This is a genomic window from Pseudomonas sp. Irchel s3h14 (assembly GCF_900187425.1).
Lineage (GTDB): Bacteria > Pseudomonadota > Gammaproteobacteria > Pseudomonadales > Pseudomonadaceae > Aquipseudomonas.
In genome coordinates this window covers 169,505-221,904 of sequence record NZ_FYDJ01000005.1, presented here as the reverse complement: position 1 = coordinate 221,904, position 52,400 = coordinate 169,505, and the positions used below count along the sequence as shown (strand labels likewise).

General features: G+C 58.6%; 72 protein-coding genes (2 of these 72 running past the window's edge). 56 read left to right on the top strand and 16 right to left on the bottom strand.

What is annotated here, in order from left to right; translation table 11 throughout:
- The 15 genes from CKW16_RS12650 to CKW16_RS12580 all read left to right on the top strand — a co-directional run.
- Positions 1–893: the end of a phage terminase large subunit family protein gene (locus tag CKW16_RS12650; RefSeq protein ID WP_095128710.1), read on the top strand. The gene continues 1,123 nt to the left of window position 1, outside the view; the window shows 893 of its 2,016 coding nt (coding positions 1,124–2,016); its start codon lies beyond the left edge, outside the window; the stop codon is at positions 891–893.
- 1 nt (position 894) lies between these two features.
- Entirely contained in the window at positions 895–1,101 is a 207-nt protein-coding gene (locus CKW16_RS12645) for a phage head-tail joining protein (protein ID WP_095128709.1), read from the top strand.
- Complete coding sequence (locus CKW16_RS12640; protein WP_095128708.1) at positions 1,101–2,582, top strand: phage portal protein; 1,482 nt, start codon at positions 1,101–1,103, stop codon at positions 2,580–2,582. Before CKW16_RS12645 ends, CKW16_RS12640 begins: the two co-directional genes overlap by 1 nt.
- A complete protein-coding gene (locus CKW16_RS12635) occupies positions 2,579–3,733 on the top strand; it encodes a head maturation protease, ClpP-related (protein WP_095128707.1) in 1,155 nt (384 codons plus the stop codon). The genes CKW16_RS12640 and CKW16_RS12635 overlap by 4 nt, the downstream gene beginning before the upstream one ends.
- Positions 3,730–4,074, top strand: a complete 345-nt coding sequence (locus tag CKW16_RS12630) for a head decoration protein (protein WP_095128706.1) — start codon at positions 3,730–3,732, stop codon at positions 4,072–4,074. Before CKW16_RS12635 ends, CKW16_RS12630 begins: the two co-directional genes overlap by 4 nt.
- 63 nt (positions 4,075–4,137) lie before the next feature.
- A complete protein-coding gene (locus CKW16_RS12625; RefSeq protein ID WP_095128705.1) occupies positions 4,138–5,133 on the top strand; it encodes a major capsid protein in 996 nt (331 codons plus the stop codon).
- Positions 5,134–5,135: 2 nt separating this feature from the next.
- Complete coding sequence (locus CKW16_RS12620) at positions 5,136–5,456, top strand: hypothetical protein (RefSeq protein ID WP_095128704.1); 321 nt, start codon at positions 5,136–5,138, stop codon at positions 5,454–5,456.
- A complete protein-coding gene (locus CKW16_RS12615; protein WP_095128703.1) occupies positions 5,453–6,118 on the top strand; it encodes a hypothetical protein in 666 nt (221 codons plus the stop codon). The genes CKW16_RS12620 and CKW16_RS12615 overlap by 4 nt, the downstream gene beginning before the upstream one ends.
- Positions 6,111–6,623: a hypothetical protein gene (locus tag CKW16_RS12610; RefSeq protein WP_095128702.1), complete on the top strand. Its 513-nt coding sequence runs from the start codon at positions 6,111–6,113 to the stop codon at positions 6,621–6,623. The genes CKW16_RS12615 and CKW16_RS12610 overlap by 8 nt, the downstream gene beginning before the upstream one ends.
- Positions 6,620–7,321 carry a phage baseplate assembly protein V gene (locus tag CKW16_RS12605; RefSeq protein WP_095128701.1) on the top strand — a complete coding sequence of 234 codons (702 nt, stop codon included), beginning with the start codon at positions 6,620–6,622 and terminating at the stop codon, positions 7,319–7,321. Before CKW16_RS12610 ends, CKW16_RS12605 begins: the two co-directional genes overlap by 4 nt.
- Before the next feature lie 55 nt (positions 7,322–7,376).
- Entirely contained in the window at positions 7,377–7,592 is a 216-nt protein-coding gene (locus tag CKW16_RS12600; RefSeq protein ID WP_095128700.1) for a hypothetical protein, read from the top strand.
- Positions 7,593–7,597: 5 nt separating this feature from the next.
- Positions 7,598–7,924: a GPW/gp25 family protein gene (locus CKW16_RS12595; protein ID WP_095128699.1), complete on the top strand. Its 327-nt coding sequence runs from the start codon at positions 7,598–7,600 to the stop codon at positions 7,922–7,924.
- Entirely contained in the window at positions 7,921–8,808 is an 888-nt protein-coding gene (locus CKW16_RS12590) for a baseplate J/gp47 family protein (RefSeq protein WP_095128698.1), read from the top strand. The genes CKW16_RS12595 and CKW16_RS12590 overlap by 4 nt, the downstream gene beginning before the upstream one ends.
- Positions 8,805–9,413 (top strand): phage tail protein I, encoded by a 609-nt coding sequence (locus CKW16_RS12585; RefSeq protein ID WP_095128697.1) that lies wholly within the window; start codon positions 8,805–8,807, stop codon positions 9,411–9,413. The genes CKW16_RS12590 and CKW16_RS12585 overlap by 4 nt, the downstream gene beginning before the upstream one ends.
- Complete coding sequence (locus CKW16_RS12580) at positions 9,406–10,923, top strand: phage tail protein (RefSeq protein ID WP_095128696.1); 1,518 nt, start codon at positions 9,406–9,408, stop codon at positions 10,921–10,923. The genes CKW16_RS12585 and CKW16_RS12580 overlap by 8 nt, the downstream gene beginning before the upstream one ends.
- 108 nt (positions 10,924–11,031) lie before the next feature.
- On the opposite strand, the gene CKW16_RS12575 is transcribed toward CKW16_RS12580, so the two are convergent.
- The 11 genes from CKW16_RS12575 to CKW16_RS12520 all read right to left on the bottom strand — a co-directional run bounded on the left by CKW16_RS12575 (position 11,032) and on the right by CKW16_RS12520 (position 19,090).
- The gene (locus tag CKW16_RS12575) at positions 11,032–11,394 is read right to left on the bottom strand and encodes a Mor transcription activator family protein (RefSeq protein ID WP_095128695.1); all 363 of its coding nucleotides are present in this window, start codon (positions 11,392–11,394) and stop codon (positions 11,032–11,034) included.
- Entirely contained in the window at positions 11,391–11,858 is a 468-nt protein-coding gene (locus tag CKW16_RS12570; RefSeq protein ID WP_218244069.1) for a gp16 family protein, read from the bottom strand. The genes CKW16_RS12575 and CKW16_RS12570 overlap by 4 nt, the downstream gene beginning before the upstream one ends.
- A gap of 184 nt (positions 11,859–12,042) precedes the next feature.
- Positions 12,043–12,732 (bottom strand): DUF2786 domain-containing protein, encoded by a 690-nt coding sequence (locus CKW16_RS12565; RefSeq protein ID WP_095128693.1) that lies wholly within the window; start codon positions 12,730–12,732, stop codon positions 12,043–12,045.
- A gap of 1 nt (position 12,733) precedes the next feature.
- Entirely contained in the window at positions 12,734–13,351 is a 618-nt protein-coding gene (locus CKW16_RS12560) for a DUF3164 family protein (protein ID WP_095128692.1), read from the bottom strand.
- 165 nt (positions 13,352–13,516) lie between these two features.
- Positions 13,517–13,834: a hypothetical protein gene (locus CKW16_RS12555; protein ID WP_176471547.1), complete on the bottom strand. Its 318-nt coding sequence runs from the start codon at positions 13,832–13,834 to the stop codon at positions 13,517–13,519.
- A gap of 1 nt (position 13,835) precedes the next feature.
- Entirely contained in the window at positions 13,836–15,017 is a 1,182-nt protein-coding gene (locus CKW16_RS12550; protein WP_095128691.1) for an ExeA family protein, read from the bottom strand.
- Entirely contained in the window at positions 15,017–16,792 is a 1,776-nt protein-coding gene (locus tag CKW16_RS12545; protein ID WP_095128690.1) for a DDE-type integrase/transposase/recombinase, read from the bottom strand. The genes CKW16_RS12550 and CKW16_RS12545 overlap by 1 nt, the downstream gene beginning before the upstream one ends.
- 4 nt (positions 16,793–16,796) lie before the next feature.
- The gene (locus CKW16_RS12540) at positions 16,797–17,732 is read right to left on the bottom strand and encodes a hypothetical protein (RefSeq protein ID WP_095128689.1); all 936 of its coding nucleotides are present in this window, start codon (positions 17,730–17,732) and stop codon (positions 16,797–16,799) included.
- Positions 17,733–17,743: 11 nt separating this feature from the next.
- The gene (locus tag CKW16_RS12535) at positions 17,744–18,046 is read right to left on the bottom strand and encodes a helix-turn-helix domain-containing protein (protein ID WP_095128688.1); all 303 of its coding nucleotides are present in this window, start codon (positions 18,044–18,046) and stop codon (positions 17,744–17,746) included.
- On the bottom strand, positions 18,043–18,522 hold the full coding sequence (locus CKW16_RS12530; protein WP_095128687.1) for a hypothetical protein: 480 nt from the start codon (positions 18,520–18,522) through the stop codon (positions 18,043–18,045). Before CKW16_RS12530 ends, CKW16_RS12535 begins: the two co-directional genes overlap by 4 nt.
- Before the next feature lie 355 nt (positions 18,523–18,877).
- On the bottom strand, positions 18,878–19,090 hold the full coding sequence (locus CKW16_RS12520) for a DNA-binding protein (protein WP_095128685.1): 213 nt from the start codon (positions 19,088–19,090) through the stop codon (positions 18,878–18,880).
- Between CKW16_RS12520 and CKW16_RS12515 the strand changes: the two genes are divergently transcribed.
- The 16 genes from CKW16_RS12515 to CKW16_RS12445 all read left to right on the top strand — a co-directional run bounded on the left by CKW16_RS12515 (position 19,079) and on the right by CKW16_RS12445 (position 28,770).
- Positions 19,079–19,594 (top strand): helix-turn-helix domain-containing protein, encoded by a 516-nt coding sequence (locus tag CKW16_RS12515; RefSeq protein WP_095128684.1) that lies wholly within the window; start codon positions 19,079–19,081, stop codon positions 19,592–19,594. The genes CKW16_RS12520 and CKW16_RS12515 overlap by 12 nt on opposite strands.
- 2 nt (positions 19,595–19,596) lie before the next feature.
- Entirely contained in the window at positions 19,597–20,187 is a 591-nt protein-coding gene (locus CKW16_RS12510; RefSeq protein WP_095128683.1) for a hypothetical protein, read from the top strand.
- A gap of 57 nt (positions 20,188–20,244) precedes the next feature.
- Positions 20,245–20,802 (top strand): hypothetical protein, encoded by a 558-nt coding sequence (locus tag CKW16_RS12505; RefSeq protein ID WP_095128682.1) that lies wholly within the window; start codon positions 20,245–20,247, stop codon positions 20,800–20,802.
- Positions 20,803–20,899: 97 nt separating this feature from the next.
- The gene (locus CKW16_RS12500; RefSeq protein ID WP_095128681.1) at positions 20,900–21,292 is read left to right on the top strand and encodes a hypothetical protein; all 393 of its coding nucleotides are present in this window, start codon (positions 20,900–20,902) and stop codon (positions 21,290–21,292) included.
- Between the two features lie 138 nt (positions 21,293–21,430).
- Positions 21,431–21,928 carry a structural protein gene (locus CKW16_RS12495; RefSeq protein WP_095128680.1) on the top strand — a complete coding sequence of 166 codons (498 nt, stop codon included), beginning with the start codon at positions 21,431–21,433 and terminating at the stop codon, positions 21,926–21,928.
- Positions 21,925–22,143, top strand: coding sequence for a hypothetical protein (locus tag CKW16_RS12490; RefSeq protein ID WP_095128679.1), 219 nt, complete (start codon positions 21,925–21,927; stop codon positions 22,141–22,143). Before CKW16_RS12495 ends, CKW16_RS12490 begins: the two co-directional genes overlap by 4 nt.
- On the top strand, positions 22,140–22,352 hold the full coding sequence (locus CKW16_RS31815) for a hypothetical protein (RefSeq protein WP_141232732.1): 213 nt from the start codon (positions 22,140–22,142) through the stop codon (positions 22,350–22,352). The genes CKW16_RS12490 and CKW16_RS31815 overlap by 4 nt, the downstream gene beginning before the upstream one ends.
- A complete protein-coding gene (locus CKW16_RS12485) occupies positions 22,339–22,941 on the top strand; it encodes a lysis protein (protein ID WP_095128678.1) in 603 nt (200 codons plus the stop codon). The genes CKW16_RS31815 and CKW16_RS12485 overlap by 14 nt, the downstream gene beginning before the upstream one ends.
- A 6-nt stretch (positions 22,942–22,947) precedes the next feature.
- Positions 22,948–23,208 carry a TraR/DksA C4-type zinc finger protein gene (locus CKW16_RS12480; RefSeq protein WP_095128677.1) on the top strand — a complete coding sequence of 87 codons (261 nt, stop codon included), beginning with the start codon at positions 22,948–22,950 and terminating at the stop codon, positions 23,206–23,208.
- A complete protein-coding gene (locus tag CKW16_RS12475; protein ID WP_095128676.1) occupies positions 23,205–23,510 on the top strand; it encodes a DUF2730 family protein in 306 nt (101 codons plus the stop codon). The genes CKW16_RS12480 and CKW16_RS12475 overlap by 4 nt, the downstream gene beginning before the upstream one ends.
- Entirely contained in the window at positions 23,507–23,800 is a 294-nt protein-coding gene (locus CKW16_RS12470) for a hypothetical protein (RefSeq protein WP_095128675.1), read from the top strand. Before CKW16_RS12475 ends, CKW16_RS12470 begins: the two co-directional genes overlap by 4 nt.
- Positions 23,801–23,802: 2 nt before the next feature.
- Complete coding sequence (locus CKW16_RS12465) at positions 23,803–24,354, top strand: phage protein Gp27 family protein (protein WP_095128674.1); 552 nt, start codon at positions 23,803–23,805, stop codon at positions 24,352–24,354.
- Positions 24,351–25,958 carry a hypothetical protein gene (locus tag CKW16_RS12460; protein WP_095128673.1) on the top strand — a complete coding sequence of 536 codons (1,608 nt, stop codon included), beginning with the start codon at positions 24,351–24,353 and terminating at the stop codon, positions 25,956–25,958. Before CKW16_RS12465 ends, CKW16_RS12460 begins: the two co-directional genes overlap by 4 nt.
- Positions 25,955–27,451 (top strand): DUF935 family protein, encoded by a 1,497-nt coding sequence (locus CKW16_RS12455; RefSeq protein WP_095128672.1) that lies wholly within the window; start codon positions 25,955–25,957, stop codon positions 27,449–27,451. The genes CKW16_RS12460 and CKW16_RS12455 overlap by 4 nt, the downstream gene beginning before the upstream one ends.
- Position 27,452: 1 nt before the next feature.
- Entirely contained in the window at positions 27,453–28,283 is an 831-nt protein-coding gene (locus tag CKW16_RS12450; protein ID WP_095128671.1) for a phage minor head protein, read from the top strand.
- A gap of 10 nt (positions 28,284–28,293) precedes the next feature.
- Positions 28,294–28,770: a phage virion morphogenesis protein gene (locus CKW16_RS12445; RefSeq protein ID WP_095128670.1), complete on the top strand. Its 477-nt coding sequence runs from the start codon at positions 28,294–28,296 to the stop codon at positions 28,768–28,770.
- Positions 28,771–28,885: 115 nt separating this feature from the next.
- On the opposite strand, the gene CKW16_RS12440 is transcribed toward CKW16_RS12445, so the two are convergent.
- Complete coding sequence (locus tag CKW16_RS12440) at positions 28,886–30,160, bottom strand: RES family NAD+ phosphorylase (protein ID WP_095128669.1); 1,275 nt, start codon at positions 30,158–30,160, stop codon at positions 28,886–28,888.
- A gap of 164 nt (positions 30,161–30,324) precedes the next feature.
- Here CKW16_RS12440 and CKW16_RS12435 point away from each other — a divergent pair, with 164 nt between their 5' ends.
- The 8 genes from CKW16_RS12435 to CKW16_RS12400 are packed head-to-tail and all read left to right on the top strand — an operon-like array spanning position 30,325 to position 35,824.
- Complete coding sequence (locus tag CKW16_RS12435) at positions 30,325–31,344, top strand: phage protease (RefSeq protein ID WP_095128829.1); 1,020 nt, start codon at positions 30,325–30,327, stop codon at positions 31,342–31,344.
- Positions 31,345–31,352: 8 nt separating this feature from the next.
- Positions 31,353–31,721 carry a head decoration protein gene (locus CKW16_RS12430; protein ID WP_095128668.1) on the top strand — a complete coding sequence of 123 codons (369 nt, stop codon included), beginning with the start codon at positions 31,353–31,355 and terminating at the stop codon, positions 31,719–31,721.
- A 13-nt stretch (positions 31,722–31,734) separates the two neighbouring features.
- Positions 31,735–32,715, top strand: a complete 981-nt coding sequence (locus tag CKW16_RS12425) for a major capsid protein (RefSeq protein WP_095128667.1) — start codon at positions 31,735–31,737, stop codon at positions 32,713–32,715.
- 3 nt (positions 32,716–32,718) lie between these two features.
- Complete coding sequence (locus CKW16_RS12420) at positions 32,719–33,150, top strand: gp436 family protein (protein ID WP_095128666.1); 432 nt, start codon at positions 32,719–32,721, stop codon at positions 33,148–33,150.
- The gene (locus tag CKW16_RS12415; RefSeq protein ID WP_095128665.1) at positions 33,150–33,638 is read left to right on the top strand and encodes a Gp37 family protein; all 489 of its coding nucleotides are present in this window, start codon (positions 33,150–33,152) and stop codon (positions 33,636–33,638) included. Before CKW16_RS12420 ends, CKW16_RS12415 begins: the two co-directional genes overlap by 1 nt.
- A complete protein-coding gene (locus tag CKW16_RS12410) occupies positions 33,635–33,868 on the top strand; it encodes a hypothetical protein (protein ID WP_095128664.1) in 234 nt (77 codons plus the stop codon). Before CKW16_RS12415 ends, CKW16_RS12410 begins: the two co-directional genes overlap by 4 nt.
- A 6-nt stretch (positions 33,869–33,874) precedes the next feature.
- Positions 33,875–35,299 (top strand): phage tail sheath subtilisin-like domain-containing protein, encoded by a 1,425-nt coding sequence (locus CKW16_RS12405; RefSeq protein ID WP_095128663.1) that lies wholly within the window; start codon positions 33,875–33,877, stop codon positions 35,297–35,299.
- Positions 35,300–35,824, top strand: coding sequence for a phage major tail tube protein (locus tag CKW16_RS12400; RefSeq protein ID WP_095128662.1), 525 nt, complete (start codon positions 35,300–35,302; stop codon positions 35,822–35,824). It abuts the gene before it with no gap.
- Positions 35,825–36,063: 239 nt separating this feature from the next.
- Here the strand turns inward: CKW16_RS12400 and CKW16_RS12395 are convergent, their stop codons facing one another.
- Positions 36,064–36,597, bottom strand: a complete 534-nt coding sequence (locus tag CKW16_RS12395; protein ID WP_176471546.1) for a YfbU family protein — start codon at positions 36,595–36,597, stop codon at positions 36,064–36,066.
- A gap of 219 nt (positions 36,598–36,816) precedes the next feature.
- Positions 36,817–37,182, bottom strand: a complete 366-nt coding sequence (locus CKW16_RS12390; RefSeq protein ID WP_095128660.1) for a hypothetical protein — start codon at positions 37,180–37,182, stop codon at positions 36,817–36,819.
- A 104-nt stretch (positions 37,183–37,286) separates the two neighbouring features.
- Between CKW16_RS12390 and CKW16_RS12385 the strand changes: the two genes are divergently transcribed.
- The gene (locus CKW16_RS12385) at positions 37,287–37,601 is read left to right on the top strand and encodes a phage tail assembly protein (protein ID WP_095128659.1); all 315 of its coding nucleotides are present in this window, start codon (positions 37,287–37,289) and stop codon (positions 37,599–37,601) included.
- Between the two features lie 59 nt (positions 37,602–37,660).
- Here the strand turns inward: CKW16_RS12385 and CKW16_RS12380 are convergent, their stop codons facing one another.
- Complete coding sequence (locus tag CKW16_RS12380) at positions 37,661–37,921, bottom strand: hypothetical protein (RefSeq protein ID WP_095128658.1); 261 nt, start codon at positions 37,919–37,921, stop codon at positions 37,661–37,663.
- 19 nt (positions 37,922–37,940) lie between these two features.
- Between CKW16_RS12380 and CKW16_RS12375 the strand changes: the two genes are divergently transcribed.
- Genes CKW16_RS12375 through CKW16_RS12355 form a run of 5 tightly spaced genes read left to right on the top strand, consistent with a single transcriptional unit; the run spans position 37,941 to position 43,202 of the window.
- Positions 37,941–40,466: a phage tail tape measure protein gene (locus CKW16_RS12375; RefSeq protein ID WP_095128657.1), complete on the top strand. Its 2,526-nt coding sequence runs from the start codon at positions 37,941–37,943 to the stop codon at positions 40,464–40,466.
- Positions 40,466–41,347, top strand: coding sequence for a phage tail protein (locus CKW16_RS12370; protein ID WP_095128656.1), 882 nt, complete (start codon positions 40,466–40,468; stop codon positions 41,345–41,347). Before CKW16_RS12375 ends, CKW16_RS12370 begins: the two co-directional genes overlap by 1 nt.
- Positions 41,347–41,553: a tail protein X gene (locus tag CKW16_RS12365; RefSeq protein ID WP_095128655.1), complete on the top strand. Its 207-nt coding sequence runs from the start codon at positions 41,347–41,349 to the stop codon at positions 41,551–41,553. Before CKW16_RS12370 ends, CKW16_RS12365 begins: the two co-directional genes overlap by 1 nt.
- Positions 41,541–42,650, top strand: coding sequence for a phage late control D family protein (locus CKW16_RS12360; RefSeq protein WP_095128654.1), 1,110 nt, complete (start codon positions 41,541–41,543; stop codon positions 42,648–42,650). Before CKW16_RS12365 ends, CKW16_RS12360 begins: the two co-directional genes overlap by 13 nt.
- Positions 42,651–42,668: 18 nt before the next feature.
- Positions 42,669–43,202, top strand: coding sequence for a phage baseplate assembly protein V (locus tag CKW16_RS12355; protein WP_095128653.1), 534 nt, complete (start codon positions 42,669–42,671; stop codon positions 43,200–43,202).
- A gap of 24 nt (positions 43,203–43,226) precedes the next feature.
- On the opposite strand, the gene CKW16_RS12350 is transcribed toward CKW16_RS12355, so the two are convergent.
- Entirely contained in the window at positions 43,227–43,463 is a 237-nt protein-coding gene (locus CKW16_RS12350) for a hypothetical protein (RefSeq protein ID WP_095128652.1), read from the bottom strand.
- A gap of 112 nt (positions 43,464–43,575) precedes the next feature.
- Between CKW16_RS12350 and CKW16_RS12345 the strand changes: the two genes are divergently transcribed.
- The 11 genes from CKW16_RS12345 to CKW16_RS12295 form a co-directional block, all read left to right on the top strand.
- Positions 43,576–43,953 carry a GPW/gp25 family protein gene (locus CKW16_RS12345; RefSeq protein WP_095128651.1) on the top strand — a complete coding sequence of 126 codons (378 nt, stop codon included), beginning with the start codon at positions 43,576–43,578 and terminating at the stop codon, positions 43,951–43,953.
- Entirely contained in the window at positions 43,937–45,058 is a 1,122-nt protein-coding gene (locus tag CKW16_RS12340) for a baseplate J/gp47 family protein (RefSeq protein WP_095128650.1), read from the top strand. Before CKW16_RS12345 ends, CKW16_RS12340 begins: the two co-directional genes overlap by 17 nt.
- Positions 45,051–45,632 carry a phage tail protein gene (locus CKW16_RS12335; RefSeq protein WP_095128649.1) on the top strand — a complete coding sequence of 194 codons (582 nt, stop codon included), beginning with the start codon at positions 45,051–45,053 and terminating at the stop codon, positions 45,630–45,632. Before CKW16_RS12340 ends, CKW16_RS12335 begins: the two co-directional genes overlap by 8 nt.
- Positions 45,632–46,864 carry a hypothetical protein gene (locus CKW16_RS12330; RefSeq protein ID WP_095128648.1) on the top strand — a complete coding sequence of 411 codons (1,233 nt, stop codon included), beginning with the start codon at positions 45,632–45,634 and terminating at the stop codon, positions 46,862–46,864. The genes CKW16_RS12335 and CKW16_RS12330 overlap by 1 nt, the downstream gene beginning before the upstream one ends.
- 7 nt (positions 46,865–46,871) lie before the next feature.
- On the top strand, positions 46,872–47,438 hold the full coding sequence (locus CKW16_RS12325) for a tail fiber assembly protein (RefSeq protein WP_095128647.1): 567 nt from the start codon (positions 46,872–46,874) through the stop codon (positions 47,436–47,438).
- Positions 47,439–47,571: 133 nt separating this feature from the next.
- On the top strand, positions 47,572–47,910 hold the full coding sequence (locus tag CKW16_RS12320; RefSeq protein ID WP_095128646.1) for a hypothetical protein: 339 nt from the start codon (positions 47,572–47,574) through the stop codon (positions 47,908–47,910).
- A 7-nt stretch (positions 47,911–47,917) separates the two neighbouring features.
- Complete coding sequence (locus CKW16_RS12315; RefSeq protein WP_095128645.1) at positions 47,918–48,475, top strand: phage tail assembly chaperone; 558 nt, start codon at positions 47,918–47,920, stop codon at positions 48,473–48,475.
- A 103-nt stretch (positions 48,476–48,578) separates the two neighbouring features.
- Positions 48,579–49,745, top strand: a complete 1,167-nt coding sequence (locus CKW16_RS12310; RefSeq protein WP_046047785.1) for a phage tail sheath family protein — start codon at positions 48,579–48,581, stop codon at positions 49,743–49,745.
- 12 nt (positions 49,746–49,757) lie between these two features.
- Entirely contained in the window at positions 49,758–50,261 is a 504-nt protein-coding gene (locus tag CKW16_RS12305; protein WP_095128644.1) for a phage major tail tube protein, read from the top strand.
- Positions 50,262–50,273: 12 nt separating this feature from the next.
- Positions 50,274–50,585 (top strand): phage tail assembly protein, encoded by a 312-nt coding sequence (locus CKW16_RS12300; RefSeq protein WP_095128643.1) that lies wholly within the window; start codon positions 50,274–50,276, stop codon positions 50,583–50,585.
- A gap of 148 nt (positions 50,586–50,733) precedes the next feature.
- Positions 50,734–52,400, top strand: the 5' portion of a protein-coding gene (locus CKW16_RS12295) for a phage tail tape measure protein (RefSeq protein WP_095128642.1). 916 nt of this gene lie beyond the right edge of the window; only the first 1,667 of its 2,583 coding nucleotides appear in the window; its start codon is at positions 50,734–50,736; its stop codon lies off the right edge, out of view.

Below are 52,400 nucleotides of genomic sequence, written 5' to 3'. Positions count from 1 at the left end.
GCTCGCTGTCAGCGGCGGTGCTGATGATCACCGGTTCTGTGGACGTTCAGGCCAACCGTCTGGAGTTCATGGCCATGGGCTGGGGCGTCGGCATGGAGCGCTGGGTCGTGGACTACCAAGTAGTCTCGGGCGATCCCGCAGATGAACGCACCTGGGCGGCGTTGGACGAATTGCTCAAGGCTAAATATCGCCATCCCTGCGGTGTCGGTCTTGGCATTCTCGCTGTGGCCGTCGACTCCGGTGGCCACCACACCGATGAGGTCTACCAGTTCTGCCGCGTTCGCCGCTGGCGGAATGTGTTCGCCATCAAGGGTGCGAGCAAACCCGGTAAGCCGGTGATTGCTCAGCGCCCGTCGATGGTCGACGTGACCTGGAAGGGGCAGACCGAACGCAACGGCGCCGAGCTGTGGTTCGTCGGTACCGACACGGCCAAGGACTGGATCTACAACCGCTATCCGTTCGAATCTGGCCCGGGTGCACTGCACTTTGCCAATGACCTACCGGATGACTTCTTCGACCAGTGCGTCGCGGAGCGCAAGGTTGCGCGCTACATACGCGGACACAAACGCATTGAGTGGGTCAAGGGCAAGGCCGAGCGTAACGAAGCACTCGACTTGATGGTGTATTGCCTGGCCATGGCGCATTACCTGGGCCTCAACCGTTACAAGGAACACGACTGGGAGCGAGTGCGTCAGTCCCTGGCGCAGTCTGGTCTGTTCGACGACGCATTGGGCATCAAGCCTGTTCAAGGCGAACGCGCCACCGGATCAGCAACACCAGTTGCTGCGCCGCAATCGGCTCCACAACCTACTGCTCCGATCGTGCAATCGCGACCGGCAGCACCGCCACCTCAACGCCGCAGCTCCACCAGCGGTTATCTGAAGAGACGCTGATATGTCCTTTACCCAGAAGCACCTCGACGCGGTTGAGGCGGCCATCGCACGCGGTGAAAAAGTCGTGCGCTACACCGACCGTACCGTGGAGTACCGCACCATCGACGAACTGCTCAAGGCGCGCGAAGAAATCCGTACGTCACTGATCAGCGCAGCCGGGCCGCGCTCGCGGGTGGTTCGGCTGACCCACGGAGGCAAAGGACTCTAATGGCCCGTCACTTTCCGACGCTCACCCGCAACGGATTCGTGTTGCCGTCGAACATCAAGGCCAGTTACGAAGGTGCCGGCGAGGGCCGTCGATCCACTGGCTGGGACGCTCCCGACAACGGGATCAATAGCATCAACACCCCGGCACTGCGCAACCTGCGCTCCCGTTCCCGGGCAGCGGTTCGCAACGACCCGTATGCCTTCAACGTGATCGATAAGCGCGTCAGCAACCTGATCGGCACCGGTATCACGCCGCGACCGAAAACCGACGACGAAGCGCTGCGCAAATTGCTGCAGGAACTCTGGGACGACTGGGTCGATGAGTCGGACGCCGATGAGCGCACCGACTTCTACGGCCAGCAGGCGCTGGCGGCGCGCACGGTCGAAACCTCGGGTGAATGTTTTGTGCGGCTACGACCTCGCGCTTTGGACGAAGGCCTCGCGGTACCGCTGCAGCTCCAGATCCTGGCCCCGGAGTTCGTACCGCATGACAAGTTTGAAACCACCAAAATCGGCAATCTCATCCGCGCTGGCATTGAGTTCACCCCGGGTGGCAAGCGGGTGGCGTATTGGATGTACCTGTCGCACCCGCGTGATGCATCGTCGCTGAACGCCGGTTACAACCAGTTGGTGCGCGTGCCGGCTTCGCAGGTACTGCATATTTTTGAGCCGGTCGAGCCAGGCCAGTTGCGCGGTGTGCCGCGCTTGTCACCGGTGCTGAAGCGCCTGCGCAGTCTCGACAACTACGACGACGCGGTGTTGTTCCGCCAAGAGGTGGCCAATCTGTTTGCCGGCTTCATCAGTCGGCCGGCTCCGGACTCAGGGCAGACACCCCGAGACCCGGTCACCGGCCAACTTCTGGATCTCGACCGCGACGGCTTCACGCCGATGGTCGCGCTGGAGCCCGGCACCATGCAGGAGCTGGGGCCGGGTGAAGAGGTGGAGTTCTCCAAACCGCCGGATGCGGGCAACAACTATCCGGACTTCATGCGGCAGCAGCTGATGGCTGCGGCGGCGGGGACGGGCACGCCCTACGAGATCCTCACCGGCGACATGCGCGAGGTCAACGACCGGGCGCTGCGTGTGGTGCTCAACGAGTTTCGGCGTCGGCTTGAGCAGCTGCAATTCAGTGTCTACGTGCACCAACTTTGCCGTCCAGTGCGGGCGGCATGGATGGACATGGCGGTGTTATCGGGTGTCCTGGTGCTGGAGGACTACACCCAGCGGCGCCGTGAATACCTGCGTACTCGTTGGGTGCCGCAAGGTTGGGCCTACATCCAGCCCGTACAGGACGTACAGGCGCGGCGCATGGAAGTACAGGCGGGCTTCGCTTCACGCAGCGAGATGGTGCTGCGCACCGGCTATGACGCGGAAACGGTCGACGCGGAAAACGCTGCTGATCTGCAACGAGCCACGACCCTTGGCCTTAATTACAACACTCTCGACGCCGTCGTCACCAACGACGACAAGGAGCAACCATGAGCAAGAAAGCGCGACCGCGCATTTACAACCGCGCAGGCAAGCAGGTGCAGGTGCAGGACAAAACCTGGTACGCCGTGCAAGCCAGCGGGGAGGCTGTCGAGCGAGTGATCGAAGTCTTCGTCTACGGCGAGATCGGCGCCTGGGGGATCACCGCCAATCAGTTCGTGCAGGACCTGCGCGCCATGGACGACGGTGTCTCGGAGGTGATCGCCGCGTTCAACAGCGTCGGCGGTGACTTGTTCGACGGCTTGGCCATGCACAATGCGTTGAGGCGCTTGGGCGCGCGCTGCACCGGGCGAATTGATGCCTTGGCCGCCAGTGCGGCCAGCGTGGCAGTGTGCGGCGCGCACAAGGTCGTCATCGCCGAAAGCGCGATATTGATGATCCATAACCCCTGGACCTACGCGGCGGGTGACGCCGAAGACTTCCGCAAGGTGGCCGACGTCCTCGACCAGACGATGGAAGCCATCATCGCGGCCTACAAGGCCAAGGCGCCCAACATTGATGAGGCCGAATTGCGGCGGCTGGTCGCTGCTGAAACCTGGCTCACCGCCAATGAAGCCTTGGCCCTCGGCTTGGCCGATGAAATTGGCGATGGGATTAAGGTCAAGGCCTGTCTCGGCCAGGGTGGCGTGTTGCAGCGTTACCAGCACGCACCGGCTGAACTGCTGGCTCAGCTCGACGAGCCACCCGAGCCGGATCCGGAGCTGGAGCCGATCGATCCGCCATTGGTGCCGGTGGTGGTCGATTCGGCCAAGTTGGCACTGATGATCACCCAGCGTTGCACGGCGGCGGGCATCAGCAACCTGGTCGAGCCGCTGCTCAACTCGACCCAGCTCGAAAGCGAAGAGATTGTTCTGGCCGGCCTGGCACGCGCCAAGGCGGTGAATGACCTTTGCGTGGCGGCGCGATTGCCGGAGTTCAGTGCCGAGTACGTTTCAGCGGGGCTGGATGCTGCGGCGGTCCGGGCGCGTCTGTTCGACAAAATCGTCACCAGCGGCAAGGGCTTTGAAATCGATAACAGCCTGCCGCTGGACAACGACCCAGCACCGAAGGTGTTGGCCAAACAACCTGATCCCACCTCGATCTGGGCTTCGCGACAAGCGGCTCAATCTGGAACTGCGCACGGCGCGAAAGGAGCAAGACAATGACCATCAAAAAAGAGCCGATCCACGCGGGTGAATTTCTCCTCTCCGAAGGCGCCGGGAACATCTCGCGGGAAACGATCAACGTTGCCGCTGGCCCTGCGCTGAATCCCGGCCAAGTACTCGGTCTGGTGACGTCCTCGGGCGAGTTTGCGCCGTATGACCCCGCCGCCGAAGACGGTACTCAGGCTGCCGTGGCGATCCTCTACGGGCAGCTGGGAGAGTCGGACATCGTGCGCCGTGGTCGCGCTGTGGTGCGTTTGGCTGAAGTCAGCGAATTGCATCTGACCGGGCTTGATCCTGAGGCTGAAAAGGACCTGGCCACTCATTTTCTGATCGTCCGCTAAGACCATCAGCCGCGTTTACCCAACCCGCCTTGAGCGGGTTTTTTCATTTCTGGAGAGTACCCCATGGCCGAGATCGCCATTTTTGACGACGAAGCGTTCACCGTCACTGCGCTGACTGCTGCACTCAACGATCAACCCTATTTGCCAGGGCGCATCAGTGCTTTGGGTCTGTTCCGCGAGGAAGGCATCACCACCCTGACTGTACAGATCGAAAAGGACGGCGACACCCTGGCACTGGTGCCTGCCGGAGAGCGGGGTGGCTCTGGCCTGGTGGTCGCGGCCAGCAAGCGCAACCTGATCCCGTTCAACACCGTACACCTGCCGGAGCGCTTCACCATCAAGGCCGACGAGATCCAGGGCATTCGTGCTTTCGGTACTCGCACCGAGCTGCAGGCGGTGCAGGATGTGGTCAATGCCCGCCTGGCCAAAGCGCGCCGTCAGTTGGACGCGACCCATGAGTTCCAGCGCATGGGCGCCCTCAATGGCCTGATCCTCGATGCTGATGGTTCGACGGTGCTGTTGGACCTTTATGACCGTTTCGGTGTGCAGCGTCAGAAGCTGCCTATGGGCTTGGCGGACCCGAGCACTGAGCTGCGGGTTAAGTGCGGCGAAGCACTGGATATGCAGGAGGACGCGCTGGGCAGTGTGACCAGTACCGGTTCCCGCGCCTTCTGCGGCAAGAACTTCTGGAACAAGTTGATCGTTCACAAGGCGGTCAAGGAAACCTACCTCAACAGCCAGCAAGCAGCGGCGTTGCGCGGTGATGCCCGAGAAAGCTTCGAGTTCGGCGGCATTATCTGGGAACGCTACCGTGGCAAGGTGGCGGGCGTCTCGTTCGTCCACGACGACAAGGCGTTGCTGGTCCCTGAGGGGGTGCCGGATCTGTACATCTCGGTGTTCGCTCCGGCCGATTACATGGAGACGGTCAACACCCAGGGCATTCCGTACTACAGCATGATCGAGCCACTGCCGTTCAACAAAGGCATGGCCGGTGAAGCCCAGTCCAACCCGTTGCACCTGTGCACTCGACCGCGTGCACAGATCCTCCTGGAGCTTTGACCGTGGGCTTTCGCGATCTGATCGCCGAGGTTGACGCGGTGGTGTTCGAAACGCTGGGCGATTCCGCACGAATTGAGGGTCGTGATGAGCCAGTCCTCGGCATGTTTGCAGCGCCCTGGTTGCAGCCGAAGTTCGGCAAGCTCAACACCGGATTGCGTGAGCCTCGGTTTGAGATTCGCGTCAGCGATTCGCAGGGGCTGGAGCAGGGCCTGTTGGTCACCGTCGATCTGCCGGCATTGGACGGCGGTGGCGAGTACGACCTGTTGCAACTGGAGCCGAGTGGCGACGGTCTGGTCGCCTTGATCCTGAGGATGCGCGCATGAGTGTCGGTAGCTACTTCAAGCCATCGGCCGGTGGCGGGATGCTCTCGATCCAGTCATCGGCCGCCGATCTACAGGCGTTTCAGGAGTTTGCCAAGGTGGTGCCCAAAGCAGCCGCCGCGGCTCAACGTCGAGCGATCAATAAAACGTTGGGTTGGCTGCGCACCCACATTGCGCGGGCCGTCAGCCGGCAGGAACGCATTGCCGTTGCGGCGGTTCGTCAGCGCTTGCGCAGCTACCCGGTCTCCGGGGGGGCCACCAGCGGCAAGTTGTGGTTCGGTCTCAACGCGATTGAGTCCAGCCGGATCGGTCGAGCGCGACAGTCTGGCAGCGGTGTGTCGGTCGCTGGGCGGCGTTACCAGGGCGCCTTTCTGAAAAAGGTTTACGGCAACAAGCCCGATATCTGGATTCGCACGGCGAGCAAGCATTTCAACTCGGACGATTATCCCGATAGCACGGTGTCGTCGGGTGGCGGCGCCAGTTCGGGATGGGTCGCAGAAAACGGCGATCGCTTTCCGCTGGCCAAGGCCAAGGTCTCGCTGGAGCAGGCGCGTCCGCACTTCGACACTTGGGTCAAACGCGCTGATGCGCGTTTGCTGGAAATCCTGCAGCAGGAGTTCAACTTTGAGCTGCAGAAGTATTTGAAGGGGACGGCCAATGTCTGACGAGCCTTTTAGTCTTGATCAGCTCTACCAGGCGATTGAACAGCACCTGCTGAGCAGCCTATCGGGGATCAAAGCGGTGACGGCCTGGCCGAACATCAAGGATCGGATTGCACTGCCGGTGGTGTTCATTGAAATGGCCGAGTTGGAGCCTGGTAAAGACATCGGCACCGGGGAGACAACCCTGATTTGCAAGTTCGAGGCGCGGATCATCGTCGACCCAATCAAGCCTTACCATCATCAGCAGGCTGCGCACCTGGCGGCGCAATTGGCCGTGTTGCTGCGCATGCAAACCTGGGGCGTTGCGGTCGAACCTGCTGAGTTTGTCCAGGCAATGCAGGATTGGACCAAGCCGGAGCTGGATGGTTACGTGGTCTGGTTGGTGGAGTGGACGCACCAAATTTACCTGGGCATTGAGGAATGGCCATGGCCGGACGAACCGCCGGGCTCGCTGGTGATTGATGTTGAACCGGGGGATGGGCCTGTTTCGCCGGAGAATCTGCCGTGAGCTACGCCAGTGCAGAGCATGACCGCATGATCGCAGCCATGTTGATGCCGTGCGTGGTGGTGGGCGTGGATCTGGCGGCGGGGATGGTGCGGGTGTCGAACGGCGAATGGACCAGCGCCTGGGTGCGCTGGCACAGTCTCGCGGCCGGCAAGGCGCGGCACTGGCGGGCGCCAAGTCTGACCGAGCAGGGGGTGTTGTTTAACCCCAGCGGTCAGGCCGGCATGGGCACCTTTATCCCGGGGTTGTACGGGGATGCTGGCGGCCAGCCGGATAACCGCGATCATGTGGAAGTCTGGCGGTTTGACGATGGCGGCTCGCTGATCTACGACTGGGCGGCCAAGACTTACACCATCACCCTGCCCACCGGTACGGTAACCATCAAGGTCGGTAGCACCGTGGTCACCGTTACGGATAGCGCCGTGTCGGCCAAGGTCGGTAGCACCGTGGTCACCGTTACGGATAGCGCCGTGTCGGCCAAGGTCGGTAGCACCGTGGTCACCGTTACGGATAACGCCGTGTCGGCCAAAGTCGGTGGCACCGAGGCGGCGTTGACCGCTGATTCGGTGGCGGTCAAATCGACGGCCATCAAGTTGACCGGCGCGGTGCTAATCGATGGGCCGTTACACGTAACGCAAGCCGTCACCGGTGCGGCCTCGATCATGGCGGCTGGAGCAAGCGACAACCACCACACACACTAATTAATCACCCTTTGAGGCCCCGCCCTGTGCGGGCTTTTTCATGCCTGGAGAAAACATGGCCAAGACCACCGAAAAGCCTGTCGCCGATCAGTCGCCGGCGGCGGATCTGCTGCTGAAGTTCCGCGACACGCTTTACACGTCGCGCACCCTGATCATCCCGGCCACCGGCCGCACGCTGTTGGTGGCCAAGGGCGAGGTCTCGGTGTCGGCGTCCGATGAGCAAGCCCTGAGTTACCTCAAGGCTCACAAAGAATTCGAGCCCCTGGAGTGAGTTAGATGATCGGAATGGATCGCCACACCGGCCAACCCATTTCCGGCATCGAGCACTTGCGGCAGTCCATGGCCGACATTTTGGGCACGCCGCTCGGCAGCCGCCGGCACCGGCCGGAATACGGCAGCAAGCTCAGTTCTTTTGTCGACTTGCCCGTTAACGCCGGTTGGAAAAGCTCGGTGCAAGCGGAGGCGGCCCGGGCTCTGGGGCGCTGGGAGCCACGCTTGAGGTTGGAGAGCGTGCGCGTGCTGTCGGTGCTGGGCGGGAAAATCAATCTGGGCATTGCCGGCGAATACCTCGGCGACGGCTTTCTGGTGGAGGTGAGCGTATGAGCGGCTTGGATCTGTCGGCGCTGCCGGCGCCGGAAGTGCTGGAGCCTCTGGACTTCGAAGACACTTACGGGGAAGGGCTGGAAACGTTTCGCGGCTACATGGGCGACAACTGGACCGCCACGCTGGAGAGCGACCCGGTCACCAAGGTGATCGAGGTCGGGGCTTACATCAAACTCGGCAACCGCGCCCGGGTTAATGACGCAGCCAAGGCCTTGCTACTGGCGCACGCCATCGGCAGTGACCTTGACCACCTGGGGGCCAACGTCAATCTGAAACGCCTGGTGATTCAGGCCGAGGATCTGCTGGCGGTGCCGCCGGTGCCGGAGATCAAGGAAAAGGACGATCCGTTTCGCGAGCGCATTCAGTTAGCCTTTGAGGGGCTGACTACGGCGGGGCCGCGTAACAGCTACATCCTGCACGCGCGCAACGCCTCGGGGCTGGTGGCGGATGCCTCGGCCGAAAGCCCGTCACCGTGCTGCGTTACGGTAACGGTGTTGAGTTCGGAAGGGGAAGGGCTGGCCAGCCCCGAGTTGTTGGCCACCGTGGCGGCGGAGCTGGATGATGAAAACGTGCGGCCCCTCACGGACTTTGTGACGGTGCAGAGCGCCGAAATTATTCACTACCGCATCGACGCTATTTTGCACATGAACGGCGGCGGGCCGGAGGGCGACGCGAGTCTGACCGAGGCCACTAAACGCTTGGCGGCCTGGATCAATCCGCGCAAGCGCTTGGGCGTGGAGGTGGCGCGCTCGGCGGTAGACGCGCAGTTGCACGTGGCCGGCGTCTCCCGGGTTGAGCTGACCGGATGGGTGGACCTGGCCCCGAGCAAGGCGCAGGCGGCGTTCTGCACCGGTTACGCCGTGGTGCCGGCGGGGGCAACATGACCAGCCTGTTACCGAGCAATAGCACGCAACTGGAGCGCGCCCTGGAGGCGGCGTTTTACGAGCGCACGATCATCCCGCTGCGCACACTCTACAACGCTCAAACCTGTCCGGTTCATTTACTGCCCCATCTGGCGTGGGCGTGGTCGGTCGATCGCTGGGACCATCGTTGGTCCGAGGCGACCAAGCGCAGCGCCATTGCCGCGTCGTATTACATCCATGCCCGCAAAGGCACGATCGGCGCTCTGCGCCGCGTGGTCGAGCCGCTGGGCTACCTGATCGAAGTTATCGAGTGGTTCAAGACGGTGCCGAAGGGGGAGCCGGGCACCTTCGCGCTGAAGGTCGGCGTGCTGGACACCGGGATCACCGAAGAAATGTTTCAGGAGCTGGAGCGCCTGATCGATGACGCCAAGCCCGTCAGCCGCAAGCTGACCGGTCTGGCGATCAGCCTGGAAACCCAAGGCGCTTTGAACATTGCCGTTTCCCTCTCCGAAGGCGACCAACTCGACGTGTACCCGCCAGTGATGCGTGACATTGAAGTCACGGGCCGCTTCGGTGTGGTAGGACGCGAACACTCCATAGACACCCTGGACGTTTATTATGATTGATGCGAATTCGCAGTTTTTCGCGATCCTCACAAACGTGGGGATGGCCAAACAGGCGAACGCCGACGCGCTCGGCATTCCCTGGAAGATCACCGAAATGGGCGTCGGGGATGCTAACGGCACCGACCCGATCCCCAGTGCAACGCAAACCCAACTGATCAGCGAATGGCGCCGCCGGCCGTTGAATCAGCTCAAGACTGATCCGGCCAACCCGGCGGTGCTGATCGCCGAGCAGATTATTCCGGCCGATGAGGGCGGTAAGTGGATTCGCGAAATTGGTCTGTACGACATCGACGGCGATCTGGTCGCGGTGGCCAACTGCGCGCCGAGTTTCAAGCCGATCCTGTCGCAAGGTTCAGGCCGCACGCAGATTGTGCGGATGAACTTCATTGTCACCAGTACCGGCAACATCACGCTTAAGATCGATCCGAGCGTGGTGTTGGCGACACGTGATTACGTCGATCAAAAGGTGTTGGAGGAGCTGGGCAAGCAGGACTTTAAGCACTCGGTGCGGGTGGCGACCACCGCCCCTGTGGTGCTCAGTGGCCTTCAGACCATTGATGGTGTGGCCTTGAGCGCTGAGGCGAGGGTGTTGGTGAAGAATCAGGCCGCAGCCAAGGACAACGGCCTGTACAGCGTGTCGGCGGCGGGTGTGTGGACGCGTAGCGCGGATGCCGATAGCAGTCTGGAAATGACGCCCGGGTTGTTTGTGCATGTCGAGCGCGGCACCACTAACGGCGACAGCATTTGGCAACTGGTGACGGATGCGCCGATTGTCCTGGGCGAGACGGATCTGCTGTTTGAAATGGCGGCCGGGCGCACCGGTGTCAATGCCGGAACGTACCGCAGTGTGACCGTGGACAAATTCGGTCGGGTGGTGGGCGGGACCAACCCGACCACGCTGGCCGGTTATGGGGTCACGGACGCCTTCACCAAAACCGAAACAATCGACTTGATTAACGGCGCGGGCCAAATCCCTTTAGTGGAGGTCAACACCTCAAGGTCCTTGGTGGCGGCCGAGTTGGGGCTTGTCCTGATTGATGCCGGCGCAGGGGCGTTGACGGTTGAGCTGCCCGATGCCAACTCGGCGCTGGGTGTTCGTGGTGTGGTGGTGCGGCGGGTCGATAACACCACCAACCGATTGGTGATCAAGGCGGCCGTTAGCAACAAAATCAAGTTCCATACCCATCTGAATGCGGCCGGCTATTCGTTCCTGGTGCTGATGGGGGCCGGGGATTATTGGCATTTGCGCAGTGATGGCAAAGGCAACTGGATACCGATTGCGCGCTTAGACGGTACGGCACTCGGGCGGCCCGTGTTTGAAACGACCACCGTATTGAATCCGGGTGGTCACGCTCCGTTGGGCAATGCCGTCTTGATTCGTGCCGATTGGCCATGGTTGTGGGACCACGCTCAGCAGTCGGGAATGCTGACTACGGAAGCTGCTCGTGGGGGGATGGAGGGCGGTTGGACCTCGGGCGATGGTGCGACCACGTGTTTAGGACTGAGATAAATACCAAGGGGTGAGCGAGGTAAACCTGGGCTATACCGGGATAGGCTGGCATAGACTGGGATGGTTTGTGAAATAGAGTTGCAGCCAGTGCAAGGAGAGACGCCCCGCTCAGTCGTCCGTCAGCGGGGCAAACATATCAACCTGACGTCGGGCAATCTCGTCCTTTCGGACCGCCTTGACGATCTTGTAAATCCACTGGAGCGACACGGCATACTTGCGGGCCAGGTCGCTGTGGTTGGTGCCATTGAAGTCTTCGTAGATCTGACGATCCCGGCGACTCAATTTGACCGATAACCCCATCGGAAAATAGATGTTCTGCCCCCCCCAATGAGCCGCCATGCGATCAGCCACTTCCTGTGCGACATGGCGTGCACTGGCATCATCCATCGACACCAGTTCATTGAGCGCAACAGCGATGTGCTCAGTGAGATCGATCAGAAGCTCAGGGCCTTTACTTCTGAATTCACTCATACATCCTCCTGCGCGGCGCCTGTACTGGGCTCGACACGACGCTGCCACTGTTTCAAGTGCTCGATCACCCGACTGGCCTGCGCGCCGCTAAGCCATTGCAATGCAGCAACGCGGGTCGTCTTCAGAACAAACTGAGCCAGCGCCTGTTCTGATGAATCGCGGACCGCGCCCAAGCCGTGGAGCGTCAACCACATTGAGCGAATTTTCTTAGACTGCTCGTCATCAGCCAGCGGCCGTTTCCCCCCCTTGCTTGGACGAACCTTGAAACCGCGCAGCTTCAGCTGTTCCAAAACCCGAAGCAGGTTTGGAACGCTCAAGTCAGCGGTGGACGTCGCGCCGTCCAATCCCGTCATGCCGGCCAACATCAGGCGGTAGGTGTCGTCATCCATACGCAGCTCACGCCGCGCAACATGGATCAGCTTGATCAAAGGCAGGCGGTTTGGATTGGAAGGCGCTTTATTCACTGGGCACCCCCAGGCCGCAAGCGTGCACTGTCTTTGCGCTCGTTCCGGGAGGCATGAATCTGTTGCCGGAGCTTGCTGCATTTAACGTGATTGCCGACGACACGTGGCCGTTCGCACTGATCGCAGATCGCCTGGAACTCCAACACGCCGGATGTGAGCTTGCCTGTGCTTGTAGAGGCCATGTTCAAATCCCCACCGTCAAACGTGCACGAGGTTGATGCCCGACAGCCTGATGCAACTGAGCGGACTGACCCGCTTCGTAGCCTGCATCAGTGGCACCCTCGTTACGCGCTTTGACCTTACGGCGTTTCAGATCGACGCTCTCAAGATCCGGGTAGTGTTTGCTCATATAGGCCTCTATCGCCTCGGCGATATTGTCCTCGACCCCCGCGAAGGACTGGATTTTGCTGTTGACCGCATCCAGCCAACCATTGGCGAAGGCGTCCCCTCGGGCGACCTTGGTCGAGCGCTTGCAGCGCTTTTGCGTGTCCAGAAATTCGCGGCGAGCCTTCTGTAACTGGCGCACCAGCACCTGGTAAGCGTAACCAGCCAACTCCGGCGCAGCTGAGCAGCCAACAAAAATGAAGCGAGCCGCGCTGTATCGGCGGTTAGAGACAATGATCCTGGTGCCGAACGCATCTGCACAAACCTGCGCAAGCCTTACACGCCACACAGGCGGAGAACCTTCCGAACCAGCAAGGATCGGATGCTCGCCCGCCATGCTGGCCAGCACATCGCCCACTTCCAGGTTGTACATCTCCATCAGCTTGTGCGCTTGTCGTAGAGCAGTTTCAGCCTCGTGAGGGTTGCTCGTTTTGGACTTGGCCATCTCCAGGCATTTCTTGATCTTCTCCAGCGTGCGATTGTTCTCCATGTCACACCACCGCCAGATCGAGAGGGATTGCCTTGTAATTGTCCGAGTCGCCGATCCGCTCATACACGCGTATGTACACGGCACTCCCCGAAACCATGATGGAGTCCCTCACCGCCTGCATGGCGGCCTTCCAGTGGTCGTCGTCAATCTCCAACCGCAGCAGATCCAGAACGTCGGTGGTTTTAATCTGGCCATTACGATTCGGGCTAAACGTTCGGTCGACGATTGCCAACAGGTGGCCGTCCGCGCCCTTGCTCCATGCCCGGATGCAGTCATAAACCATGACCTTGGCCACCTCCATTTCCTCAGTGAACGTCAGCCGGTCGGCATAGGAGCGCTGCACTTTGTATTTGCCGTCATAGCTGGCAATAGTGACGTTGCCTTTCTTTCCACCCATCTGAACGCCATACCGCTCACCGGCAATACTGATCAAGTCGGCCACATCGCCGAGCGATTTTTTCTTGAACTTCTTCAAAGCCAGGCTCAGCTCCTTGGCCGCCTCGGCAAGTTCGCGGGCCACCTGGTCGCGCAGTTTGTCCTGCTCGCGCACCTGGTCTACAGGAACCAAGTGACCCACGGCATTGCGGACGAAACCCGCAGGAATATTGAGATCAGACATTGGGCGTCTCCGCGTGAGTTCGGTTTGTGGCTCGGTCGAGTCGGTCAACTTCAGCAAGGATCAGGGCGCCAGCCTTGACCAGGTTGCGGGGTTGGCTGCGGGGCCTCCAGGACATGGCTGTCCAAGACCAAGCCAGAGGAATGAGGTGGAAAGACTCACTGGTATTCATTTGTCTTGCTCCTTCATCAATGTGTACCAAGCAACATCAATCCCTCGCACCGTCACGGTATTGCAGGTAAATCGCCCCGCAGGCGAGTACCGAATCCCCCGCAATTGATGCCCGAAACGGCGCAGAAACAGCTCGACGTCGACTTCTTCGATAAAGATTTTGTTGTCGAGCAGCACCAGGTGCTTGACCGTAATGCCGACGTCACGGATGTCTCGGGTCAGCTCGTTGAAAACCGACAGCTTCACCGGGAACTCTTCCGCCAGAATGCTCAACGGTTGAGCCACTCGTGCGCTTACCAAGTACAGAGCGGCCATGTCATACCCCCTTGACCACATCAGCAGTAACGATGGGTGCGCCGAGGTGAGCGGCCAGATTCAACGCCGCGATCATCAAATTGCCGATGGCCAGCGGATAAAGCAGCGACACCGTTTCGTCGCGGCCACCGCTGCGTTTAGGCTGGGACAGGCGCGCCGCAATGGCCTGTATTCCGCCCTCATCAATCACCTCGGCAAGCGCCTTGCCCGCCCGGTCAAATCGAAACTTCAAGAACTCCTCCAGGCGGGAAGTTTCAATCGCCGTCAGCGTGACCCGCTCGCAGCGCTGCACCACTTCACGCACATCGGCATTGCGCTCGCTGAGCTTCACGCCCAACTCGGGCTGGCCGATCATGATGATGCTGACCAGTTTGGTGAACCCGACCTCCAGTTCCAGAATGCGTTTAAGGTGTTTGAGCGTTGGAATCGGCAGGCTGTGGGCTTCTTCAATGACCAGGCAATGGCGATAACCGGCGGCATGCGACTCTTTCAATGCCTTGTGCAACTGGGCAAAGCGCGCCTCAGGGCTGCTCTTGGGTTTGGCCAAAGGCGCAACGGCCGCCATCATTGACTCGGCGATATGCGTGCTTTTCAGGGATTTTCCCTTGGTGTCGTTGTCCTCGGACGCCAATACATAAGGCTCAATGATGATGACCGGGTCGTTGTTTTCGGCGATGCGGTTCACCAGGTCACGCCGGAGCGTGCTTTTCCCGGCCCCTGATTCCCCCTCAACCGCAAGGAAACCGCCGTGCCGTGCGGTCTGGTACATGACCTCCCGCACATAGCGAATATCAGGGCTGACCCACATGTCCTGGGCGCACTGCAACTCATCAAAGGGGTCACGGAACAAACCAAAGGCTTTACGGGTATTTGGCTGAATGGTCTGCTTTGGCAGTAACATAGGTTCGTCCTCCCCGGACGGCTCTTTCTTAAGGGCCGGATCTGCCGTGTTGGCGCACGGCAGATCCACTTCTTCAAATGCGTTGGCAATATCGGCGTCATTGGCGCCGGACTCGGTCAGGAACCCGCGAATGCGCCCCTGTAGTTCGTCGCTATCCAGACTGCGCGGCCAGTGGCCGTGGTTCAGCAATTGGGCGACCGTGGCGCCGCTGAGGCTCAGCGACTCGGCCAAGGCCGATTGAGGTCGGCCCACGTCCTGTAGAATTTTCTTCAGCTTCAACATCACTCACCTCCAACCGCTGCCAGCACCAGGCTGAACGGTTTGCGCATGACCTCAACGGGTCGTTTCAGCTCAGCCTCGACGGCGTCGAGCTGCTCTTCGGAAACTCCTTGCGGGTAACGCTGCTGCAGCCAGCCAAACGTTTCTGCCGTCCAGAGGTTGCCCAGTCGCGGGCGCAGCAACTTCGCGGCTTCGACGTGACTGAGAGGGGCAACCTCGACGGTTGGGGCATTGACGTTGAGGCTGGTACCACGTCGTGGCATATAGGCCGGCAGCACAGTGTCGTTAACGTGTTTGTGTGGATTGATCAGGCCGCCGAACGGAACGGCCTTGGCCTTGCGGGCCGCTTCGGCATCCGCCTGATTGGTGGTGCCTGTCGCGATCTGCTCCAGCACTTTTCGCGACAGCTGGGCTGGCGTTTCAGCGTGGCGCTTGTACTGTTCGCCGATGGTGGCGGAGGTTTCAGCGAATCCGAATTCGTCCACACCGATGCGCTCGATGACGTGATAGTTCTCACGGCCGTCGTCTCCAACCAACACGGCGATGGCCGTGTCCTTATCGCGCCAGCAGTTACGGGTAATCAGCAGCTTTTCGCCGACCATCACGTCTGGCACCGAACTGACATCGAACTGAGCGCCCCGGAACGAGACACGCAACAGGTTGCTGACTTTGCGGTAGTCCGGCGTGCTGACTGCCAGTTCTCTACACACCTCAATGCTTGGAGCGAGGCGCAGTTGCTCCTGACGGATCAGTTGCCAGACACCGTACCGGGTGCGCCGGGTGCGGGTATGAATGGACGTCGCATTGAAGTAACGCATCCACTTACCGGCCCACGCGTTGATCTGCTCCAGGCTTTCAGCCGCCTGAAACTTGAGCGCGCTTTCGAACTCCCGTTCTACGATGTTGTGAGCCTGTTCAACCTGACCTTTCGCCCGAGCGTTGCCGACCTGGTTGATGATCAGGTCGATGGACATGGCCCGGCAGAGGTTGCGGAAAATACCGCTGGTCATCGCCGCACCGGGGTCGGTCATCAGCATCCAAGGCACCCCATGAAAAGGGTCGGACTCGCTGCGCTTCTGCATTGCGTTGATCAGGACATTGCAAAGGTTTTCGGCGGACTCCGCGCCCAGCACGTACTCCACGTAAAGCGTGCCGCTGGTATGGTCGGTGATCACATACCGCCACAACCGTTGGCGTTCGATCTTCTTGAGGTTGCCGGGTTTGCCGTCGTAATACTCGGCCTTGTTCATCACCTGCGCGCCATCATCCGCCAGGTAGAACTGAGTCGAGATCGACGCGTCAACCTGCCAAACGTGGTTGGGATGTTTGCTCGCCAGCGAAACCGCAGGCGCGTCATGCAGCAGCTGTTCGGGGTGCAACTTGTAGCTGCGTAGCGCCCGATTGATCGCGCCATTGGTCAACGGGCGGAACTCACCCGTCTGCTCATCGAGGCGGCCGGCCAAAATCAGTCCATTACTACGCAGGCGCTCCACAGCGCGCTCTATAGTCGACAGCTGTTTGTTGTTGGCGCGGATCGACTCAAGTAACACGGCCGAGATCAGCCGTGCTTCATTGAGAGGCAGCGCGCTGCATCCCGCATCGCTGCGGCGTTTACGGGGCTTCACCACGCGGACCTCCTTCAACTTGCGCTGCAGGGTTTGTACAGACATACCCAGCTCTGCCGCGCCTGCCTGGTAAACGGCGGTACGCTGACCGTGTGGGGCGTTCTCGGCGCGTTGGGCAATTTGAGCCAATTGCTGGATCTGTACCGGGTTCATGGGGTTAGGCCTCGGCTGCGTTCAACCACACAGGGGCGCCGCCGTCCGACTGCTCGGGCAGATTGAACTCACTTCGCACAGTGGCCAGGGTGACTTCCAGTTGACGGATCAAGTCCGCTTTGTAAGCCCGATGATCCACGCCGTGGGCGGCGCCGTGTTCGGCCATCAAGGAGAATCCTTCGCGCAACTCGCCAAGAATCTTGGCCTCGACTTCAAATTGCAGGGCGACAACTTCTGCACGCAGGTCTCTGATGACATCGTCTGGCGTTGCAGCCTGAATACGCTTGCGGTGCTTCTCCAATTCTTGCTTGGTGCTATCCAGCTCCTTGGCCTTCTTTGCCATGACTTCGCCCTGGGCTTCATAGTCGGCATTGACGTCATCAAGGCGCTGAGTCAGCTCCTGTTTTTCCTTGGCGTGTTTGGCGATGACCTCCTCGGCAAGGTCAAGAAACGCGTCTTTGTCACCGGCCTTGGCGACCTCGATCAGCGCCGCCTGTTGATCTTCTGGAAGGCGTCTGTACTGACGTAGCTCGCGGTAGCCGATGCCCATGCGGGACATAGAGTCGAGCGCCTCTTCCCCGAATGCCCGAAGGTTCGCAATATCCCGGTCAACCTGATCGACAGAACGGCCCAGCAAGGCGCAAAACTCGTCCCAAGTGCCGCCCAAGATTTCCGCACCGTGCGGACTTTTGCGCCCGGCAATAGCCCGGTAAAGCTTGTTTTCTTTGACGAACGCCAGTTTTGAAGTCCGCACCGTGCGGGAAAATTCTTCAAACGCGCCGGCCATTTGAGCCTGCCCCAGTAACTGGTTGACCATATCGCGCTCATCGCTGTGCGAGGCTTGGATGGTTGCCATTGCGTTCTGGTTAGCCGTCAGCATTTCACCGTTCAAAGCGGGCAGCTCTGCGACTTCTACCGGTAGGGTTTTGGTTCGTGCCATGGGTGTACTCCTTAGCTCATCGATCCAGCGGCAATGCGCTGATTGATTTCATGTAGGCGCCCGGTCAGACGGGCCATGTGTTCGGCGTGGGCCTGTGCGATTTGAAGCATTACGATGGAGTGGGCAAACCGGCCGTTATCGAGCTTCACCGCGAAGCCTTCCTCGATCAGGGTCTGCACCGCCCGAGTCACATTGCTCGGGCTGTCTTGCGTAAGGTGTGCCAGCTCGGCATTGCTGAGCCCCGTCACGGTATGGCCCTTCAAAGCTTTCAGAACGCGCAGGACGCGGCCTGCGCTGGATGCGGTGCGCGTCATGGCCGCTCCTCCAGTTCAAGTTGTGGGGTTTGGGTTTGGTTGACGTTGCCTCTGTGCCAGGCAAGGCCTTCCATCGCAGCTTGGATCGCCGCCAAGGTTTCCTCGGCCTCACTGTTTTTGGCGTAGAAAGCCAGCAGCTTGCCCGCCGCCGTCGTGAGTAACTCTTGCAGGGCCTGCGTGTCTTGAGCGGTGCAATGCCTGCCCGTTGGGATATCGATGGTCAGCCGGCCAGCGCTCGCGGCAATCCAGCGGGTGACGTAATCGCAGCCGCAAGCGCGCTCATAGGGGCGGATCAGGTTGGCCGGCATGCGACCAGTTTGTAACCACTTGTAGACTGACCAGTGATCCGACACGCCCATTTCATCGGCGATACGATCCACACCTTTGTTGTGGGCTTCCTTCGCAAAGTCCTTGCACAGCTCCAGGGCGTGGCGCAGCGAGGTGGGTTGTGTGTTTTTCCAGCGACGGCGATTCATTGGAATGCCCTCGGCCGGGCGTCTTCCAAACAAATAACCGTTTTGCACATAGGCAAAAGGATTACTGCGGGTGCAAAGTTTTCGGGTACATTCGCAAACGTGGACATGGGAAATGACCGACCGTATAGAAAGGCTAGAGGCACAGGTGAACGCGCTGGCGCAGGGCTGGTTACGCCTTGCCGCGATACTTGAAGTTGAAGGGCTGGTGACGCCTGGGCGCATTGACCATGCCCTGCGTCCAGTTCACTGGACGGGTCAACCGATAGACGCCGAAGCCACGAAAACGCTTGCATGGCTCTGTGATCAGTTGGCCGAAGCACGAGACGCTCGCCTAGCTTGCGCTGTGAGGTAGCCATCACGCTGCCAACGCTACGCAAGGTTTGAGGCCGAGCTTTACGGCGATGTCATGTGCTTTTCCATAGTTGGCTTTAGCTTGGCCATTGAGAACGCGGTACACCTCATTCCGGGTGTAGCCGTTTTCGAGAGCCCATTGAGTAATGGTTTTGCCTACCCGGCGGAAGTTTTCTTTCACCTGGTCGGCGGTTAGGGCTTTGGCATGGGTGGCCATGGTGGTGGCTCCTGTGATGCAAAGATAATTGCGGTATGTGCGAATGATTATGTGATCTATAGATCACATCGTCAAGGATATTTTGTGACGGATAGATCACCTTATTTGCGCTTGAAAGAAGAGCGAAAGCGTCTGAAGCTCACTCAGGCGGCAGCAGGTTCTATCGCTGGGGTAACCCGCGAGACCTGGAGTCGTTATGAAGGTGGGTCGGTGTCACCAGGAATGGAGGCGTTAGAGGCCTTTGCCTTGGCTGGCGCAGATGTTCAGTACGTGTTGACTGGGTTACGCGGTTCAACCCCTCCGACTACAAGGGAGAGGCTGTTCCTGGAACAATTCAGACGTAGTACTGAAGTCCAGCAAGACGAAGCTCTGCGTGCACTGCTTGGCGGACAGGCCTCTGCAAGTTCGCAGCACACGTTCAAAGAAGTCGGCCAATACATCCACGGATCGGTCAATCAATCTGGCCTCACGCTCAATGTGGGTGGCAGTAAAGGGAAGAAGTAAGCATGAGTCAGGACTTCCATGGTGGTGTAGGTCAGGTGGCAGAAGGTGACATCAACAACTACGGCATCAATATCAATCTGACCGACAAAGCTGAAAGCCGTGGTTTGGTTGCAGCACAGCGCAAGGAGCTACATGAGCTGCGCGCCAAGTGCGAGGAGCTGGGAGACGACCCTCGGGATGTCTGGCGCAGAGTGCACGCTCAACTGGGTGTGACATCAATCAGCGAGATCACTACAGAGCAGTTCGCGAATGCGCGAAGTGCCATCCAGGCACGGCTGGAGCTTCTGCAAGAAGACGCCGACAAACGTCGGTTGGTGGGCAAGGTCTTGCGGGCCGTCGCCGAAAAAGACGCGAAGGCGGAGATGAACAATTTCTGCGAGTTGAGCTTTGGCCGCACTCAGCTAAAAAACCTTCAGAAACATCAGCTACAACAAACGTTAGAGTTTGTGCAGTGCTTTGAGCCTACGAGTCAGGTAAAAGCGACTCCTATCGGGGCCAGTACACTGTCGATCAAAGAGTTCTTGGTCATGCATAAACAGAACGCAGCGGTATTGTTTTGTCTTGGCGTACTCATTGGCGGGATCTGGTTCTGAAAAACCTTTCGAAACTTGTCGAAAGCTAACAGGGAATTTTTACAGGGAACGTTGTGAATGAAAAAAATATTCAGTCTGTTTGTGTTGTTTATATCGGTGACTGCTCAAGCAGAGCCTTTCACGAAGGCAAGCCCTGATTCGTTGGAGCAAGCCACTAAACAGATGGGCGCTCTTGGAAAAGCGATGACCGATGGCATTGCCATTTTGAAGAGTGGAGACCTCGCCAACATCAGTGCTCACAGCAAGCATTTTTCTTCGTTGGTGGAGTCTGGCAAACGTCAGTTCGGCTCCACAGTCTTTGAGCCACTTGGCAGTTGCTTTGCGGCGGGTAACTTTTCCCGCAGTTGGTGGAATGCACAGTTGGCCGCTGCTCAAAACGGTGGTGTTGAAAAGGTACCCGGCTCAATCAAAGATGCCCTGGATGAGTATCAGGAAAAGCGGGATGACTGCCTCCAATCTGCAGATCCTGTGATGTCAGCGAAGTCGGATGCCGAAAGCGATGCGGAACTGAAGAAAAAACTGGGTGGCGGTCGAGAGTGCCTTACCGTATTTACGGTCGACCCCGAGACAAAAGAAGTCATTGCGCAGCCCAAGCCTGCCCACTGCAAAAGCTGATTCATGCCTGGGCTTTGGACCATGAATGGGAGCCGGCAGCCCTGAGTAGATAAAGGTCGCATTGAAGCGCTTAGCCAAATAAATCAAGAGTGGACATATGGGAAACCAGAAATTTAATGGCAATGTCGGGCAGGTAGCTGGCGGCGATATTTACAACTATGACCTGAATGATCTTGCGACTAAAAGCCGCGAGGAAGTGGCCGAGCTACTTACACATCTGCGCGAACGCTTGAAAGATGCTCGTAAAAAAATAATGTTCAACCCCATTGTCGGGTGGATGGCTATAGGCGCTTTGACGTTCATTGCAGAGTTATTTACAGGGATTGCTTTTGGCTCCTCTGCGTTGCTGTTTGCTACCATTTTGCTCGGGATGATCGTGCCGTATTTCTTATTCCTACGAATCCAGAATAAGTATGGTCCTATGGTGTATGCCTATCGGGAAAGCATCGCGACGGTAGAGATCTTTCAACACAGCCGAGGCTGGGCGTAGTTGAACGGCAGTTACGGAATACTTTACTCACCATCTCTTTAAACTCGATTAAAAGCCCTCCTGCACCACGCCGCCCATCATGGCGGCGTGTGTATTTCTGGCGTCCGAAACTGGCGGCGTCATTACAGGAGGCGTCCCATGCGACCCGAATCCCCTCGCGGTATCCGCAACTTCAACCCCGGCAACATCCGTCACGCCAAAGGTGTGCGCTGGCAAGGCATGGCCGTCGCCCAGAGCGATAGCGAGTTCGTCCAGTTCACGGCTCCACGCTGGGGTATCCGGGCCATTGCCCGTGTACTGATCACCTACCAGGACAAGCGTCTGGCTGCCGATGGCAGTCGCATCGACAGCATCCGCGAGATCATCGAACGCTGGGCACCCCCATCCGAAAACAACACCAATGCCTATGTCTTGAGCGTGGCTCGCGCCTTGGGACTCGATCCTGATTTTGAAGGCGTCGACGTTTACGACTATGAAGTTATGCGCGTCTTGGTCCCGGTCGTTATCCGTCACGAAAACGGTTCTGGCCCTCTACCAGGTGGCCAGTGGTATGGCGACTCAATCATTGCTGAAGGTTTGGCACTGGCTGGTATCGAACGCGGCATCGTGCATGGCAAAGGTGAGGTGCCAGCATGAAGCTGATCTGTGGTTGGCGTTGCTGCTACAAGCTGTACAGCGTCCAGCTCGGCGTATTAATCGCCTTGTTCGGCTTCGCTCAACTTGAGCTGCTGCCGCTGTGGCAGGCACAGCTTTCACCCAGGGCCTACGCCGCGTTCAACAGCGGTCTGGGCTTGCTGCTGTTCTTCGCTCGCCTGATCAAGCAAGGCCCTGATCAGGAGGTTCGGCCATGAGATTGAATCTGTTTGGTCGAACCTTTGCCGCACTGATGGCGGGCTTGATTGGGGCCTGGCGCTGGACCATTCCCAGTACAGCAGCTGGCAGCTGGATCAAGCCCACCGTTATCCATCCTTCTCGTCTCGGCAAGACCGGCATCGCGGCGGCAAAGCGTCGTGCGCGTAAATCCCGTAACCGTATGAGGCACCACCATGGGCGTGCTTGATCGGTTGCCGTCAGGGTTAACGGTCGCCGTGCTGGCCTGCGTGATAAGTGCGACGGCCGCCGGCTCAATCGCCTATGGCCTTGGCTTTCGTTATGCCCAGTCGTTGGGTGCTACCGATCAGGCAAATCTCAAGGTAACGCACGCAGAGCAGATGCTCGCTGCGGAGACAGCCAATCGTGTGCAGCTGCTGCAGCAAGTCACCCGTGCGACCGAAGCCGAGGCTCTGCTGTTCGACACCTTAGACCGTTTTACAGAAGAAAAACGCCAGCTCCAGGAGCGCATTCCCCATGTCACGACCCAATACATTGCAGCGCCTGGCGCTGTTGCTAAGCCTATCCCTCGTTGCGTGTTCACTGCTGGTTGGCTGCGCGACTACAACACCGCCCTCGGTGTGCCCACCCCAAGACCAGGCACCGCTGCCACCACTTCTGAAAAAGCGGCCTGGCCCGCCACCGGCACTGACGCCGAGCTACTGGAAAGCGGCGTCACTGCGGCCGACATCCTTGCCCACGCCCAGGACTACGGCGTGTGGGCCCGATCCAACCTCGTCCAACTCAATGCCTTGCTTGATCTCCAGGAAAAGGACTGACCGCTTATGGATGTAGCTGACCTCGCTACAGATGAAGACACCAGCGAAATAGATACAGCGGAGCCCGATACAAATGACGCCATCAGTGATTCTGAGTTGCGTGTCCGTAATAGCGATCTGCGGCGAGGCTCCGGTCCTTCGGCTTACCGCTGCGAAGGGTGCGGTGACGCCATTCCCGAAGATCGTCGCCAGGCTGAACCTGGTACCGAACATTGTTTTGATTGCATAGACGCCTTGGAACACTTGGCCACGCGGGGTTTTGAATGAACTTGAACGAACTCAACTTCGGCTTTCAGACCGTGCAGTGGCTGATCGTCACGGTACTCGCCATCTACACATGGATGACCAAACGTCAGGCCGCCAGTGCGCAGGAATTGCTGGAGCTGCGCACCCGCATCGTCGCCCTGGAAGAACACGTCCGACACCTTCCAGATCAGACGGCCGTGACCGATCTGTTGGGCGACATGAAAGCCGTACGTGCCGAACTGTCGGGGGTCAAGGATGCGCTTGGCCCTTTAGCCCGTTCGCTGGACCGGATCAATGACTACTTGCTGCGAGAAAAGACATGACCCAATACGCCGACTTTCTGCGCCAGGACATCCGCCTGGTGATCCTTCGCCTATTGGCCGAGATGACCGGTTATCGCGCCAACAGCTCCGTGTTGACCATGGCCCTGGACAGCTACGGGCATACCCTCAGCCGTGACCAGGTGAAAACCGAATTGAACTGGCTGGCCGAACAAGGCGCATTGACTGTTGCCGATGTTGGCCCCGTGCTGGTAGCCACGCTCAATGAGCGCGGACAGGACATTGCTGCAGGACGCGCTCGTGTTCCCGGTATCAAACGGCCGGGGGCGTAACCATGGCAGGCAAGTCCTCCATCAATCGTCTGCCTTCAATGGTCAAGGCCTACATCCAGAAGCTATTGCGCGAAGACCGCATGACCCTGGACGACATGCTGGCCGATATTCAGGCGCGCTTCCCCAATGAGAAAGCCCCAAGCCGTAGTGCGCTGGGCCGTTTCAAAATCGGCTTTGACGAACTCACCGACAAAGTCCGCCAGCAGCGCGAAATGGCCGAAGCGTTCGTGGGCGCGTTCGGCGAAGACGCCTCAGACAAAACAGGTGTGCTGTTGGTGGAGGCCATCTCGACGCTGACCTACCAGGCTGCCATGGGCGCCCATGAAAAGGATGAAGTGACCATCGCCGAAGTCTCGGCCCTGGCCCGCGCCGCGAAGGCCACCATGGAAGCGCGGACGATGAGCGTGAAGGAACGTCAGGTCATCGAAAAAGCGGCCCGCGACCGTTTGCTCCAGGAGCAAGCCGCCGAACTGGACAGCGCGGTGAAAGCCAAAGGCATGACCGAAGACCAGGCCATGTTCTGGCGCCAGAAATTTCTGGGTGTGAAACGATGAAACCCTCATCCAGTACGCTGCGCGTCATCGAATGGGACGAACTGCCGCCGAGCGTCCGGGAAATCCCCGAGGGCTACAACCCCCTCGATGACGGGATTCTGATGGCTCACCAGTCGGAATGGCTGGGCATCGACGCGCAGATCAAACTCTGTGAAAAAGGCCGCCGTACCGGCATCACCTTTGCCGAAGCGCTGGACTCGGTCATCACCGCCGCCTCGCAAAAAGTCGCGGGCGGCATGGACTGCTTTTACATCGGTGACACCAAGGAAAAAGGTCTGGAGTTCATTGGCTACTGCGCCAAGTTCAGCCGGGTAATGGCTGAGGCTCAGGCATCGGGCGTCAGCGAGATCGAGGAGTTCCTGTTCGATGACCAGGACGAAGCCGGCAACACCCGCCAGATCAATGCTTACCGCATTCGTTACGCCTCCGGTTTCAAGATCGTTGCACTGTCGAGCAACCCGGCCGGCGTGCGTGGCTTGCAGGGCAAGGTCATCATCGACGAAGCCGCGTTTCACCGTGACGTGTCGGCCGTACTCGACGCCGCCACGGCGCTGCTGATTTGGGGCGGTCGCATCGTCATCATCAGCACACATAACGGCAAGGGCAACGCGTTCAACCAGATGGTCAACGACATCCGGGACAAACGTTATGGCGACAGCGCTGAAGTCTACCGGGCCACCTTTGATGACGCTGTGGCCAACGGATTGTTTGAGCGGGTGTGCTTCATGGCCGGCAAGGTCGCTACGGCCGAAGAGAAGGAAGCCTGGTACAAGAAGATCCGCAACGCCTACGGGCCACGCAAGGCGCAGATGCGTGAAGAGCTTGATGCGATCCCCCGCGACGGCAATGGCGTGTGCATTCCCGGCGTGTGGATCGATGAGGCCATGCGCCCCGGCCGGGTGGTACTGCGCCTGGCGTTGGACGATGACTTCACCCAACAGCCGGTGTATCGCCGCGAAGCCTATGTGGATGACTGGATCGGGCGCTATCTGACGCCCTTGATGCAGCAGGTTTTGGCGCCTGACCTGCGTCACTTCTTGGGCATGGACTACGCCAGGCACCGGGACTTCTCAATCATCTGCCCGATGTCGGTCGATCAGGTTCGACACCGTGATGTGCCCTTTGTGGTGGAGATGCACAAGGTGCCGACCCGCCAACAAAAACAGGTCCTGTTTTACATCCTGCGTGGACTGCCGCGCTTTGTCGGTGCCGCGCTGGACGCCACCGGCAGTGGCGAAACACTCGCCGAAGAGACAGCCGATGAGTTCGGCCACAACCGCATCCAGCAAGTGAAGATCAGCCGCTCCTGGTACGGCGCCTGGATGCCCAAGTTCGTGCAGTTGTTCGAGGACGCCACCATCACATTGCCGCTCGATGACTCATTGCACCAAGACGTGCGCGCCATCGAAATGGTCGACGGCATCCCAATGATCATGAAAGCCCGCTCACAAGACCTGAAAGATCCAGACCTGTATCGCCACGGCGACTTCGCGGGTGCTGGTGCGCTTGCCAACTTCGCCACGCTGGAAGTCGCCTCAGGTCCCGTCTCCGTCAAATCACGTCGCCGCCGTCAGGGCAAACGCATTACCCAGGGGTACGCATGAACAACAGAGGCCTGTGGGTCAGCCCCACCGAATTCGTCAGCTTTGCCGATGCCAAGAGCAGCTCCACGCTGGACCAGCACATTGCCACCCGTGGGCGGTCCAATGCGGGCGGCTCCAGCGGGGCCAACCTGCCGAACCCGGACCCTATCCTAAAGGCCCAGGGTAAGGACATAACGGTGTACCGCGACCTGCGCAGCTCGGCATTGGTTGGCGGCAACGTTCGTCGCCGCAAGGCCTCGGTGCTGGCTTTGGAGCGCGGAATCAAACGCGGCGATGCGCCCATCAAGGTGGAAAGTTTCATTCGCGATTGGCTGACGGATCTTGACCTGGACCGCATCATTCGCGAGCTGCTCGACGCGCCCCTGTTTGGCTATCAGCCGGTCGAGCTGATGTGGCAGCCGGTGGGCATGAACTTGGTGCCGGAAGATTTGCTCGGCAAGCCCGCCGAATGGTTCTTCTACGACAAGGACAACGCGCTGCGTTTTCGCTCCAAAGAGGCCGGTCAAGACGGCGAACTGTGCGACCCACAGCGTTTTATCGTGGCCCGGCAGGACGCGACTTATGCCAACCCCTACGGTTTCCCGGACCTGAGCATGTGCTTCTGGCCGGCGACCTTCATGAAAGGCGGCCTGAAGTTCTGGGTCCAGTTCACGGAGAAATACGGCAGCCCCTGGGTCATCGGTAAACACCCACGCGGTGCCACCGATGGCGAAACTGATTTGCTGCTCGACAGCCTTGAAGCCATGGTGCAAGACGCCGTCGCCGCCATCCCGGACGACTCCAGCGTGCAGATCATCGAAGCCGCCGGCAAGGCCGGCAGCGCCGATGTTTACCGTGAATTGTTGGAGTACTGCCGCAGTGAAATCAACGTGGCCATGCTCGGGCAAAACCAGACCACAGAGAAGGATAGCAACCGCGCGAGCGCGACAGCTGGCGCCGAAGTCACCAAAGACATTCGCGACGGTGATGCGGGCATTGTTGCCGCGTCATTGAATTCCTGTATTCGCTTGGTCGTCGACCTCAACTTCGGCACCGACGTCGTGGCGCCGTTGTACCAACTTTGGGAACAGGAGGAAATCGACAAGACACTGGCCCAACGCGATAAGGCGTTGACCGAGTCCGGGGTGAAGTTCACCAGCGCGTACTGGAAACGCACTTACAACCTGCAGGACGGCGACATCAATGAGGCGGTGGCCACCACCGAATCGCCGGAGTTTGCTGAGCCGACTGTACGGCCGCTACTGGATCAAATCGCCCTCGATCAGGCCATTGGCAGCTTGCCCGCCGAAGCGTTGCAACAACAGGCCGAGCAGGCTGTAGCGCCACTCATCGAAGCATTACAGCGCGCCCGCGATGATTCAGAGGCGCTCGGCCTACTTGCTGAGGCGTTCCCACAGATGGACGGCGAGGCGCTTCAGCAACAGCTTGCCAACCTGTTGTTCATTGCTGACACCTGGGGCCGGTTGAGCGCCAGTGTTGACCGGGAGGATTGATATGGCTGCCTCGGATAAACGTCTAAGTCCCGCCGACCTCAAGGCTATCTTTGGCCTTGAGCCCGAAAAGGCCATCGCCTACCTCAAGTTCAAGGGTTATGCGATCACCTGGAACTGGCAAGACATGCTTGATCAGGCGCACGACCAGGCCTTTACCGTGGCTAAGGCGATGCGCCTCGATCTGCTATCTGATATTCGGGCAGCGCTGGAAACCGCGCTGCAAGACGGCCAGACCCTCAAGCAGTTCATCACGAACATGCAGCCGACTCTGGAAGCTCAAGGCTGGTGGGGGCAACAGGTCATTGTCGACAGCGAGGGCGTCGGCGAGCTGGTGCAATTGGGTAGCCCGCGCCGGCTCAAGACGATCTATCAGACCAACCTGCAAAGCGCCTACATGGCAGGCCGTAAGGCCGACATGGAGCAAACCACCGATACCCACCCGTACTGGATGTACATCGCCATCCTGGATGGCAAGACCCGACCGAGTCACCGAGCACTGCATGGTCAAGTGTTCCGCCACGATGACCCCATCTGGTCAGCGATCTTCCCGCCCAACGGATTCAACTGCCGTTGCCGTGTTGTCGCCTTGAGCGAAGCAGCTGTGAAACGTCGGGGTTTGAAGGTTGTGTCGAGCGAGGGACGTATGTTCACGGAAACAGTGGAAACCGGAACAGATAAACGCACCGGGGAAATCCGAACGGCCTCGGTGACCGGTATTCGCACCACGGACGCCTCCGGCCGCGCCGTCACGTTCCGCACCGATCCAGGCTTCAATCACGCGCCGGGCACCGGTCTCGCCGAGGCTTTGAAGCGCAAAGAGTCAGCTGCATAGGAGACGCAAGATGTTCACTGTTGAGTTGGATCACCAGCGTCTACAGGACGCTCTGCGCAAAGTGGAATGGGCGGTCGGGGATCTCGCACCGCTGATGCGTGGTGTTGCTGCCGAACTGCTCAGCCAGACAGAGGAGAACTTTGAAAATGAAGGTCGACCCGACTGGGCCGACTTGTCCGATACCACGACCGAGCGCCGGCAGAAAAGCGGCAACTGGCCCGGCCAGATACTACAGATCAGCGCGGCGGGTTTGGCGGCCTCGGTCACCAGCCTTGCAACCGACAGCTCAGCGTTGGTCGGGAGCAACAAACCCTATGCGGCGATGATGCACTTTGGTGGGGAAAAATCAGAGTTCCCACACCTGTGGGGTGACATTCCGGGTCGGCCGTTCTTGCCGATGGACGCTGAGGGCGTCATCCAGCCCGAGGCAGAGGAAGCGATTCTCGAACTGGCCCTGCATCACCTGGAAAAAGCCGCACGCCTGTAACCCCCTCAGAAGCGTTTGCGTTGCCCATTGGCTGCGGTTCTTCGAACCGCCTTGGTCACCAACGCTGTAAACGCTTTATAAAGCCGCCCAGCTATATTGTCCGCTGGTATCTGGCTTACCAATCCCAATCTTCATCGTGATCCAGGTACGTGCCAAATGGATCGAATTCATGCCCAGTGTACTTTTCATCATCGAATTTGAATTTGACGGACGTGATCTTGTGGCGACGGAGGGTTTCAGGAATGTATTCAATTCCGCGAGTCGGCTTGTTCGGATCGTGTGGCGGTCGCACTACCTCCCCTACGGATTCCAGCGAGACGACATGAGCAAACAGCACGATGTTCAGTCCTCCGCTATTTTGCGCTGACGAAAAAATTACCCCGTCGATTCGTGGCGTGTGCTGCGTAGAAAGGTACTCAGCGATCACTTGTGTTGTCAGGTACTCATGCTCCTGTTTCGGCAAAACAGGGCTTTTAATTTTGTCGTGAAAAGTAGTTAGAAATTTTCGACGCTCTATTTTTAGCCGGCTTTCAGGGTCAAACAGGCTCAAGGGAGCATGCTCGTACGCGTCCTCAAGTCGCTTGAAATCGAGGACCCGCAAGTCTCGTGTTAATTTGAACTGCCCACTGATGACGCTTCCTCCGACGGCGGGTCGAAGTTCCGCAACGCAGGTTTCTCTATCAAAGGCACCGTAGAAAACGGGGACACCCTCAGGATTCATGCGGCCTGCCCGTGCTTTTTCCTTCGGTGGCGCGGCTAACTGATCGGCGGGATTGTTCGATATTTCTCGTGCTTCATCGACGGACTTGCATTCGCGGGCGCGAAACAAGTCTACGCAGTCAGTTGCCTTGATCGTACGCACCACTGCATCTTCATTACGATCAGTCGTTCTGAAGTTTCGGAACGAATCGATATTTGCGAAAAGCCATTCAAGAAACTCTTTACCGCTCTGATTAAAGAAGCGGCTTTTGTGCATGATGCTGGTTTTGAAGTCTTGCCATTTGCGCTCGGCCTCGATTGGTCGTACATGGCGGGGCATGTAGAGGCCGAACTCATCAAATCGGGCCTCACCGCCTTGCATGATGTCCCACTGCGAGCAATTTACTAATTCGCCACAAACGTCGCCTACCAAAACGTCGTCGGTGTCATCGCGGCCTAACATTTCAGCAACATGGAAATTGAGGTCGTCTCCTCTTTCCCAAACGGAGGTATTTTCGAACAACGACAACATCACTTCGGCGATCCAATCAGAAAGCAGCGTTATCGTGATGGCTTTCCTTTTTTTCTTGCAGTAGAAGCATTTGGCCGCAGCCCCTTCTTTCTTGATGAGCGTTTTCAGGTACTCATCGCCAACACATCCGTAACAGACCACTGCCTCCTGATCATCCATACCTAACTCCTGCTAACAGTTCAAAGCGTATTCAGCGTCCCCGATCATCGCATTGGCACCGGGGCTCTCCAAGCTTTGGCGCTCGTACTCTTTAAACTCGATTAAAAGTCCTGATCCACCCATTGGCCCAGGCTGTGCGCATCACCTCGACGCAGCGCACAGCCATGAAACCACTGCACATCTTCAAATCCGGCAGCCACACCGCAATGAATGGCGTCAGCTTCGACTTTAGCGAGTCCGATCTGGCCGCCACGGTGGACGCATACGACCCGGCCCTGCACGAAGCTCCGATGGTCATCGGCCACCCGAAGCATGACGCCCCGGCCGCCGGCTGGGTCAAGTCACTGACGGCTACCGCACAAGGCCTGGTCGCCGAACCGCAACAGGTCAACCCGGCTTTCGCCGAACAAGTAGCCAAGGGCAGCTACAAGAAAATTTCCGCCTCCTTCTACCACCCCGACGCCGCCAACAACCCCGTGCCCGGCGTGTACTACCTGCGCCATGTTGGCTTTCTCGGCGCCCAGCCACCGGCAGTGAAAGGACTTCGCCCCATTGAACTGGCCGACGGCGAAGAAGGCGTTGTCGAGTTCGGCGACTACGGCCACGAACTCAACTCCGACATGTGGCGCCGTTTGCGCGAGTGGTTCATCGGCAAATTCGACAAAGAAACCGCCGACCAGGTGGCCCCGTCGTGGGCCATCGACAGCCTCGCCGAAATCGCCCGACAGCCTGAGTCGGGAGATCAACCCGCTTTCTCCGAACCCACCCGATCCACCGAGGTAACCAACATGTCCGACAAAGATCCAACCGCCCTTGAGGCGGAGAACAAACGCCTGAAGGCCGATATCGCCAAGCGGGACAGGGCCGCCCGCACTGCCGCGCAGGAAGCCATTCACGGGGCGAATGTCGAGTTCGCCGAAAAGCTGGTTGCTGCGGGCATGAAGCCCGTACACGCCCCGGCCGTAATTGCGGCGCTGGACTACGCCGATTCCAGCGAAACCCCGCTGGAGTTCGGTGAAGAGGACGCCCGCGAGCCGTTGAGCGACGGCCTGAAAGCGATCTTCAGTGACCTGGCCGGCGGCGTCAGTTTCGCGGAAGTCGCCACCAAAACCCGCGCCGGTAAGACAGTCCCCCAAACCACCAACCCATTGCTGGCCGACGCTGAAGCCCGCTCTAAACGATAGGAGGCCCTATGGCCACGTTTGCTCAACCGAAAGATCCGGGCGATTTGCTGCTGGTCGAAGTCTGCCCCGGCTGGACGAAGGACAAAGTCACCCTGCTGGGCGGGGTGAATTACGCGTTCGGCCAGGTGCTGGCGAAAGTCTCCGGCAAGTACCAGGTGCTCGACCTCGCTGGCACTGGCGCGGCCAAAAAGTCGGCGGCGGTTTTGATTGAAGCGGTGAACGCAACCACCAGCGACCAGCCGGGCGTAGTGGTTTCTCGCGGCGCCGTCATCGACTCCGCCGAACTGGCATGGCCGGCCGGCATCACCGAAGCCCAGAAGGCCACCGCCCTGGACGAACTCAACGCCTTGGGCATCGTTGCCCGGGCGGCCCTCTGATCAGGAGTACTCCATGAATCTGCAAGACATGTTCAGCGTCGCCAACCTCACCGCTGCGGTGAACAAACTCCCGGCTGTTCCCGGCAAAGTCGGCGCAATGGGGCTGTTCGACGAAAAAGGTGTTACCAGCACCAGCGTGGTGATTGATGAGCGTGAAGGTCGTCTGGTCCTCGTGCCCAACACTTCGCGTAATGATGATCCAGCTCCAATGAAGGGTGGCAAACGTAAGCGCCGCAGCTTTGAAACCTTGCACCTGCCTATCAGCCGACCAATCCTTCCGAGCCAGTTGCAGGGGATCGCTGCATTCGGTGAGGAAAGCTCCGCCGCCCCTGTGGCTACCGTGATCAATGACAACCTGCAGGAGCTGAAGAACAGCATTGAGGCCACCCGCGAATTCCAACGGGTTGGCGCTTTGCGCGGCAAGCTGCTTGATGCGGACGGTTCTGTTCTTTTTGATCTGTTTGACGAATTCGACGTTGCACAGAAAAAAATCACTGTTGCCTTGAGCAACGCCGAGACTGATGTTCGCAAGGCTTGCCTGGGTGCAAAACGCCACGCCGAATCCAAGCTGGGCGGTGTGATGGTCACGGGCTTCCGCTCTTTCTGCGGGCCTGATTGGTTCGATGCCTTCACAGGCCATGAAAACGTCAAAAAGGCCTTCGAGCACTATCAGGAAGCTCAGGACCGTATCGGCGGAGATATGCGCTCCGGCTTCACTTTCGGTGGCATCGAGTTCATCGAATACGACGTTACCGTCAGCGGCCAGCGTTTCATTCCGGCCGATATCGCCCAGGTGTTCCCGGTGGCCCGTGGCGTTTTCCGTATGTTCAACGCCCCGGCCAACTACAACGAAACCGTCAACACCTTGGGCCAACCGTTCTACAGCAAGGCTGAAGAACGCAAACTGGGCAAAGGCTGGGATTTGGAAGCCCAGGCCAACCCGCTCGCCATGTGCTTGTTCCCAGAAGCCCTGGTCGAGCTGAAGGCGGGCTGACCTATGCGCTACTGCACCCGCGCCGACATCGGCAACGCCGTACCAGAGATGACGCTGATTCAGCTCTCCAACGATGATCCGGCTGCCGAGCTACCCAATGAAAGCGTCATTGAGGACGGCGTACGTCAAGCGGAAGAGTTGGTGGATGGCTACCTGCGGGGCCGCTACAACCTGCCGCTCGATCCGGTGCCGACGGTACTGCGGGACGCAGTGGTCTACTTGGCGCGGCACTGGCTGTATCAGCGCCGCCCCGAGGGCGCATTGCCCGATGCGGTTAAGGACAGCCGCAAGGACACCATCAAGCTCCTGGAAAGTATCCGCGATGGCGTAGTCACCCTGGGCATGCCCAGCGGCCAAGCCACGCCAGAACCTGGTGAAATTCGTACTCGCGCACGCCGTCAGCAGTTCGGTAGCGATCTATGGGAGCGCTACTGATGAGCACAGCCCCGCCCAAAACCCAAACCGAACAGCTACTCGATGCGATGCGTGCCCGACTGCAGGATCAGTTCGGCAAGGAGTTGATGGTCGAGCTGTTTCCCGAGAATCCAGCGGGCTACCGCCTTAACCATCCACGTGGGGCGATCTTGCTGGCTTACGGAAAATCAACCTTCGGTGGGTCCGAAGCCGGCGACGCGATGTTCCAGGCACGCAACATCGTCATCAGGTTGACCCTGGTGTTTCGCCAGCTCAATGGCAAGGATGGGGTGATCAGTTACCTGGATCAGATCCGCACCTGTCTGACGGGATGGTTTGCACCACATTGCGATCAGGCGTGCCGTCCTATAGCAGAGCAGTTCATCGGCCAAATGAGTGGACTCTGGCAGTACGGGCAGGACTTCTCCGTACGGGCCACTCAAGTGCAGGCCCCATACCCAACCGGTCCAGCGCTACCACCCAACCTCCAGTTTGAGGAACCACTATGAAACTTACCCGCTACACCTACACCGGGCCGCAAAGCGCTGCCTCTCTGCGGGTAGGCGAAGCCCGCGAATTGCTTGAAGTGCAACTGCTTCCTGGAAAGCCCGTCGAGCTGCCGGCCGATCACGAGTACACCCTGGTGTTGTTGGAACTCAAGCACCTGGTGCTTTTGCCGTCTACCGAGAAACCTGCGGGCAAGACAGCAATCGCTTCTCAGAAAACTGAACAGGAGTAACGCTCGATGGCAGCCAACTATTTGCACGGTATTGAAACCACCGAGGTCGAGCGCGGCCCTCGGGCCATTCGGGTGGTCAAGTCGGCGGTGATTGCCCTGGTCGGCACAGCGCCTATCGGTCCGGTCAATGAGCTGACCTTGTCCTTGAACGATAAGGACGCGGCTCAGTTCGGCTCACACCTCACCGGCTTCAGCATTCCCGAAGCGCTGGAGGGCATCTATGATTTCGGCACCGGCACGGTGCTGGTGATCAACGTGCTTGATCCAGCGGTTCACCGCACCAATGTCGCTGACCAGGTGAAACAGTTTGGGGATAACGACCTGCTGCAGCTGGAGCACGGAGCGTTACAACTTCTGCAGCTGAAGTCCGCTGACGGTGCTACCCCGTACGCACTCGACACCGACTACACGGTGACCCTGCTCACCGGTCGGGTGAAGCGCCTGGCGACGGGAGCCATTCCAGCCAACGGCCAGGTGAAAGCCAGCTATACCCACGCCGACCCGAGCAAAGTTACACCTGCCGACATCATCGGCGGTATCACCGTCGCCGGACGTCGCACGGGTTTGAAGGCCTTCCAGGACAGCTACAACACGCTGGGTTTCTTTGCGAAGATTTTCATCGCGCCAGGCTTCAGTACCTTGAACTCGGTGGGTGTCGAATTGGCCGCCGAGGCTATCAATGTAGGCGGTGTCGCCTACATCGACGCGCCTATTGGCACCACGGTGCAACAGGTGATCTCCGGGCGCGGGCCGGCTGGCAGTATCAACTTCAACACCAGCAGCGACCGCGTGCGTCTGTGCTACCCGCACGTCAAAGTGTACGACGCTGCAACTGATGGTGAGCGTCTGCAGCCGCTGTCGATCCGCGCTGCAGGTCTGCGGGCTAAAGTCGACAACGACAAGGGTTACTGGTGGAGCAGTTCCAACCAGGAACTGATGGGCGTGATCGGTCTGGAGCGGCCATTGACCGCTCGGGTGGATGACGCGGGCAGCGAGGTCAACCTGCTCAACGAAAATGGCATTACTACGGTCTTCAATTCGTTCGGTACCGGCCTGCGCTTGTGGGGCAACCGAACCGCTGCCTGGCCGACCGTGACGCACATGCGCAACTTCGAAAACGTGCGGCGCACCAAGGACGTGGTGGACGAGTCGATTCGTTACAGCTCGCTGCAGTTCGTGGACATGCCCATCATCAGCTCGCTGATCGACAGCATCACGGAAAGCGTCAACTCGTTCCTGCGCAAGCTGACCATCGACGGGGCGTTGGTCGGTGGCGAGTGCTGGTATGACCCTGCACGTAACCCGCAGACAGAGCTGGAATTGGGCCATGCCCTGTTCAATTACAAGCTGACTGTGCCGTTGCCATTTGAGCGTGGCACCTTTGAAACTGAAATCACCGGGGAATACCTGGTCAACCTGGGAGCCGCATAAATGGCAGGCTTTAGTGCACACCGCGTTTCCAACGCCGCGATCTATCTTGATGGCGCGAGCTTCTTCGGCCGCGCTGAAGAGATCGACCTGGGCTCGATCAAAACCGTGACCAGCGACTTTCAAGGGCTGGGCATGGTTGGCTTGATCGAGCTGCCTGACGGGATCGATAAACTGGAAGGCAAGATCACCTGGAACAGCATGTACTACGACGCCGCAGTCAAGCTGGTCACGCCATTCAAAAGCGTCCAGTTGCAGTGCCGCTCCAACGTCCAGGTCTTCAACAACGGCGGCCTGGTTGACGAGATCGCGTTGGTCACGATGATGACCATCACCGGCAAGGAGTATCAGCTGGGCAATCACAAGCCGCGAGACCCGACCAAGTACGAGACCCCATTTTCGGCGACGTATGTTCGTCAGGTGCTCGATGGGCAAGAGGTGGTTTTGCTGGATTACCTGGCCAACATCTTCCGCGTGGGCGGTGAGGATCAGCTTTCCAAGTACAGGCAGAACATCGGGCAGGCGTGACTCAGTCAGCAGGGATTGGTCAAACCCATAAAAAAAGAAACCCCGCTATATGCGTAATACTGCTCACTTGAGCCGCTGACTGAAAAGCTTGGCTTTTGGCTCTTTGGTAAAGCCCAAGAAAAACGCCGCTTTCCCGTTAGGGGGACGCGGCGTTTTTTTAAGTGAGTGGCATTAGCCGGATATGCAGGTTCTTGAGCGCTTGATGAGACGCTACCTGCAAGGCAGCGTCAAACGCACATTCACCGGTTGCTTGGATGAGTTCGTGACCGCAAAACCGCCTGCAACTGATCGAGGGTTAGCTCATACGAGTAGGGTTCGCGTTGTTTTGACAGCTCTTCAAGCATGCGCTCATAAAGACCTGTTGTAGGCATATGCGAATTTTTGATCCTGCCCTTGAAGTGCGCCCATTTGCCAAGATCCTCGGTGAGGACACGTGCAATAGAAAGCAGCTCACTCTCATTGTTGCCGTCGAAACCAGGGAATACCACATCGCCTGCTGAGAAATCCAACTGAGCGCGTTCCGACTCTGTCAGGTTTTCATAGCCGAGTTCAAGGAGTTGCCACAGATCTAACACATCCATCACATATTTGACGTTCTCCGGTGTTTCCTCACGAAGGAACATCTGCGGGTAAGCATGCGCTAACGCCCATCCTTCCCCACCGTTAATCATGCGCTGGATAAAGTCTGCGTCAACAGAATCCTTAATTTTTAGCGCCTTATGAATGTCAGTGAGCAGTGTAAAAAGCAACTGATCTTTGCCGGAAAATTCCATCTTTTCGTCCCTAAAATTACGCGGCATCAGATGGCCGCAACCCATCCTATTTATGAATTCGATCAACCACAACGAAAAAGCCCGACACAATGGCCTAATGCAGCTCATTTAAGCCGCTGACTGAGAGATTTTGGTTTTTGGTTCTTTGGTGAGGTCCAAGAAAAACGCCACTTGCCAATCGGGTAAGCGGCGTTTTTTCCTTAAATGAACAGCATTACGCTATATGCGGGGCTTTAAACTTGCGGGCACGGCATTACGTAGCTCTAGCCCTTTGATCGTAATGACATGACCTACATAACTGTTTTTTCCGTCCACTATTCGGCGAATGACTTGCTCATCTGCCAACCATCTTAGGGCCGCATACATGAACACTTCATCATTCGTCAGTTGAGCGTATTGGTCATTCCTATCACGTTGCTGTAGTCCGAAAGTCCCAGCTGTCAGCTTCATTTCTATAGGACAATTATCAACAAGCGCCTGCATGATTTGGTGACACAGCTTGTCGAAGCGCTCTATGTTTTTTCCCTGCTCTGCCATATCGGCTCCTTGCAGTTTCTCATTGGATTGCCCCCTTTTGAGGGGCATAGAGCTTCTCTTTAAACTCGATTAAAAGCCAGCACCACGACCGGGTGCGATGCTCAGGGCTCATTTAGAGCAGTCGATCAGACCGACAACCTGGAGCAACAAAGATGGCCGAAACAATCAGCTTCACCCTCAAATTCCCTTTCAAGAGTGCCAGCGGCGAGACGATCTCGAAGCTGCCTATCAAGCGTCTCAAGCGCAAAGACATCAGCGCCGCGCAGGCTGTCGTCAAAAACGAAGCTGATCTGGAAGACATGCTTGTTTCGAAGATGCTGGGCATCACGCTGGAGGACCTCGGTGAATTCGATATTGCTGACTCTAAGTCAGCCACCGAGGTGTTGCGGGAAATGTCCAATGGAGGAGACCTTGCTGCAGTCCTGGGACGAAGCGCTGCTGCTCGTCCTGAGGATGCAGCCGTCTGAGATCGTCCGACTGGACATGGTGGACTATTGGCGCTGGGTGGAGACATGCAGGCGCGAGATCAATCGTCGTATCGAACTCGCCGAGCAGATGAAGAACTGATCATTACCACCAGCCCGACCACCACTCCCGCCAACAACGCGCCGCCCGCTGCAATAGGGGCGGCCACCAGGGCTAGCAATGGCAGGCCCAGGCAGAACATCAAAACCGCAGCCCACACCGGCAGGCTCGTCAGGCATAGCCAGGCAAGCCAGACCACACCGACGCCGATGGCCAGTGCATAAAGGGTTTTAGCGGTGCGTATAGCGGTCTTCTCAAACATGCCCACAGCGTAGCAAATTATGGCTAATGAAGTTCTGGTTGGACTAAAGATCGGGGCCGCTGTATCGGGCAGCCTGAGTGCCGCATTCGGTTCGGCCAAGTCGACTGTGCAGCAGCTTGGTCGTGCTACTGATGGATTGACGGCCAAACAGAAGCTCATCGGCACCGAGCTGGCGGCGTCGTTGGCTCGCGGTGGTACCGGCATCGAGCGCATGCGTCGCCAGTATGACCAGGTCGGTCGTACGATTGATCAACTCAAGGTCAAGCAAGAGCGTCTCAACACCAGCATCGCCCGTGGTGAAACCCTTAAAAACAAACGAGGTGAGTTGCGTGGCCAGGCCATGGAAACCGCAGGAACAGCAGCGGTGCTTGGCGCTCCAGTTGTCCAGTCCATGCGTACGGCTATCGACTTCAAAGACCAGACCAATGACATCGCAATCACGGGTGGCTTCGATGCAGCGGAGGAGGAACAACTCGGAAATGTAATGCGCGGTTCCGCACTTAAGTGGAATCAAACCCAAGCAGACGTTGCCGCAGGCACAGCGGTGTTGATCGCTGGCGGGATCTCCAGCGCCAAGGAACTGGCCGCCTATGCCCCTGTGATGGCCAAAACGGCTACCGCCACGCGTGCCAGCATGGACGATCTGGGCTCGGTGGCCATCGCACTGAATGACAACCTAGGAATTGGCGCCGCCGGGCTTGAACGTTCAATGAACATGCTGGCCTTTGCCGGCAAGAGCGGTCAGTTTGAATTGGCTGACATGGCTAAATGGTTGCCGCAGCTCACGCCACAGTTTGCGGCCTTGGGGATCACAGGTGAGCGCGCTGTTGCCGAGATCGGTGCCTCGCTACAAATCGCCCGTAAGGGCGCCGGTAGCAACGATGAAGCGGCTAACAACTTTAAAAACTTCCTTTCGAAACTGACCGCGAAGGACACTCTAAAGTCCTTTGAGGGCGCAGGGATTGACCTCACCGCGTCAATGAAGAACCTGGTTGGAAACGGACTTACTCCGGTCCAGGCGATGCTGGAAGTCATCACTCAGTATGTAGGAAGCAAGGGGCCTGAGGCCGCCGGTAAATTTCAAAAAGCCATGGCGATCAAGGACGACGAAGAGCGGCAGATCGCCCTCAATCGATTGAACGAAGCTTACAAGTTGGGGGAGTTGTTTGCTGACCAGCAGGTTCTCTCATTCGTCCGTCCGGCTATGGCCAACAAAAAGGAACTTGCCAGTATCCAAAAGGGCAGCACGGAAGCGGCCGACAAAGGCGGGCTTGATACAGACTGGAAAAAACGGATGGAAAGCCCGAAGGAGCAGCTCAAAGCGCTGACGATCAATCTTTCGGAGATCGGTATCACCATCGGCAGCACCCTGTTACCGGCCCTCGTCGACGTCACGCAAGCCGTCCTACCGGTAATGCAGTCATTCGGCACTTGGGCCGGTGAAAATCCTGAACTTATCAAAGGCGTCATCGGCCTGGTCGGTGGCCTTTTACTCGGCAAAATGGCCTTCATCGGTGTGGCTTATGGGGCCAACCTGGTGCTGTCGCCCATCGTGGCCATGAGCACCACTATTACGACACTTTCCTCGAAGTGGACCTTGTTGCGCGGCATGTGGCAGATGGGCAAATTCGCGCCATTTATCAATGGTATGCGCAAAGGGGCCAGCGCTGTGAGTTGGCTGGCTCGTGGCAGCGCCGTGCTTGGCCGGGTGCTGGGTGGGAAGTTGCTTTTTGGTCTGCGCCTCGCTGGCCAGGCGATTCTTTGGCTGGGTCGAGCCTTGATGATGAACCCCATCGGTCTGCTGATCACGGGCATCGCCGTGGCGGCTTATCTGATTTATCGCTACTGGGAGCCGATCAAAGGCTTCTTCGCCGGCTTGTGGACGGAGATCAAAGCCGGCTTCAGCGGTGGTCTTTCCGGCATTTTGGGTTTGCTCGTTAACTTTTCTCCGGTCGGTATGTTCTACAGAGCCTTTGCCGGGGTGATGAGTTACTTCGGAATTGAACTACCGGGCAAGTTCACCGAGTTCGGCGGCATGGTCATTGATGGTTTGGTCAATGGCATCAGCAATGCTTTAGGTGCTGCCAAAGAAGCTGTTGTCGGTGTCGGGACTTCGGTCAAAGGTTGGTTTACCGAGACACTCGGCATCCAGTCTCCGAGCCGTGTGTTCATGGGCTATGGCGCGAACATCAGCGAAGGCGCCGCCATTGGCATCAGTGCGCAGTCTGACCTGGTGCGAAAAGCAGCACTTGGCATGGCTGCACAATCGGGTGTCGACCTTGCGCCGCCGAACCCGGCCGATGTCTCCAGGGCGAGCATGATGGGGAGCGCTGGAGGCGCCGCTGCTGGAATGGGCTCAGGTATGGGCGGCGGACCGTCTTTCACTTTTTCACCTCAGATCACCGTACCTGGTGGGGCCGACACACAACAGCAGGTTCAACAAGGACTGCAGGCGGGCTATGTCGAATGGATGCGGATGATGGAGCGCTACACGCACGACAAGCGCCGCCGTAGCTATGGCCCATCTGATGAGGGGATCGCCTAATGTTTGCAATCCTGGGTGACATCGAATTCACCGTGGCCGGTGGCATCAGCGGCATGGAGCAAAGCGGATCGGCCGACTGGGCAGAGCACGCACGTATCCAGGGGAAACCCTTGCTGGAATGGATCGGTGAAGGTCTGGATGAGTGCAACCTGACCATCGAGCTGCACCCGGTCCTGGGCGACCCTGAGGAACGATTACGAACCCTGCGCCTGGCCAAGAGCAAACATGAGCCTCTGGCCTTTGTGATGGGAAGCGGTGAATACCTGGGTGCCTACGTCATCACCAACATCTCCAATGCCATGCGTCGTACCACGGCCGTGGGTCAGATCAAGGCAGCCACTGTTCAGTTGAGCCTGAAGGAATACGCCGGGGCTTTCACTCGTAAGGTCGCCCGGCCGGGGCTGCTCGATTCAGCCTTGAGTGGTACATCTGCAGCGACGGCCGGTAAGCCCGGACTCATCTCGCGGCTGATGCCAACCCCCAGTACCGTCCAGTCGGTGATTGGTTATGCAAAAAGGGCCGGGAACATCCTGAAGGCAGGCCAGAACTTGTATGAGACGGTCAAGAGCGGCAACGCCTCGATGATCCTCGGTCAAGTCCCGCAATTGCTGGGGGTTACAGCCAGGGCTATTGGGCCGCTGCAAGGGCTGAAATCAGTGGCCGGACTACTAGAGGATGGGGCCGATCTGTCGCGACTGGGTGAGAACGTTTTGGGCAGCGTGTTGGGGGCTCGATCAGCCCTCAATCCGGTTGACCTGGGCAACATTGTTGATCGGTTCTCTGCATCACAAGAGTCGCTTGGTCAGGCGCTCACCACCATGGATGGCGCCCGGACCCGGTTAGCCGGGCTGGCGGCACAAGTCCTGACGAGGAAGTCCTGATGTTTATCGCGCATGTCACAACTGAAGGTGAGCGTTGGGACCAGTTAGCCTGGCGATATTACGGTGATGCTCATCGTTACTTACCGATCGTTGAAGCCAACACGCATGTGCCGATCACCGCTGCTTTGCCGGCGGGTTTGACCTTGGCCATCCCAATCCTTGAGCCTGTGGCCACCGCTGAGGATCTTCCACCATGGATGCGATGATCCCCACGCAAGTACCAGAAGCGCGCTTCGTGCTGGCCTATCAGCAGAGCAATATCACGCGGAACGTCAGCCAACACTTGCTCTCTTTGTCCTATTCCGACTACCTCACCGGTCAGGCCGACAGCCTGGAGGTTGAATTGGAGGACACCGAGGGTAAATGGCGCGACACCTGGTATCCAGGACACGGCGACAGCTTGACCGTGTCCATTGGCTGGGAGGGTGGGCCACTACGCGTACTTGGGCGATTTGAGATTGATGAGGTCGAGCTGAATTGCCCACCCTCAACGATCACCATTCATGCGCTGGCCACCGGCATTAAAGCGGCATTACGGACCACCGAACACCACGCTTATGAAAACACCACTCTGGATGCCGTGGCCCAGCAGATCGCGGCACGTCAGGGGCTGGAGCTGATTGGCAGTATCGAGCCGATCAAGCTCGACCGGTTGACCCAGCAGGAGTCCGATCTGACCTTTCTGCGTAACTTGGCGGCCGAGTACGACTATGCCTTCAAGGTCATCGGTGATCGAATGGTCTTCCATGCCATCAGTGAGTTGGTCAAGGGCGCACCGGTAGCCACTCTGGTGCTCCAGGACTTAAGCAGCGTGAACTTGCGTGACCAGATCAAGAGCGTCCCTCAGGCCATCGAGGTGAAGCACAAGGAGCCCGCGAAGAAAAAGCTGATTGCCTATAAAGTCGAAAATGGCGAAACCGTCGCAGTGCCCAGCAGCGTGAGCAAGGCCACCACCAGTGGTGATACCAAAAAGAGCCGCAAGCGCAGTGCCTCGGCCGAAGAGTCCAAGGCAAAAGCCAAGGCCGAACTGGCCAAGGCCAACCGCGAACGCACCACCGGCAGTTGGGGCGCTATGGGCCGACCCAACCTGCTCAGCGGCAATGTGGTGACCTTGGTAGCGGCGGGCAAGCTCGGCGGGAATTACCTGATCACGTCTTCGCAACATCGAATGACTCGGAGTGGTTACACCGTGGACAAATCAGTCTGCCGCATCTCCGCGCCTTCGATCACATTGGCCCAGGAGAACACCAAGTCGGACCTGGCCTTGACAACTTATGGCATTCAGCACGAAGTGGTGGCCTAACAATGGAGCAGCAAACTAATGGGCGTTGAACTGGAGTACGGCGAAGTCAGTGCCGTGGATTGCCTGACGTGTCGCATCCGGGTACGCCTGGATGATCGTGATGGGGTCGAGAGCTACTGGCTCAACGTGCCTCAGCGCAATACGCAGGGCACACAGTGCAGGCCGCTCATGCCCGAACTGGGCGAACAGGTCGCGGTGCTGCTCGATGCCGATGGCGTGGGTGGCGTGTACCTAGGCGGGATCTACTCGACCGTTGAACCGCCGCCCGTAATAGATGAAAACACGGACTATGTGCGTTTCAAGGATGGCACCGTGATCACGTATGACCAGGTGGCCAGTGAGATGTCCTTGAATTGTGTCGGGGCCATCTTGCTCAAGTGCGCCAGGAATCTGACCGTTGAGTCTGGTGAGCCGGTAGTAGTGAAGGCGCCCTCGGCGATTTTGGATATTCCTCAGGTTGCCCTTATTGGCAACCTGCAGGTGAATGGCAATATCAACGCCACAGGAACAATCATGGATATTGGTGGGAACTCCAGTAACCACAATCACTAAGGCTTGCTAAACCGGGGTGATATTCTATTTTTGGTCTGTTTTAGTGCCGAACAAATATCCAGCAATCGCCCCTAAGATACCTATCGCGGCACTGAAATCGCTGGTCTTCGCCACCGCCAGTAACGAACTTAAAATCGCAATCAGGACGATGCCTACGACTCGAAGGTTCATTGGTCCGAACCCTCCTTGCATCTTCCAGAAGACCCCCGCCAAGGTGGCGCCGCCTATTGCAGCGATGATCCAAATGATCTGCTGTTCCATAATTGCTCTTATCCTTCGTCTCAGTTGATTCCGTTGAGCATAGAGCGACTTTCTAGGTTGTCTTTAAACTCGATTAAAAGCCGACGCTCGTCGGTTTTCGCATTATGGGCGCATGACGACGCCCACTCCCTATACCAGCATCACCGCCGCCCACTGGCAGCCGGCCCTCGGAACCTCCGGCGAGGTGGTCGAGGGTTTGCGCGATATCGACCAAGCCATCCGTATCATCCTGACCACACCCAAAGGCAGTGACGCTCACCGTCCTGAGTTTGGCAGCGACATTCATCTGTACATCGACTGGCCCGTCAACCGTGTGACCCCGCACTTGGTGCGTGAAGCGGTCGACGCTATCCGTCGGTGGGAAACCCGAGTCTCGGTCGTTCAGGTGCTAGTGCTCGTTGAGGACTCGCGCATCGTTGTGCGCGTGCAGTGGCGTGTCGCGGACGGTGTCGCCCAGTTGACCGAGGTGCCTTATGCGCGAGCTGCCTAAACCGGTATTCGTCGAGATTGATCCAGCGGCCAACGAAGCCAGTTTGATCGCTCGATACGAGGAAAAAACAGGAAAAACGCTGTATCCCGCGCAGGTAGAGCGACTATTTATAGACCAGGTCGCCTATTCCGAGACTCGCCTGCAGATGGCGATCCAGAGTGCTGGCCAGCAGCTCCTGGTACGTTATGCCAAGGCTCCAATTCTTGATTACCTGGGCGAACTGGTCGCAACCCCGAGGTTGTTGGCAGTCCCCGCGCGCTGCACATTGCGTTTCACAATGCCGGTCGCCGTGCAGCAAGTGTTGCTTATTCGTGCCGGCACTCGCGTCAGCACCCAAGACGCCAAACTAGCTTTTCTGACTGACCAGGACGCTGTCATCCCGGCCGGACAGGCACAGATCAGCGTGACGGCCACGTGTTTGACTGTTGGTGAGCTGGGCAATGGTTGGGCTATTGGCCAGATCAGCAGCATTGGTAACTCACCCGCAGATGGCCTTGTCGCCACCAATATCAACGTGACTGCGGAAGGCGCTGAGGATGAGGAGGACGACCGCTACCGTGAGCGGATCATCCTGGCACCTGAAGCTTTCAGCAACGCAGGCAGCCGGGGAGCCTATCGCTACCACGCTCTGGCCGTACACCAGTCAATCATTGATGTCGCCGTGCATGGGCCTGACGAAGGCCAGCCGAATGGGCATGTGGCGCTATTCCCACTGACCATCACTGGATTGCCTTCAGAAGACTTGCTTCAGCGGGTCAAAAGCGTGGTCAGCGGTGAGAAGCTTCGCCCGCTGTGTGACACGGTTCACTCCTACGCACCAACCGAAGTCTCCTATCAGATTAAGGCGCGCATCACCTTTTACGACATGGCAAGCCGTGATGAGGCAATGAAGGCAGCAAAAGCGGCAGCAGAGGCATATGCGATTGAGCGAAGGGCCGGGCTTGGCCGCGACCTTGTCCAGGAGCAGCTGACTGCGTTGTTGCAAGTAAATGGTGTTTATAGGGCCGACTTGGAACTGCCGAGCATCTTGCGGGAGCTTCAAGGAAACGAATGGGCGAACTGCACCTCGATCCAGCTTGAGGATGTCGGGGTGGTCTATGGCTAGTCAGCAACTGCCACCGGCATTGGCTAGCGACGAGCGCTTCGCGGTGCTTTGTGAGCTGCTCGATGAGACGCTGGAAGGGCTCGACCTCAACGCAATGTTGGTTTACCTGGTTGACCTGGTTAAGCCCCAGTTGCTACCTCACCTCGCAGATCAGTTCTCCCTGCTCGATGAGGCAGCCTGGCTACTGGCTGAATCAGAGGACGCCAAGCGCAATCTGATCAAGAACGCCGCCCAGTTGCATCGCTATAAAGGTACGCCTTGGGCTATTCGCGAGGTCATTCGCTTGCTGGGCTTCGGCGAGGTAACGCTCCAGGAAGGCTTGAGCAATCGAATACACGATGGGTCAATCACGAGAAATGGCGCTTACGTCCATGGCGACTCTTCCGCCTGGCCGCTTTACCGGGTCTTTCTTCAACGTGCCATGACCAATGATCAGGCCGCGCTCCTGCGCCGCCTTCTTCTTTCCGTCGCTCCTACACGCTGCCGCTTGGTGACACTCGACTATCAGTCAGTCCCCATTCGGCATAACGGCGTAGCGCGGCGCGATGGCCAATACAACCATGGGAGCAGCTAATGGCCGATCTACCCGAATTAAATGAATGGCCGGAAGGCATCTATCAGCTAGAGACGTCTGATCCAGTTCTGGGAGGCCCTGAAGGCATCGACAACCTGCAAGCCAAACAGCTGGCAAGTCGGACCAAATGGCTCAAGGATCAGATAGCAAAGATCGTTGCTGGTACGAGCGTTGTCGGTAAAGCACTTCAGCTGAAGACTGCTCGCACACTGAAATTCACAGGGGCGGCGACGGGGTCGGGCACCTACGATGGCAGTGCGGACACTGAGATCACGCTGTCTTTGGCTGATAGTGGGGTTGTGGCCGGCTCATTCACGAAGGTATCCGTCAGCTCAAAAGGATTAGTCACAGGCGGGAGCAATCCAACAACGCTGGTCGGTTATGGGATCACGGACGCCTACACCAAAACCGAAACAATCGACTTGATTAACGGCGTGGGCCAAATCCCTTTAGTGGAGGTCAACACATCAAAGTCCTTGGTGGCAAACGAGTTGGGGCTTGTCCTGATTGATGCCAGCGCAGGGGCGTTGACGGTTGAGCTGCCCGACGCCAACTCGGCGCTGGGTGTTCGTGGTGTGGTGGTGCGACGGGTCGATAACACCATCAACCGGTTGGTGATCAAGGCGGCCGGTAGCAACAAAATCAAGTTCCATACCCATCTGAATGCGGCCGGCTATCCGTTTTTTTACCTGATGGGGGCCGGGGATTATTGGCATTTGCGCAGTGATGGCAAGGGCAACTGGATACCGATTGCGCGCTTAGACGGTACGGCACTCGGGCGGCCCGTGTTTGAAACGACGACCGTATTGAATCCGGGTGGTCACGCTCCGTTGGGCAATGCCGTCTTTATTCGTGCCGATTGGCCATGGTTGTGGGACCACGCTCAGCAATCGGGAATGCTGACTACAGAAGCCGCTCGTGGGGGTATGGAGGGCGGTTGGACCTCGGGCGATGGTGCGACCACGTTCCGTGGTCCAGATGCGCGCGGTAAATTCTTCCGACCCCTTGACGAGTCTGCCGGGATTGATCCGGGCCGTCCTGCGGGCAGCTATCGTCTCGATGATTTCAAGAGTCACGCCCACTATGCACCTTCTGCAGGCTACGGCACGCAGGCGATGGGCGGCGGGAGCATCACCTATGCTACCCCGACTGGTGGCAGCACTGGCGCCGCTGGCGGCGCTGAGACAGTCCCGAAAAACATTGCCTATCCGGGCCGAATTAAAGTGATCTGAGGTGCTAATGAATATCTATGTGTTCGACCCGCTCGGAATCCTGACCGGGCCGTTTGAGTTGTCAGCGTTTCCAGAGGTCCCGGGATTTGGCCAGTATCTGCCGGGCAATACCGTCCAGCTGGAAAAGCCTCTGAGCCAACCCGAGGCTGGCCACGTATGGGCGCTGGTCGATGGGGAGCCGCAACAATTGGCCGACTATCGCGGTGTTGTTTTCCGCACGGAAGCACCAGGCGTCGCGGAGGAGTATTCCAAGCTTGGCGATCTGCCTGAAGGGCTGACCGCCAAACCCTGGCCGGGTCAGTTCTACGTGTGGGCTGGCGGGGACTGGGTTCTGGATGCGCCTGCTGAAACGGCTGGCCTGGCAAAGCTCGCTCGTCTTAAACGTGACACTCTTATGAACCAGGCCACAACGGCTATGGCTCCGCTTCAGGATGCCGTTGATCTGGGGATGGAGACGCCTGAAAAAGTCGCGTTGCTAAGGCTGTGGAAGCGGTATCGCATTGACCTTTCTGATATTGAGCAGCAGGCGGGGTTCCCTGTGAGTATCGATTGGCCGACGCCCCCTTCGGCTTGATGGGGAATGTGAAAGCCTCCGGTGTGCCAAAGGTCGCGCTTAATGTCAGGCTGGTGTCGCTTGAGAACGATGCCAAATACGGTGCGCGTTTACACTCACGGTTGAAGCTGAGCGTTTTTGATATTCTGTTGCAATGGGCGCAAAAACTTTTCGCGCCATTTATCTCATATGTCGGCGCGATTTTTCGCGCGCGGCATCAACCACGTTCCGTTGTCCAGATGCGCGCGGTAAATTCTTCCGACCCCTTGACGAGTCTGCCGGGATCGATCCGGGCCGTATTGCGGGCAGCTATCGTCTCGATGAATTCAAGAGTCACGCCCACTATGTCGGTTCCGGAAGCTACGGCACGCAGGCGATGGGCGGCGGAAGCGTCACCTATGCCACCTGGGCTGGTGGCAGCACTGGCGCCGCTGGCGGCTCTGAGACGGTCCCGAAAAACATCGCCTATCCGGGCCGAATTAAAATGATCTGAGGTGCTAATGAATATCTATTTATTTGACCCGCTCGGCATTCTGTCCGGGCCGTTTGAGTTGTCAGAGTTTCCAGAGGTCCCGGGATTTGGCCAGTATCTGCCGGGCAATACCGTCCAGCTGGAAAATCCTCTGAGCCAACCCGAGGCTGGCCACGTATGGGCGCTGGTCGATGGGGAGCCGCAACAATTGGTCGACTATCGCGGCATGGTTTTCCGCACGGAAGTACCAGGCGTCGCGGAGGAGTATTCCAAGCTTGGCGATCTGCCTGAAGGACTGACCGCCAAACGCTGGCCGGGTCAGTTCTACGTGTGGGCTGGTGGGGATTGGGTTCTGGATGAGGCGGCGCAGATTACAGCGGCGCTAGCGGGCGAGCGAGCGTGGCGCAATGTACAGGTTGCCGCGACTGACTATCTGGCAATGCCGGATTACCCGATCACCGCTGAACAGCGATCCGACCTGTATGCCTACCGCCAGGCGTTGCGCGATTGGCCGGATGTGACGCTGTTCCCTGATCAGTCAGGCCGCCCCCAGCCCCCGGCATGGATTGCCAGCTTGGCCCAATAACGCCCCGCACTGACGGGGCGTTTTCTTTTCCGTTACGCGTAACACGAACATCCCTGACAGCCTCGTTTATGCGGGGCTTTTTCGTTTCTGGAGATTGAGCCTTATGAGTTTCTTTCACGGCGTCACCACCACGTTGATCGACAACGGCGCGCGGACTATTTCGCTGCCGTCGTCGTCGATCATCGGTCTGTGCGACACCTTCACCCCGGGCATGCTCGGCGGCGGCACAGCCCTGGCCGGCGAGCTGAAGCTGATCACGTCCGAGCGTGAAGCCATCGCCGCGTTCGGCGCCGGTGCGGCGATTACCAAGGCCTGCCAGGCGATCTACGCCAAGGCCAAGGCGGTGATTGTCGCTATCGGCGTGCCCAAGCTGGAAGACGCTGCGCTGCAAACGTCCGCCATCATTGGTGGCGTTCTCGCCGGTGGCCAGCGTACCGGCCTTCAGGCGTTGCTGGACGGCAAGAGCAAGCACAACGCCCAGCCGAAACTGCTGATCGCCCCGGGGCATTCCTCGACGCAAGCGGTGGCCACCGCCATGGATGCCCTGGCCGGCAAGTTGCGCGCGATCGCCATTGTCGACGGGCCGAATACCACCGATGAGGCGGCCATGGCCTACGCCCTGGAGTTCGGCAGCAAGCGCCTGTTTATGGTCGATCCCGGGGTGCAGTTCTGGGACACCGTGCTCAGCACGACGGTCGATGCCCCGGGCTCGGCCTGGGTCGCGGGGCTGTTCGCCTGGACCGATGCTACTTACGGCTACTGGGCGTCGCCGTCGAACAAGGAGTTTGTCGGCATCACCGGCACCACGCGCCCGATCGAGTATCTGGACGGCGACGAAACCTGCCGGGCCAACCTGCTGAACAACGCGAACATCGCGACGATCATCCGGGATGGTGGCTATCGCCTGTGGGGTAACCGCACGTTGTCCAGCGACCCGAAATGGGCGTTCGTCACCCGGGTGCGGACCTGCGACATCCTCATGGACGCGGTGCAGGCCGGGCACAAATGGGCGGTCGATCGCTCGATCACCAAGACCTATGTCTCGGACGTGACCGGGGGGCTTCAGGCGTTCATGCGCGACGAGAAAAACGCCGGCGCGATCATCAACTTTGAAGTCTACCCCGACGACGAATTGACCACGGCCAGCCAAATCATGCAGGGCAAAGTCTATTGGCGCATTCGCTTTACCGATGTGCCGCCGGCAGAAAACCCGAATTTCCTCTTCGAAGTCACCGATCAATGGGCGACCGAAGTTCTTGAAGCAGCCTAAGGGGGCCGATCAATGATTCCTCAAGTTCTCTCCAACATGAACGCCTTTGTCGACGGTGTGAGTTTCGCCGGCGACGTGCCAACCCTGTCGCTGCCCAAGCTGACGCAAAAAACCGACGACTATCAGGGCGGCGGCATGTCCGCCCCGATCGAAATGGCCATGGGGCTGGAAAAGCTGGAAGCGGCGTTTACCACCAACGGCGTGCGCCGTGAGTCGCTGAAGTACTTCGGCTTGGCCGATCAGACCGCGTGCGCCATCGTCTTTCGTGGCGCCTTCCGGGGCTTAAAAGGGGTGGTGACGCCGGTTGTGGTGACCCTGCGCGGCGGTATCAAAGAGGTCGACATGGGCGACTGGAAGCCGGGCGACAAGGCGGAAATCAAGCACGCGATCAAGGCCGTTTACTACAAGCTCGAAATCGACGGTCGCGTGATGTACGAAATCGACCCGATCAACATGATTCAGGTGATCGACGGTGTCGATCAACTGGCCGCAGAACGCTCGGCCGTCGGCCTCTAAGGACTAAAGAACATGACTCAAGTAAGCCTGAACAAACCGTTGCCGAAGTGGCTGGAACTCACCGACGACGGCGTTACCGTCACGCTGGCCTACAAGGCCAATATCAGCAGCGTTCTCGTCGACAAGGTGACGATGCGCGCGCCCAGCGTCAGGGACATGGAGGCCGCCAAGGCCGCCGGCGGTGGCGAATACGACAAGATGGAAAAGAACCTGTTTTGCAGCTTGATCATGGCCACCGAAACGGATCTGGCGTCCCTGAAAATCAAAGACTACAACCGCTTGCAGGCCGGCTATTTTCGTCTGGTTGAAGAAGACGACGTGTAACGAAACCACCCTCAAGGCACTGGCCCGACGCTTGGCAAAAGAGACTGGTTTCTCGGCCGCCGAGATCAAGGCCATGCCGTTTTCTGAGATGGTGTGGTGGCTCACGGATTGAGCCGCCTTTGATTGACCCGACGTATAGGGCACGCACATGGCGAACAAACTCGCGCTCGGCCTGGTCATTGGCGGGGCGGTCAGCTCCACGGTGGGCTCGGCGTTCAAGGATGTCACCAGTCGCATCAAGCGCCTGGAGGCCGAAGGCCAAAAAGCCCGGGTGCTGGAAAAGACCATCGGCGACACCATGCGGTTGCGCGATGAATGGCGCAAGGCGCACATGGCGGGCGAGAAGGGGGCCAGCGCCCTGCTGAAACAGCTTGAGGGCAATATCAGCAGCCTGAAAAAGCAAGGCGTGGAGGTCCACAATCTGACCAAGGCCTACACGGCCATGGGTCAGGCGGCGAACAAGGCCGAGCTAAAGGCCAAAGGTCACCAGCAACTCGACGAAGGCAAGCAGAAACTCAAAAGCAGCGTCGGCCAGGCGGTGGCCGCCACGGCGGCGATGGCGATTCCGACCAAGGTCAGCGCGGACTATGGCGCGATCATTCGTGACATTGCGATCAAGTCGAACATTGCCAACAAGCCCGAAGAGGCGCAGCTGTCGAAGAAGATTGTCGACACCTCGCGCGATACCGGCATGGCGCGCAATCAGGTGGCCGAGGTGGTCAACGCCCTGGTGGGCGCCGGCATGGAGCTGGACAAGGCGCTGCAATACGCGCCGACGGCGGCCAAGTTCGCCGTGGGGCAGGGGTCGGATGGCGGCGAAACGGCGCGCATGATCAATGCCCTGGGGCAGAACGCCAAGATTTCCGACCCGGCCATGATGCAGAAGGCGCTGGAGGCGATCGCCTACCAAGGGCAGGCGGGCAGTTTCGAGGCGGCCGACATGGCGCGTTGGTTTCCCGAGCTGCTGGCCGGTATGGGCAAGCTGGGCATTACCGGCATGGATTCGGTGACGCAACTGGGCGCCATGCTTCAGGTGCAAATGAAGACTGCCGGCGGTTCGGATGAGGCGGCCGGCAACCTCAAAAACTGGATGGAAAAGATCGGTTCGGGCGACACGGTCAAGGCCTACAAGGACGCCGGGATTGACTATCAGGCGTCGATGAACACCGGCCTGCAGAATGGCAAATCGACGCTGGAATCCAGCTTTGAGCTGGCCCAGAAGTACATCGCGGCGACCGACCCGAAGAAGGCCGCCGCCATGGCGAAGGCCACGGCCGAGATCAGCCAGGAGACCGATCCGGAAAAAGCCAAGGCCATGATTGCGTCCCTGGAACAAGCCTTGCGCACCGGCGACCTGTTCGCCGACATGCAGGTCAAGGGCGCGTTGACCGCGTTCATGCAGAACAAGGATCTGTACGCCAAGCTGAAATCGGAGTCGGCGAGTGCCACCGGGATATTAGATAAGAACCTGGAGGAACGCCGGCAGTCGTCGGCGCAAAAGTGGTCGGAAATGGCCCAGTCCATGGACGACGCCATGCGCGCGATCGGCGATGTCTTCCGGCCGGTGACCGATAAGGTGGCGGACGGGCTGACCTACGTCACCCAAGGGCTGAGCAAGCTGTCGGACGAATCGCCTAAGTTGGTGACCGGCATCGGTGCGGTCGTCGCGGCCGTGATCGCCTTTCAGTCGGCCATGAGTACCTTCAAGATCGCCAAGGGCCTACTGAACATCGGCCGTGGCTCGCTGATGGGCAATCCGAACATCCCGCAAAAGGTGATCGTGACCAACATGGGGGGCATGGGTGGCGGTGGCGG

Excerpts from the sequence above, each read along its gene's own strand:
- CKW16_RS12645 (WP_095128709.1), top strand. The coding sequence starts at position 895 with ATGTCCTTTACCCAGAAGCACCTCGACGCGGTTGAGGCGGCCATCGCA.
- CKW16_RS12640 (WP_095128708.1), top strand. The coding sequence starts at position 1,101 with ATGGCCCGTCACTTTCCGACGCTCACCCGCAACGGATTCGTGTTGCCG.
- CKW16_RS12635 (WP_095128707.1), top strand. The coding sequence starts at position 2,579 with ATGAGCAAGAAAGCGCGACCGCGCATTTACAACCGCGCAGGCAAGCAG.
- CKW16_RS12630 (WP_095128706.1), top strand. The coding sequence starts at position 3,730 with ATGACCATCAAAAAAGAGCCGATCCACGCGGGTGAATTTCTCCTCTCC.
- CKW16_RS12625 (WP_095128705.1), top strand. The coding sequence starts at position 4,138 with ATGGCCGAGATCGCCATTTTTGACGACGAAGCGTTCACCGTCACTGCG.
- CKW16_RS12615 (WP_095128703.1), top strand. The coding sequence starts at position 5,453 with ATGAGTGTCGGTAGCTACTTCAAGCCATCGGCCGGTGGCGGGATGCTC.
- CKW16_RS12610 (WP_095128702.1), top strand. The coding sequence starts at position 6,111 with ATGTCTGACGAGCCTTTTAGTCTTGATCAGCTCTACCAGGCGATTGAA.
- CKW16_RS12600 (WP_095128700.1), top strand. The coding sequence starts at position 7,377 with ATGGCCAAGACCACCGAAAAGCCTGTCGCCGATCAGTCGCCGGCGGCG.
- CKW16_RS12595 (WP_095128699.1), top strand. The coding sequence starts at position 7,598 with ATGATCGGAATGGATCGCCACACCGGCCAACCCATTTCCGGCATCGAG.
- CKW16_RS12590 (WP_095128698.1), top strand. The coding sequence starts at position 7,921 with ATGAGCGGCTTGGATCTGTCGGCGCTGCCGGCGCCGGAAGTGCTGGAG.
- CKW16_RS12585 (WP_095128697.1), top strand. The coding sequence starts at position 8,805 with ATGACCAGCCTGTTACCGAGCAATAGCACGCAACTGGAGCGCGCCCTG.
- CKW16_RS12580 (WP_095128696.1), top strand. The coding sequence starts at position 9,406 with ATGATTGATGCGAATTCGCAGTTTTTCGCGATCCTCACAAACGTGGGG.
- CKW16_RS12575 (WP_095128695.1), bottom strand. The coding sequence starts at position 11,394 with ATGAGTGAATTCAGAAGTAAAGGCCCTGAGCTTCTGATCGATCTCACT.
- CKW16_RS12565 (WP_095128693.1), bottom strand. The coding sequence starts at position 12,732 with ATGGAGAACAATCGCACGCTGGAGAAGATCAAGAAATGCCTGGAGATG.
- CKW16_RS12560 (WP_095128692.1), bottom strand. The coding sequence starts at position 13,351 with ATGTCTGATCTCAATATTCCTGCGGGTTTCGTCCGCAATGCCGTGGGT.
- CKW16_RS12555 (WP_176471547.1), bottom strand. The coding sequence starts at position 13,834 with ATGGCCGCTCTGTACTTGGTAAGCGCACGAGTGGCTCAACCGTTGAGC.
- CKW16_RS12550 (WP_095128691.1), bottom strand. The coding sequence starts at position 15,017 with ATGTTGAAGCTGAAGAAAATTCTACAGGACGTGGGCCGACCTCAATCG.
- CKW16_RS12545 (WP_095128690.1), bottom strand. The coding sequence starts at position 16,792 with ATGAACCCGGTACAGATCCAGCAATTGGCTCAAATTGCCCAACGCGCC.
- CKW16_RS12540 (WP_095128689.1), bottom strand. The coding sequence starts at position 17,732 with ATGGCACGAACCAAAACCCTACCGGTAGAAGTCGCAGAGCTGCCCGCT.
- CKW16_RS12535 (WP_095128688.1), bottom strand. The coding sequence starts at position 18,046 with ATGACGCGCACCGCATCCAGCGCAGGCCGCGTCCTGCGCGTTCTGAAA.
- CKW16_RS12530 (WP_095128687.1), bottom strand. The coding sequence starts at position 18,522 with ATGAATCGCCGTCGCTGGAAAAACACACAACCCACCTCGCTGCGCCAC.
- CKW16_RS12515 (WP_095128684.1), top strand. The coding sequence starts at position 19,079 with ATGGGTGGCCATGGTGGTGGCTCCTGTGATGCAAAGATAATTGCGGTA.
- CKW16_RS12520 (WP_095128685.1), bottom strand. The coding sequence starts at position 19,090 with ATGGCCACCCATGCCAAAGCCCTAACCGCCGACCAGGTGAAAGAAAAC.
- CKW16_RS12510 (WP_095128683.1), top strand. The coding sequence starts at position 19,597 with ATGAGTCAGGACTTCCATGGTGGTGTAGGTCAGGTGGCAGAAGGTGAC.
- CKW16_RS12505 (WP_095128682.1), top strand. The coding sequence starts at position 20,245 with ATGAAAAAAATATTCAGTCTGTTTGTGTTGTTTATATCGGTGACTGCT.
- CKW16_RS12500 (WP_095128681.1), top strand. The coding sequence starts at position 20,900 with ATGGGAAACCAGAAATTTAATGGCAATGTCGGGCAGGTAGCTGGCGGC.
- CKW16_RS12495 (WP_095128680.1), top strand. The coding sequence starts at position 21,431 with ATGCGACCCGAATCCCCTCGCGGTATCCGCAACTTCAACCCCGGCAAC.
- CKW16_RS12490 (WP_095128679.1), top strand. The coding sequence starts at position 21,925 with ATGAAGCTGATCTGTGGTTGGCGTTGCTGCTACAAGCTGTACAGCGTC.
- CKW16_RS31815 (WP_141232732.1), top strand. The coding sequence starts at position 22,140 with ATGAGATTGAATCTGTTTGGTCGAACCTTTGCCGCACTGATGGCGGGC.
- CKW16_RS12485 (WP_095128678.1), top strand. The coding sequence starts at position 22,339 with ATGGGCGTGCTTGATCGGTTGCCGTCAGGGTTAACGGTCGCCGTGCTG.
- CKW16_RS12480 (WP_095128677.1), top strand. The coding sequence starts at position 22,948 with ATGGATGTAGCTGACCTCGCTACAGATGAAGACACCAGCGAAATAGAT.
- CKW16_RS12475 (WP_095128676.1), top strand. The coding sequence starts at position 23,205 with ATGAACTTGAACGAACTCAACTTCGGCTTTCAGACCGTGCAGTGGCTG.
- CKW16_RS12470 (WP_095128675.1), top strand. The coding sequence starts at position 23,507 with ATGACCCAATACGCCGACTTTCTGCGCCAGGACATCCGCCTGGTGATC.
- CKW16_RS12465 (WP_095128674.1), top strand. The coding sequence starts at position 23,803 with ATGGCAGGCAAGTCCTCCATCAATCGTCTGCCTTCAATGGTCAAGGCC.
- CKW16_RS12460 (WP_095128673.1), top strand. The coding sequence starts at position 24,351 with ATGAAACCCTCATCCAGTACGCTGCGCGTCATCGAATGGGACGAACTG.
- CKW16_RS12455 (WP_095128672.1), top strand. The coding sequence starts at position 25,955 with ATGAACAACAGAGGCCTGTGGGTCAGCCCCACCGAATTCGTCAGCTTT.
- CKW16_RS12450 (WP_095128671.1), top strand. The coding sequence starts at position 27,453 with ATGGCTGCCTCGGATAAACGTCTAAGTCCCGCCGACCTCAAGGCTATC.
- CKW16_RS12445 (WP_095128670.1), top strand. The coding sequence starts at position 28,294 with ATGTTCACTGTTGAGTTGGATCACCAGCGTCTACAGGACGCTCTGCGC.
- CKW16_RS12440 (WP_095128669.1), bottom strand. The coding sequence starts at position 30,160 with ATGGATGATCAGGAGGCAGTGGTCTGTTACGGATGTGTTGGCGATGAG.
- CKW16_RS12435 (WP_095128829.1), top strand. The coding sequence starts at position 30,325 with ATGAAACCACTGCACATCTTCAAATCCGGCAGCCACACCGCAATGAAT.
- CKW16_RS12430 (WP_095128668.1), top strand. The coding sequence starts at position 31,353 with ATGGCCACGTTTGCTCAACCGAAAGATCCGGGCGATTTGCTGCTGGTC.
- CKW16_RS12425 (WP_095128667.1), top strand. The coding sequence starts at position 31,735 with ATGAATCTGCAAGACATGTTCAGCGTCGCCAACCTCACCGCTGCGGTG.
- CKW16_RS12420 (WP_095128666.1), top strand. The coding sequence starts at position 32,719 with ATGCGCTACTGCACCCGCGCCGACATCGGCAACGCCGTACCAGAGATG.
- CKW16_RS12415 (WP_095128665.1), top strand. The coding sequence starts at position 33,150 with ATGAGCACAGCCCCGCCCAAAACCCAAACCGAACAGCTACTCGATGCG.
- CKW16_RS12410 (WP_095128664.1), top strand. The coding sequence starts at position 33,635 with ATGAAACTTACCCGCTACACCTACACCGGGCCGCAAAGCGCTGCCTCT.
- CKW16_RS12405 (WP_095128663.1), top strand. The coding sequence starts at position 33,875 with ATGGCAGCCAACTATTTGCACGGTATTGAAACCACCGAGGTCGAGCGC.
- CKW16_RS12400 (WP_095128662.1), top strand. The coding sequence starts at position 35,300 with ATGGCAGGCTTTAGTGCACACCGCGTTTCCAACGCCGCGATCTATCTT.
- CKW16_RS12395 (WP_176471546.1), bottom strand. The coding sequence starts at position 36,597 with ATGGAATTTTCCGGCAAAGATCAGTTGCTTTTTACACTGCTCACTGAC.
- CKW16_RS12390 (WP_095128660.1), bottom strand. The coding sequence starts at position 37,182 with ATGCCCCTCAAAAGGGGGCAATCCAATGAGAAACTGCAAGGAGCCGAT.
- CKW16_RS12385 (WP_095128659.1), top strand. The coding sequence starts at position 37,287 with ATGGCCGAAACAATCAGCTTCACCCTCAAATTCCCTTTCAAGAGTGCC.
- CKW16_RS12380 (WP_095128658.1), bottom strand. The coding sequence starts at position 37,921 with ATGTTTGAGAAGACCGCTATACGCACCGCTAAAACCCTTTATGCACTG.
- CKW16_RS12375 (WP_095128657.1), top strand. The coding sequence starts at position 37,941 with ATGGCTAATGAAGTTCTGGTTGGACTAAAGATCGGGGCCGCTGTATCG.
- CKW16_RS12370 (WP_095128656.1), top strand. The coding sequence starts at position 40,466 with ATGTTTGCAATCCTGGGTGACATCGAATTCACCGTGGCCGGTGGCATC.
- CKW16_RS12365 (WP_095128655.1), top strand. The coding sequence starts at position 41,347 with ATGTTTATCGCGCATGTCACAACTGAAGGTGAGCGTTGGGACCAGTTA.
- CKW16_RS12360 (WP_095128654.1), top strand. The coding sequence starts at position 41,541 with ATGGATGCGATGATCCCCACGCAAGTACCAGAAGCGCGCTTCGTGCTG.
- CKW16_RS12355 (WP_095128653.1), top strand. The coding sequence starts at position 42,669 with ATGGGCGTTGAACTGGAGTACGGCGAAGTCAGTGCCGTGGATTGCCTG.
- CKW16_RS12350 (WP_095128652.1), bottom strand. The coding sequence starts at position 43,463 with ATGGAACAGCAGATCATTTGGATCATCGCTGCAATAGGCGGCGCCACC.
- CKW16_RS12345 (WP_095128651.1), top strand. The coding sequence starts at position 43,576 with ATGACGACGCCCACTCCCTATACCAGCATCACCGCCGCCCACTGGCAG.
- CKW16_RS12340 (WP_095128650.1), top strand. The coding sequence starts at position 43,937 with ATGCGCGAGCTGCCTAAACCGGTATTCGTCGAGATTGATCCAGCGGCC.
- CKW16_RS12335 (WP_095128649.1), top strand. The coding sequence starts at position 45,051 with ATGGCTAGTCAGCAACTGCCACCGGCATTGGCTAGCGACGAGCGCTTC.
- CKW16_RS12330 (WP_095128648.1), top strand. The coding sequence starts at position 45,632 with ATGGCCGATCTACCCGAATTAAATGAATGGCCGGAAGGCATCTATCAG.
- CKW16_RS12325 (WP_095128647.1), top strand. The coding sequence starts at position 46,872 with ATGAATATCTATGTGTTCGACCCGCTCGGAATCCTGACCGGGCCGTTT.
- CKW16_RS12320 (WP_095128646.1), top strand. The coding sequence starts at position 47,572 with ATGGGCGCAAAAACTTTTCGCGCCATTTATCTCATATGTCGGCGCGAT.
- CKW16_RS12315 (WP_095128645.1), top strand. The coding sequence starts at position 47,918 with ATGAATATCTATTTATTTGACCCGCTCGGCATTCTGTCCGGGCCGTTT.
- CKW16_RS12310 (WP_046047785.1), top strand. The coding sequence starts at position 48,579 with ATGAGTTTCTTTCACGGCGTCACCACCACGTTGATCGACAACGGCGCG.
- CKW16_RS12305 (WP_095128644.1), top strand. The coding sequence starts at position 49,758 with ATGATTCCTCAAGTTCTCTCCAACATGAACGCCTTTGTCGACGGTGTG.
- CKW16_RS12300 (WP_095128643.1), top strand. The coding sequence starts at position 50,274 with ATGACTCAAGTAAGCCTGAACAAACCGTTGCCGAAGTGGCTGGAACTC.